General features: G+C 56.8%; 54 protein-coding genes. 26 read left to right on the top strand and 28 right to left on the bottom strand.

All coding sequences use genetic code 11. From position 1 onward, the window contains the following. Window positions 1-33 precede the first annotated feature (33 nt). The 5 genes from ACCD05_RS09395 to ACCD05_RS09375 all read right to left on the bottom strand — a co-directional run bounded on the left by ACCD05_RS09395 (window position 34) and on the right by ACCD05_RS09375 (window position 5,934). Window positions 34-1,641: an ABC transporter substrate-binding protein gene (locus tag ACCD05_RS09395; protein WP_413392173.1), complete on the bottom strand. Its 1,608-nt coding sequence runs from the start codon at window positions 1,639-1,641 to the stop codon at window positions 34-36. A gap of 13 nt (window positions 1,642-1,654) precedes the next feature. Then, on the bottom strand, window positions 1,655-2,821 hold the full coding sequence (locus ACCD05_RS09390) for an acyl-CoA dehydrogenase family protein (protein ID WP_413392171.1): 1,167 nt from the start codon (window positions 2,819-2,821) through the stop codon (window positions 1,655-1,657). Then, window positions 2,818-4,002: an alkene reductase gene (locus ACCD05_RS09385; protein ID WP_112943945.1), complete on the bottom strand. Its 1,185-nt coding sequence runs from the start codon at window positions 4,000-4,002 to the stop codon at window positions 2,818-2,820. Before ACCD05_RS09385 ends, ACCD05_RS09390 begins: the two co-directional genes overlap by 4 nt. 212 nt (window positions 4,003-4,214) lie before the next feature. Then, window positions 4,215-5,186: an alpha/beta fold hydrolase gene (locus ACCD05_RS09380; protein WP_112436155.1), complete on the bottom strand. Its 972-nt coding sequence runs from the start codon at window positions 5,184-5,186 to the stop codon at window positions 4,215-4,217. A gap of 61 nt (window positions 5,187-5,247) precedes the next feature. After that, a complete protein-coding gene (locus ACCD05_RS09375; RefSeq protein ID WP_112436154.1) occupies window positions 5,248-5,934 on the bottom strand; it encodes a glutathione S-transferase in 687 nt (228 codons plus the stop codon). A gap of 156 nt (window positions 5,935-6,090) precedes the next feature. Between ACCD05_RS09375 and ACCD05_RS09370 the strand changes: the two genes are divergently transcribed. Continuing rightward, window positions 6,091-6,669, top strand: coding sequence for a TetR/AcrR family transcriptional regulator (locus ACCD05_RS09370; RefSeq protein WP_112943999.1), 579 nt, complete (start codon window positions 6,091-6,093; stop codon window positions 6,667-6,669). A gap of 483 nt (window positions 6,670-7,152) precedes the next feature. Here the strand turns inward: ACCD05_RS09370 and ACCD05_RS09365 are convergent, their stop codons facing one another. Further along, window positions 7,153-7,644, bottom strand: coding sequence for a MarR family winged helix-turn-helix transcriptional regulator (locus ACCD05_RS09365; RefSeq protein ID WP_112943943.1), 492 nt, complete (start codon window positions 7,642-7,644; stop codon window positions 7,153-7,155). A gap of 62 nt (window positions 7,645-7,706) precedes the next feature. Further along, window positions 7,707-8,735 (bottom strand): ferrochelatase, encoded by a 1,029-nt coding sequence (hemH, locus tag ACCD05_RS09360; RefSeq protein WP_413392167.1) that lies wholly within the window; start codon window positions 8,733-8,735, stop codon window positions 7,707-7,709. Window positions 8,736-8,853: 118 nt separating this feature from the next. Here hemH and ACCD05_RS09355 point away from each other — a divergent pair, with 118 nt between their 5' ends. Continuing rightward, complete coding sequence (locus tag ACCD05_RS09355) at window positions 8,854-9,483, top strand: TetR/AcrR family transcriptional regulator (RefSeq protein WP_162725243.1); 630 nt, start codon at window positions 8,854-8,856, stop codon at window positions 9,481-9,483. A gap of 37 nt (window positions 9,484-9,520) precedes the next feature. Here ACCD05_RS09355 and ACCD05_RS09350 read toward each other — a convergent pair whose 3' ends face one another. The 5 genes from ACCD05_RS09350 to ACCD05_RS09330 all read right to left on the bottom strand — a co-directional run bounded on the left by ACCD05_RS09350 (window position 9,521) and on the right by ACCD05_RS09330 (window position 15,320). After that, window positions 9,521-10,270 carry an SDR family oxidoreductase gene (locus ACCD05_RS09350; protein ID WP_413392377.1) on the bottom strand — a complete coding sequence of 250 codons (750 nt, stop codon included), beginning with the start codon at window positions 10,268-10,270 and terminating at the stop codon, window positions 9,521-9,523. A gap of 48 nt (window positions 10,271-10,318) precedes the next feature. Beyond that, entirely contained in the window at window positions 10,319-11,206 is an 888-nt protein-coding gene (locus tag ACCD05_RS09345) for an NmrA family NAD(P)-binding protein (RefSeq protein ID WP_148197983.1), read from the bottom strand. A gap of 178 nt (window positions 11,207-11,384) precedes the next feature. Then, a complete protein-coding gene (locus ACCD05_RS09340; protein ID WP_413392165.1) occupies window positions 11,385-13,652 on the bottom strand; it encodes a P-loop NTPase fold protein in 2,268 nt (755 codons plus the stop codon). A gap of 190 nt (window positions 13,653-13,842) precedes the next feature. Beyond that, window positions 13,843-14,244 carry a nuclear transport factor 2 family protein gene (locus tag ACCD05_RS09335; RefSeq protein WP_413392163.1) on the bottom strand — a complete coding sequence of 134 codons (402 nt, stop codon included), beginning with the start codon at window positions 14,242-14,244 and terminating at the stop codon, window positions 13,843-13,845. Window positions 14,245-14,306: 62 nt separating this feature from the next. Then, window positions 14,307-15,320, bottom strand: coding sequence for an aldo/keto reductase (locus ACCD05_RS09330; protein WP_413392161.1), 1,014 nt, complete (start codon window positions 15,318-15,320; stop codon window positions 14,307-14,309). 180 nt (window positions 15,321-15,500) lie between these two features. On the opposite strand from ACCD05_RS09330, the gene ACCD05_RS09325 reads away from it, so the two are divergent. Beyond that, window positions 15,501-16,418 carry a LysR family transcriptional regulator gene (locus ACCD05_RS09325; RefSeq protein WP_413392159.1) on the top strand — a complete coding sequence of 306 codons (918 nt, stop codon included), beginning with the start codon at window positions 15,501-15,503 and terminating at the stop codon, window positions 16,416-16,418. A gap of 91 nt (window positions 16,419-16,509) precedes the next feature. Next, window positions 16,510-17,454 (top strand): alpha/beta fold hydrolase, encoded by a 945-nt coding sequence (locus tag ACCD05_RS09320; protein ID WP_413392157.1) that lies wholly within the window; start codon window positions 16,510-16,512, stop codon window positions 17,452-17,454. A 71-nt stretch (window positions 17,455-17,525) separates the two neighbouring features. Here the strand turns inward: ACCD05_RS09320 and ACCD05_RS09315 are convergent, their stop codons facing one another. After that, on the bottom strand, window positions 17,526-18,110 hold the full coding sequence (locus tag ACCD05_RS09315; RefSeq protein ID WP_413392155.1) for a TetR/AcrR family transcriptional regulator: 585 nt from the start codon (window positions 18,108-18,110) through the stop codon (window positions 17,526-17,528). A 79-nt stretch (window positions 18,111-18,189) separates the two neighbouring features. Between ACCD05_RS09315 and ACCD05_RS09310 the strand changes: the two genes are divergently transcribed. The 3 genes from ACCD05_RS09310 to ACCD05_RS09300 all read left to right on the top strand — a co-directional run bounded on the left by ACCD05_RS09310 (window position 18,190) and on the right by ACCD05_RS09300 (window position 21,756). Next, entirely contained in the window at window positions 18,190-19,017 is an 828-nt protein-coding gene (locus tag ACCD05_RS09310) for an oxidoreductase (RefSeq protein ID WP_413392153.1), read from the top strand. A 516-nt stretch (window positions 19,018-19,533) separates the two neighbouring features. After that, complete coding sequence (locus ACCD05_RS09305; RefSeq protein ID WP_413392151.1) at window positions 19,534-19,971, top strand: hypothetical protein; 438 nt, start codon at window positions 19,534-19,536, stop codon at window positions 19,969-19,971. After that, window positions 19,972-21,756, top strand: coding sequence for a hypothetical protein (locus ACCD05_RS09300; protein ID WP_413392149.1), 1,785 nt, complete (start codon window positions 19,972-19,974; stop codon window positions 21,754-21,756). Between the two features lie 20 nt (window positions 21,757-21,776). Here ACCD05_RS09300 and ACCD05_RS09295 read toward each other — a convergent pair whose 3' ends face one another. The 4 genes from ACCD05_RS09295 to fabF form a co-directional block, all read right to left on the bottom strand. Continuing rightward, window positions 21,777-22,289, bottom strand: coding sequence for a DUF1638 domain-containing protein (locus ACCD05_RS09295; RefSeq protein WP_413392375.1), 513 nt, complete (start codon window positions 22,287-22,289; stop codon window positions 21,777-21,779). Window positions 22,290-22,707: 418 nt separating this feature from the next. Next, the gene (locus tag ACCD05_RS09290) at window positions 22,708-23,121 is read right to left on the bottom strand and encodes a MarR family transcriptional regulator (protein WP_413392147.1); all 414 of its coding nucleotides are present in this window, start codon (window positions 23,119-23,121) and stop codon (window positions 22,708-22,710) included. Between the two features lie 110 nt (window positions 23,122-23,231). Beyond that, window positions 23,232-24,467 carry an adenylate/guanylate cyclase domain-containing protein gene (locus tag ACCD05_RS09285; RefSeq protein WP_413392145.1) on the bottom strand — a complete coding sequence of 412 codons (1,236 nt, stop codon included), beginning with the start codon at window positions 24,465-24,467 and terminating at the stop codon, window positions 23,232-23,234. Between the two features lie 78 nt (window positions 24,468-24,545). After that, window positions 24,546-25,811: a beta-ketoacyl-ACP synthase II gene (gene fabF / locus ACCD05_RS09280; protein WP_112945902.1), complete on the bottom strand. Its 1,266-nt coding sequence runs from the start codon at window positions 25,809-25,811 to the stop codon at window positions 24,546-24,548. 421 nt (window positions 25,812-26,232) lie between these two features. Between fabF and ACCD05_RS09275 the strand changes: the two genes are divergently transcribed. The 13 genes from ACCD05_RS09275 to ACCD05_RS09215 all read left to right on the top strand — a co-directional run bounded on the left by ACCD05_RS09275 (window position 26,233) and on the right by ACCD05_RS09215 (window position 37,398). After that, complete coding sequence (locus ACCD05_RS09275; RefSeq protein ID WP_413392142.1) at window positions 26,233-26,820, top strand: thioredoxin family protein; 588 nt, start codon at window positions 26,233-26,235, stop codon at window positions 26,818-26,820. Window positions 26,821-26,874: 54 nt separating this feature from the next. Further along, window positions 26,875-28,506 carry an FAD-dependent oxidoreductase gene (locus tag ACCD05_RS09270; protein WP_413392140.1) on the top strand — a complete coding sequence of 544 codons (1,632 nt, stop codon included), beginning with the start codon at window positions 26,875-26,877 and terminating at the stop codon, window positions 28,504-28,506. After that, window positions 28,503-28,829 (top strand): 4Fe-4S binding protein, encoded by a 327-nt coding sequence (locus ACCD05_RS09265; protein ID WP_112945905.1) that lies wholly within the window; start codon window positions 28,503-28,505, stop codon window positions 28,827-28,829. Before ACCD05_RS09270 ends, ACCD05_RS09265 begins: the two co-directional genes overlap by 4 nt. Window positions 28,830-28,843: 14 nt before the next feature. Next, window positions 28,844-29,680 (top strand): ABC transporter ATP-binding protein, encoded by an 837-nt coding sequence (locus ACCD05_RS09260; RefSeq protein ID WP_413392138.1) that lies wholly within the window; start codon window positions 28,844-28,846, stop codon window positions 29,678-29,680. 14 nt (window positions 29,681-29,694) lie between these two features. Then, on the top strand, window positions 29,695-30,552 hold the full coding sequence (locus tag ACCD05_RS09255) for an ABC transporter permease (RefSeq protein WP_413392136.1): 858 nt from the start codon (window positions 29,695-29,697) through the stop codon (window positions 30,550-30,552). Between the two features lie 41 nt (window positions 30,553-30,593). Beyond that, window positions 30,594-31,628, top strand: a complete 1,035-nt coding sequence (locus ACCD05_RS09250) for an aliphatic sulfonate ABC transporter substrate-binding protein (RefSeq protein ID WP_413392134.1) — start codon at window positions 30,594-30,596, stop codon at window positions 31,626-31,628. Window positions 31,629-31,683: 55 nt separating this feature from the next. Next, the gene (locus ACCD05_RS09245) at window positions 31,684-31,887 is read left to right on the top strand and encodes a hypothetical protein (RefSeq protein WP_413392132.1); all 204 of its coding nucleotides are present in this window, start codon (window positions 31,684-31,686) and stop codon (window positions 31,885-31,887) included. Between the two features lie 197 nt (window positions 31,888-32,084). Further along, window positions 32,085-33,647 (top strand): FAD-dependent oxidoreductase, encoded by a 1,563-nt coding sequence (locus ACCD05_RS09240; protein WP_413392130.1) that lies wholly within the window; start codon window positions 32,085-32,087, stop codon window positions 33,645-33,647. Next, complete coding sequence (locus ACCD05_RS09235) at window positions 33,644-33,982, top strand: ferredoxin family protein (protein WP_112945911.1); 339 nt, start codon at window positions 33,644-33,646, stop codon at window positions 33,980-33,982. Before ACCD05_RS09240 ends, ACCD05_RS09235 begins: the two co-directional genes overlap by 4 nt. A 12-nt stretch (window positions 33,983-33,994) precedes the next feature. Beyond that, window positions 33,995-35,050 carry an ABC transporter substrate-binding protein gene (locus ACCD05_RS09230; RefSeq protein WP_413392128.1) on the top strand — a complete coding sequence of 352 codons (1,056 nt, stop codon included), beginning with the start codon at window positions 33,995-33,997 and terminating at the stop codon, window positions 35,048-35,050. An 11-nt stretch (window positions 35,051-35,061) separates the two neighbouring features. Next, a complete protein-coding gene (locus tag ACCD05_RS09225; RefSeq protein WP_112945913.1) occupies window positions 35,062-35,895 on the top strand; it encodes an ABC transporter permease in 834 nt (277 codons plus the stop codon). Beyond that, window positions 35,888-36,661: an ABC transporter permease gene (locus ACCD05_RS09220; RefSeq protein WP_413392125.1), complete on the top strand. Its 774-nt coding sequence runs from the start codon at window positions 35,888-35,890 to the stop codon at window positions 36,659-36,661. Before ACCD05_RS09225 ends, ACCD05_RS09220 begins: the two co-directional genes overlap by 8 nt. After that, complete coding sequence (locus ACCD05_RS09215) at window positions 36,661-37,398, top strand: ABC transporter ATP-binding protein (RefSeq protein WP_413392123.1); 738 nt, start codon at window positions 36,661-36,663, stop codon at window positions 37,396-37,398. The genes ACCD05_RS09220 and ACCD05_RS09215 overlap by 1 nt, the downstream gene beginning before the upstream one ends. Before the next feature lie 781 nt (window positions 37,399-38,179). On the opposite strand, the gene ACCD05_RS09210 is transcribed toward ACCD05_RS09215, so the two are convergent. The 3 genes from ACCD05_RS09210 to ACCD05_RS09200 all read right to left on the bottom strand — a co-directional run bounded on the left by ACCD05_RS09210 (window position 38,180) and on the right by ACCD05_RS09200 (window position 40,712). Further along, a complete protein-coding gene (locus ACCD05_RS09210) occupies window positions 38,180-38,374 on the bottom strand; it encodes a hypothetical protein (RefSeq protein WP_148197961.1) in 195 nt (64 codons plus the stop codon). 194 nt (window positions 38,375-38,568) lie between these two features. Beyond that, window positions 38,569-40,158, bottom strand: a complete 1,590-nt coding sequence (locus tag ACCD05_RS09205) for an ABC transporter substrate-binding protein (protein WP_413392121.1) — start codon at window positions 40,156-40,158, stop codon at window positions 38,569-38,571. Continuing rightward, window positions 40,155-40,712: a MarR family transcriptional regulator gene (locus ACCD05_RS09200; protein WP_112945918.1), complete on the bottom strand. Its 558-nt coding sequence runs from the start codon at window positions 40,710-40,712 to the stop codon at window positions 40,155-40,157. Before ACCD05_RS09200 ends, ACCD05_RS09205 begins: the two co-directional genes overlap by 4 nt. A gap of 217 nt (window positions 40,713-40,929) precedes the next feature. Here ACCD05_RS09200 and ACCD05_RS09195 point away from each other — a divergent pair, with 217 nt between their 5' ends. From ACCD05_RS09195 to ACCD05_RS09170, 6 genes are all read left to right on the top strand, one after another. After that, window positions 40,930-41,631, top strand: a complete 702-nt coding sequence (locus ACCD05_RS09195; RefSeq protein ID WP_112945919.1) for a creatininase family protein — start codon at window positions 40,930-40,932, stop codon at window positions 41,629-41,631. 26 nt (window positions 41,632-41,657) lie between these two features. Beyond that, window positions 41,658-42,632 (top strand): ABC transporter permease, encoded by a 975-nt coding sequence (locus ACCD05_RS09190; RefSeq protein ID WP_413392118.1) that lies wholly within the window; start codon window positions 41,658-41,660, stop codon window positions 42,630-42,632. After that, entirely contained in the window at window positions 42,632-43,510 is an 879-nt protein-coding gene (locus ACCD05_RS09185; protein WP_112945921.1) for an ABC transporter permease, read from the top strand. Before ACCD05_RS09190 ends, ACCD05_RS09185 begins: the two co-directional genes overlap by 1 nt. Continuing rightward, complete coding sequence (locus ACCD05_RS09180) at window positions 43,507-45,210, top strand: ABC transporter ATP-binding protein (RefSeq protein ID WP_112945922.1); 1,704 nt, start codon at window positions 43,507-43,509, stop codon at window positions 45,208-45,210. Before ACCD05_RS09185 ends, ACCD05_RS09180 begins: the two co-directional genes overlap by 4 nt. Before the next feature lie 95 nt (window positions 45,211-45,305). Further along, complete coding sequence (locus ACCD05_RS09175) at window positions 45,306-45,944, top strand: sce7726 family protein (protein WP_413392116.1); 639 nt, start codon at window positions 45,306-45,308, stop codon at window positions 45,942-45,944. Between the two features lie 354 nt (window positions 45,945-46,298). Then, window positions 46,299-48,110, top strand: coding sequence for a hypothetical protein (locus ACCD05_RS09170; protein ID WP_413392114.1), 1,812 nt, complete (start codon window positions 46,299-46,301; stop codon window positions 48,108-48,110). A gap of 846 nt (window positions 48,111-48,956) precedes the next feature. Here the strand turns inward: ACCD05_RS09170 and ACCD05_RS09165 are convergent. The 8 genes from ACCD05_RS09165 to ACCD05_RS09130 form a co-directional block, all read right to left on the bottom strand. Further along, complete coding sequence (locus ACCD05_RS09165) at window positions 48,957-49,430, bottom strand: winged helix-turn-helix transcriptional regulator (RefSeq protein WP_112945926.1); 474 nt, start codon at window positions 49,428-49,430, stop codon at window positions 48,957-48,959. 58 nt (window positions 49,431-49,488) lie between these two features. Further along, the gene (locus ACCD05_RS09160) at window positions 49,489-50,748 is read right to left on the bottom strand and encodes a glycerate kinase (protein WP_112945927.1); all 1,260 of its coding nucleotides are present in this window, start codon (window positions 50,746-50,748) and stop codon (window positions 49,489-49,491) included. Window positions 50,749-50,850: 102 nt separating this feature from the next. Next, window positions 50,851-51,696 (bottom strand): alpha/beta fold hydrolase, encoded by an 846-nt coding sequence (locus ACCD05_RS09155; protein WP_162725235.1) that lies wholly within the window; start codon window positions 51,694-51,696, stop codon window positions 50,851-50,853. A 51-nt stretch (window positions 51,697-51,747) separates the two neighbouring features. Beyond that, complete coding sequence (locus ACCD05_RS09150) at window positions 51,748-52,644, bottom strand: alpha/beta fold hydrolase (RefSeq protein WP_413392111.1); 897 nt, start codon at window positions 52,642-52,644, stop codon at window positions 51,748-51,750. A 33-nt stretch (window positions 52,645-52,677) separates the two neighbouring features. Continuing rightward, on the bottom strand, window positions 52,678-53,430 hold the full coding sequence (locus ACCD05_RS09145) for an SDR family oxidoreductase (RefSeq protein ID WP_112436218.1): 753 nt from the start codon (window positions 53,428-53,430) through the stop codon (window positions 52,678-52,680). Window positions 53,431-53,953: 523 nt separating this feature from the next. Beyond that, the gene (gene tnpC, locus ACCD05_RS09140) at window positions 53,954-55,573 is read right to left on the bottom strand and encodes an IS66 family transposase (RefSeq protein WP_413392110.1); all 1,620 of its coding nucleotides are present in this window, start codon (window positions 55,571-55,573) and stop codon (window positions 53,954-53,956) included. 75 nt (window positions 55,574-55,648) lie between these two features. Then, the gene (gene tnpB / locus ACCD05_RS09135; protein ID WP_112945931.1) at window positions 55,649-55,993 is read right to left on the bottom strand and encodes an IS66 family insertion sequence element accessory protein TnpB; all 345 of its coding nucleotides are present in this window, start codon (window positions 55,991-55,993) and stop codon (window positions 55,649-55,651) included. Beyond that, complete coding sequence (locus ACCD05_RS09130) at window positions 55,990-56,373, bottom strand: transposase (protein WP_413392109.1); 384 nt, start codon at window positions 56,371-56,373, stop codon at window positions 55,990-55,992. Before ACCD05_RS09130 ends, tnpB begins: the two co-directional genes overlap by 4 nt. Window positions 56,374-56,750 lie beyond the last annotated feature (377 nt).

Below are 56,750 nucleotides of genomic sequence, written 5' to 3'. Positions count from 1 at the left end.
GCGCAGAAACGCTCGGTTCGTGAGCCCCGTCTGTCACGATGACAACCACGCGTTCTTGAGGGAGTCATATGCACTGTTCGAGCCCCTCGACACTCCCCGTAGACGCGCTGAAGCGACTGTGTATTGTTTGTTTTCCAGGAGCGTGAAATGTGGCAGATCGGTCTGTGCTTGGATCTGCACTCTCTTGTAGATCGCCACTCGCTCGCTTTCCGTTGGGGCAGCATGAGCCGCCTCGATTAGCCCATCCATCTTAGTGTTGCTGTAGCCGGAGGCGTTTGACCAAGGCACGTCCTTGAGGATCGCCTTTGACCAGAATACGCGGTCAATGCCGATCTGCGGATCGCCGAATCCGGCGCGGTGAGACACAAGGAAATCGAAATCGTTCAAAGAATAGACCCGCCGAAAGAACTGTGCGAGGTCCTGATTTCGTAGGGTCACATCGATCCCCACCCGCTTCAACGACTGGCGGATGAACTCCCCATACCGAAGGAAATTTTCGCCGAAAGGGAGCCAGTCGAGAGTTATGGAGAAACGTACGCCGTCGCTACCCGCTGGTAATCCGGCCTCGTCAAGCAACTGCTCCGCTTTGGCCCGATCGAACGGGTAGCTAGGTAGCCCGTGATCTTCGTAGAAGTTGGTTTGTGTCGAAAGTACGGGAGATGTACCCGGTCTACCGGTGCCCCGGGTCGTAACCTTGGACATTGCGTTTAAATCGACGGCGTGGGCGACTGCCCTTCTGACCCTGACGTCGTTAAACGGCGGCCGCCGGACATTGAATTCTGCGACGACCGCGGATGCGAGCCACTCGTAGCCACCAAACTCCACGTGGAGTTTGCTGTTGTCCGTGGCAGCCGCTAAGTCGTTGATTGAGATTGGAGAGAGAGTGCCGAATTCTACATCACCGGCTTGGAACGCCGCAAACCGCGAAGTGGCATCAGGAATCACGCGATAGACGATACGGTCGAGATGCGGTTTTCCGGTGTCCCAGTAATCAGGGTTGCGCTCCAGGACAATCTTGTCTCCTCTGGCCCACTCTTTAAAGCGGAATGGGCCGGTTCCTACTGGCGCACTGTTGTAGGGATTTTTCAGTACGTCAGTGCCCTCGTAAAGATGTTTTGGCAGCACCGTCAGCTCAACCGAATTGAGCGCGCCAAGGATAACGCCGGATGGGTTCCGAAGTCTAAAAACCACGGTAAGCGGATCGGGAACCTCCACCGTTTCGACCGAGGCAAACGTAGCACGAGCGCGTGGATGGATTTTCATCCAGACCTCGTCAAACGTGTACTTGACGTCAGCGGAGGTGAAGGTTTCACCGTCGTGCCAACGTACTCCTGGTCGAAGATGCAAGGTCAGTGCCTTACCGTCTTCGCTAGTTTCCCAGCTCTGCGCCAACTCGGGTTCTATCGCGAAATTCTCACCGTATCGGATCAATCCGTCAAAAATTTTGGAGGAAACGCTCTGGACCTGGCCAGTTTGCACAATCGCTGCTGTCAAGACGTTCGGCTCGCCAGGGTGTGAAACCGCAACTAGCGTCCCACCTTTGACTGGGCTTTCATCAGCTCTGGTGTAACCCGGCACAAGTGTCACCGCAGCCACGCCAGCCAAGAAAGTCCTTCGGTTGATGTTCAGTATCGTGCTCACAGAACTTCTCCAATCATACGGCTGCGGAAAGAGACACACGACCGGCATTCACAAGAATGGTGTCAGATTGAGGTGCATGGACACGTCCGCAGAGTGCGTCTCGATAGTGCCGTTCAAGCGGGTTGTCTTTGTCGAGCCCGTGATTTCCTGAGATACTGAGCGCCAGTTCCAATGCCTTCACGGCATTGGTGGTGACGACATGCTTGACCATTTGTGCACTGATAGCGTCAGGCGTAGGAGCAACCTCCGCAGCTGCTGCACAGCCGTCGATAAGCGACCGATTTATCATCAGAAGCGTTTCGATCTCGCCGAGAACTCCCTGCAGTCGCGGTACTGTTGCCAGTGCTGCGCCAAGATTCGATGGCGTTCTTTCCAAGAGAAATCGGCGCACCCAATCCCGGCCGGCAGACGCGATTCCGTCGTAAAGCGCAGCGGTCAACAAACACGACCAAAGATCGATTGTCGCACGACGTGCAATTGCCTCAGGCGAGCCAGGTGTAAAGAATCCGGTAGCCGCGTTTTCGGCAAGCCAGACATCGTCGAACCTGATTTCGTGGCTGGCGGTTGCGCGCAAACCAGCGTGGTTCCATGTCGGTACCACAGTAAGTCCCTCAGCCCGCGCTGGTACGACAACCGTGCCGACCTTGGGCTGCTCTTCGTCGGTTCTGGCGAGCGTGAGCCACCACTTAACTATCGGACTACCAGTCGCATATGCTTTTCTACCGTTCAGCTTCCACCCGCCGGAATTCTGTCGCGTGACATACGTCCCCGGAAGACCACCTCGGACAGTGGAACCGAGATCGGGTTCAGCCTGCAAGGCGTTCAAAATCCCGTCCCCTTCGACGGCCGAAGCGGCTATTTCGTCGTAAACTGGCGGTCGCGTTTTGCCCATCACGTGGTGCATTAGGCAATTCATCGCGACGAGCAATCCCGTCGATGCCTCACCGGCACCGACGGCCGAAACAAGCTTCACCGCATCTCGAATTCCGCCACCTAGTCCGCCCAGCTCTCGCGGGACTGTGAGAGCAATCAACTTGTGCTCAGCCAGTAAGCGGAAGTTATCGTAAGGAAAAGAAGCGTCGCGATCGTGGAGCGCTGCGGTTTGGGAAAAATTCGATCGCAGCTTGGCGAGAAGATCGTCATCCAATATCGATCGAACGGATTTGTCGTGACTTGTCATAGCTGCCCTCCTGACTGCAGTACGTTCGGCAGTGCTTCCGGAGTGGCATCTTGATCAAGAAAAGGGTAGTCGATGTAGCCTTCAGGACCATTCGTGTAATACGTCGATGTGTCAGCCTCGTTAAGGGGCGCACCGAGTTGAAAACGACGCGGTAAGTCGGGGTTGGCGATAAATAACTTGCCGAAGGACACTGCATCTGCGAGTCCGCTGGCAACCACCTCTTCCGCACTTTCCCGGTCATAGCCGCTGTTCAATATCAGGACACCGTGGAATAGGCTTCGGATCACAGGAGCGAGAAAGTCTTCACCTGGGCGCGGGCCGGATCCGTTGGACGCCTTGGACACCAGGCGCTTGTAGAGCGGCACATCACCGCTCTCGTCATAAGATGTGCCTTCCAAGAGATGGATATATGCGACTTCGCGCTTGTTCAGTTCAGAAGCTACGTAGCTGAACGTCGCGCGGGGATTGGAATCGCTGATCCGGTCAGCTCTGAAATGTGGGGACAGGCGTACGCCAATTCGATGAGCACCGAGCTCGGCGATCGCGGCATCAACGATCTCAAGAAGCAAGCGAGCGCGATTTTCGATAGGACCGCCATACAGGTCAGTTCTCTGATTGGCAGAGTCCCTTAGGAACTGGTCGATGAGAAACCCGTTCCCCGCGAGAATCTCAACGCCATCGAAGCCCGCTTCCCTCGCAAGGATCACCGATCGCCGATAATCCTCTACGATGCCAGGTATTTCTTCAAACTCCAGCGGCCGCGGCACCGGAAATTCCTCGAGGCCGTTCTCCGTCATTATGCCGCCATACGCGGCTAGCGCAGACGGTGCGACCGGAGCTTGCCTACCTGGCGTATTAGACAGAAGGGACTTTCGTCCGACATGATAGATTTGCTGGAAGATCAAACCGCCCGCGCTGTGAACCTCTTCGACTACATTTCGCCATGCACTACTCTGGCGTTCGTTGTGATGCGCGGTTGCTGTCGCGCGGGTTGCACTTTGCGTGGAGACGTGGTTTGCCTCCGTAATGATGAGGCCTGCGGATGCTCGTTGCGCGTAGTGCGTCGCAACGATTTGTTTTGGCGCTCTAGCCTCATCCCCTCGGGCACGCGCCAGCGGGGCCATCACAATCCGGTTCTTTAGCCTGAACGACGCCAGGCTTAGCGGCTCTAACAGCTTCATGATTTTCCCCTTCTAAAGCCAGAACAGTCTGTCTTTACGGACGGGTTTTCTGAAGTGCCAGCCTTTTTAATCTCCATCTATTATCTAGATTATATTTAGTCTTATATGCCCCTAAATGAGATTCAAATTCTCGTCGTCTGTGCCGATACTGCAAACAGTAAAAGGGCCCACCGACATTGGTGGACCCTTCCTTGGGTGACGTTTCTGAGGATTTACGCCTTGGCAAACTCGAGCAGATCGGCGTTAAGTTTTTCCTTGTCAGTCACGATCAAACCGTGAGAGCCGCCTTCGTAGATTTTCAGCTTGCCGTTCTTGAGGTAAGTGACGGCGAGCTTGCCGGACAGTTCGATCGGAACGATCTGGTCGTCGCTTCCGTGGATCACAAGTGCCGGCACCGTGATCTTCTTGAGATCGTCTCTGAAGTCGGTTTCCGAGAATGCTCCGAGGGCATGATACGCCGCCATGAAACCAGTCGCCTGGCCCTGACGCCAATATTCCTCGCGAACACCCTCGGATACCTTCGCGCCCGTTCTGTTATAGTTATAGTAGGGCATCGAAACGTCTTTGTTCCACTGCGAACGGTCTGTTGTGACCGCAGCGCGGAACGTGTCGAAGAACTCTTTGGGAACGCCGCCCGGATTCGAGTCCGTCTTCAGAAGGAATGGAGTAACCGCTGCTACGAAGGCGACCTTGCGGACGCGCTTCTCGCCGTGGCGTGCGATATACCGTGCTACCTCACCGCCGCCCATCGAGTGTCCGACGAAGACGGCGTCCTTGACATCAAGCGCTTCGACAACTGTCGCGAGATCGTCGGCGAAAGTGTCGTAGTCGTAGCCATTGCTCGGCTGGCTCGAACGACCGAAACCGCGGCGATCGTGCGCGATAACGCGAAAGCCGTTCTGCGCGAGAAAGAACATCTGATTTTCCCACGCGTCGGAAGACAGCGGGTATCCGTGGGTGAACACGACCGTCGGCCCCTTGCCCCAATCCTTATAATAGATCTGGGTTCCGTCCTTCGTGGTGATGGTGTTTGCTGTTTTGCTAACGACCTTGATATCGGCCGTACCCTTGGCCGCCGCGCTCGCGGTGCCGGTCGCGGCCACCAGACCGACGCCAGCAACAGCCGACGCAGCGCCAATCAGGAGGTTGCGACGCGATGCCGCCAGATTGTTTTCGTTTGTCATATCGCTAATCTCGATTGAGGGTTGGTGCGTCGGTTGGCGCGCGGAGCGCCAACCTCGCGTTTTAGAAACCAAGGCGCTTTGCATCTTCAGGAAGGAAGGCCTGACCGGATCTGTTCTGGACGCTCGGCAGTGAGTTGACGCGACCGCGCCAGGCGATCAGGTTGCCAAGCTCTTCCGGAACATGGACGCCAGCGGCATCACCGAAAGCTAGCCCGGCGAAGAGCGTGATGTCTGCCATGGAGAAAAACTCACCGGCGACGTAGTCCGAAGAACCCAGGATTTTGTTGAAGTAGCGGAAGCCTTCTTCGACTGTGGCACGGTTGCGATCCGCCCATTCCTTACGACCGGCCCATTCCGGGCTCTTGAAAGCCTGCAACGACGGGCCGAGGCCTGGGGTTCCGAAGTGGAAATAGATGCCGATAGGATCAAGTACGTAGGCTTCCGCGCGGCGCTGCATCATGTGAACCAGTGCCTTCTCCTTGGGAGAATTTCCTGTCAGCGTTGGATTGCCATCGAGATTGTCGAGGTACTCGGTGATCGCCGTTGCCTCGGAGATCAGCGTGCCGTCGTCCAGCTCGAGCAGCGGAATAACGCCCGAGGGATTGAGCGACAGAAACGCTTCTTGCTTATGTTCTGCCCCGATCAGATCGACGGGAACAAATTCCACTGCGTTATCGAGGCCTTTCTCGGCCAGGACGATACGGATGCGTGCCGGGTTCGGGAAACCTGAGCGGTCATAGATTTTCATGTTTGTGCTCCTTAGACGCGGGTCTTACTGACCTAGCGCTAGGTAATTCGATAAACGTTGATATGCCCCTATGTCAACACCTACCTAGCGCTAGGTTGAAATTTTCTTGACTGTTATGGCTGTGGAATATATCTAGTTGAGGCAGAGGTGATCGAGATGACGACTGATACGCGTCAAAGCATTATGGACGAAGCAAAGCTCGTGGTTCAGGCCCACGGCTACAGCGCGCTGAGCTTCCGTGAACTTGCGAAAACCGTGGGCATCAAAAACGCGAGTGTTCACTACCATTTCCCGACAAAAGGCGACCTTGGAGCGGCACTTGCGCGACAGTATTCCGACGAGGCACAAGCGTTTCTCGATAGCTTGCCACTTGACGCGGATGCCGCCGCTCAAACGATGAAAACCTATACGGATGCCTTCAGAGCAGCTCTCGAACGGGACAACCGCATGTGCCTTTGCGGCATCATGATCGCCGAGAGGGATGAGTTGCCCGAAATGGTTCGAGGCGAAGTCGATCGCTTCACTGAGATAAATGTTCAATGGCTCAAGTCATTTTTGGAAGCGTTGACACCCCAAGCGGGGGCCTCGGAGATTACGGATCGCGCTGTAGCTATTTTTTCGGCCGTTGAGGGTGCTCAGCTGATCGCTAGAGGTTGTGCCGATGTCAAGGTCTTTGATCGCTGCATGAATGCCTACGGAGCTACCGCGCTGTTCCCCGTGTGGCCATCCAAGTAAGTCCTCCGGCAATCATAGGAAAAAGTCGCGGGGCAAATCTGGAGCCAAGAGCGGGGCAAGGCGGGCCGCGAGCGACAGAACCGCGTCTAGCGGTTCACTCCGAATGCTTATCTGGACAATCAGACCGTCATCATCACGTTCAAGCACGACGATGTCTCTCATCGGGGTACCTGTGTCGAGGACCGCTTCCGTTTCCGAGAATATCCGCCGGCCGGCCTCCTCGACGTAAATCGTTGTCCTGTATCGGTGAAAAGAATGAACGGCATTGATCAATCGAATTATCGTGTGGCTGCCTACAACACTACCACGTAGGACCGAGCCAGAAAGGCGCGCGCTAGGGGCGAGCTGATCGAGAAATAGCGTTTCGCCGTCTTGCGGAGTCATTGATGGACCGTTGGGTGAAATTGGCAGGAGGGGCCACCGCTGCCGGGAGGATAGGGGGAGAGGACCTCCAGCAGCGGTGGCTGTCGCAAGGTGTTGGGGTCACCTCGGCGAAACGGTTGCATTCGTGACATTGACGCTAAGCAGCGGATTTTCGGCGATCGCCAGCATGCGGTCTCGAATGCTCGAACCTTCTTCTTGACCAATCACAGCAAGGAAGTTTCCTTGAGCTTCACGCCAGTGGACCTCGGCGACCGCATGCTTTTCTAAGCCAGCAGCCGTCAGAGCAACGAAACGCTTTCTTCCATCGGCCTCGCCCGCGACAATGGCAATCAACCCCTCTCTCTCGAGAGGCCGTAAGTTATGTCCCAGGGCCGACCTTTCGACTACGAGCGCAGCGGCAAGATCCGATTGAGAACACGGCACCCCTCTCCTCTTCAATTCCGCGAGGATGCTAAACTGTGTTGATCGCAATCCAGCCCGCGACAGCGCAACGTCATAGAACTGCGTTGATCTTCGCGCGGCTTTGCGGATAGCCGTAGAGACACACTGGCTACCGCTTGAAAGCAGTTCGGAATCTAGGCTCGAACTCATCGCAAAACACTCACATCAGCTATTGAGCAATATACGGGCATATGCCCTTATATGCAAGTCGTTTAGCGCGTCCACCCCAACAATTCCCGCCGCACCACCTTCTCCAGCACCGCCATCCCATCGTCGCTGTCGTTCAGACACGGAATATGCGCGAACTTCTCGCCGCCATTCTCGTGGAACGAATGCGCTGCCTGCTCGGCGATCTCTTCCAGCGTCTCCAGACAGTCGGAGACGAAGCCGGGGTTCAGCACGGCGATCTTTTTCACTCCGTCCTTGGCGAGCTGCTCCACCGTCTTGTCGGTATAGGGCTGCAGCCATTCTTCCGGGCCGAAGCGGGACTGGAAGGTGACCATGAACTGGTCCTTGGACAAACCGAGCTTTTCGCGCAGCAGGCGGCCGGTCTTCTGGCACTGGCAGTAATAGGGGTCGCCCTTCTTGAAGTAGGACATGGGGATGCCGTGGAAGGAGGCGATGATCTTTTCCGGTTGCCAGTCGAGCGTCGACAGATGCTTCGTGATCGAATTGGCGAGCGCCTCGATATAGGTGTCGTCGTCGTGATAATCGGGCACGGTGCGCAGCGCCGGCTGCCAGCGCATCTTCAACAGGTGCTGGAAGGCCTTGTCGTTGACGGTCGCGGTGGTGGCGGCGGCATATTGCGGATAGAGCGGGAAGAGCACGATCCTGTCGCAGCCGTCGTCCTTCAGCGCCTGGATGCGCGAGGCGATCGAGGGGGGGCCGTAGCGCATGGCCCAGTCGACCTTGACGTTCTCCAAATCCTTCAACCGCTCGGCCATCAACTCGGACTGGCTGCGGGTGTAGGTACGCAGATAGCTCTCGTCCTTTTCCTTGTTCCAGATCAGCTCGTAAGCCTTGCCGACCTTGCCCGGGCGGGTGTTGAGGACGATGCCGAAGAGGATCGGATACCACTTCCAGGGCGACCATTCGATGACGCGCTTGTCGGTGAGGAATTCCTTGAGATAGCGGCGCATCGAGGTGTAGTCGGTGCCATCAGGCGTGCCGAGATTGACGAGCAGGACGCCCACCTTGCCATAGTTCACCTTCGGGTGGTCGGCGGGACTGGCTCTACCCATGTGTTCTGTCCCTGTTGCAGCGTTTGGTTGACGGGCACGCGTTAACCGGTGATAAGACATGTGTGCAATACCACATATCTGGTGCTTGTGTTTTTTGCTAGCGCTTAGGAGAAGTAATTTGTCCATTGAACAGAACTCAATTGGTCGCCGCACACGCAAAAGCGAGATGCAGAAAACTACGCGAACCGTCGTGGACGCGGCGTCGCGTTGTTTTCGAGAGAAAGGACTGTCAGGGGCCACTCTTGCAGACATTATGACCTCAGTGGGACTAACTACCGGTGGCTTCTATCGTCACTTTTCGTCGAAGGACGAACTGACTGAGATAGCGCTGGAAGACAACTTGTTGGATGTTATCGCAGATTGCCAACGACGAGCCTTTGCTCCCGAGCAGACCATTGACGCCATCTGTGATTGGGCGCTCGCCCCAGTCGATGACATAACAAGAAGCGCAGCTGCTGCGTTCGCTCCCGAAATCTCGCGTCAATCCGTGTCCATTCAGGAGGCTTTCACAAAGCACACAGCTGACAGGATCGCCGCGATCGCTTCCTGCTTGCCGCGAGGCGACGAAGGCTCGGCTTTGAATCACGCAAGTGCAATCTATTCGATGTTGGTCGGCGCGGCGCAGCTTTCAAGATTTCATCCCGAGACCGGGCCTGCCGTAAGAGACATGGTTCTGAACATGTCGGGATGTAAGGGTTCATTGGAACTTGACGCGCTACGGCAGACCGACGGAAAGCTCGCATCTTGATCGCGCCGGCACGACGATCGTGCCGGCGGCGCGCCGTTTATACTTGAGTCCACCCGCCATCGACGGTCAACTCTATACCGGTTATGTAGGACGCCTCATCGGAAGCGAGAAACGCGACGGCGTTGGCGACTTCCTCTGCGGACCCCATTCTGCCGAGCGGAATCTGCTTCGTGACTTCGTTATTGATACCAGCGACTTGGTCTGCCGGAATGCCGTTTCGGACCATTATGTCTGTGTCGATATGACCGGGGGCGATCGCATTCACGCGTATACCCCTTCCCTTCAGATCGGTTGTCCAAGTACGGGCCAGAGACCGGATAGCAGCTTTGGTCGCAGAGTAGACGCTGAAGTTCGGCAGACCTTTCGAACCGGCGACTGATGTGTTGATCACCACCGAAGTACCGACCCCCATCAGCGGGAGTAGCGCCTGAACCGTAAAGTACGTGCCTTTAAAGTTAGTTGCGACGGTTTTGTCAAAATCGGCTTCGGTGACAGCGTCCATCGGGCCAAGCACTCCGCCGCCCGCATTCGCAAATAGGACGTCGATCCGTCCATACTTGCGCTTTAGGTATGCTGCTAGCGCCTCGAGATCTCGGAGCTTCGAGATGTCGCCTGAAACGGCTTCCACATCGCCATCGATGCTCTCGCGGGCAGACCGCATAGCTGCTTCGTTTCTGGCCATGATCAGGACTTTGGCACCTTCCCGAGCGAACAACCTTGCGGTGGCTAAGCCGATGCCAGTGCTACCGCCTGTGATCACGACAACCTTGTTTTCGAATCTCTTCACCACTGGTCTACGCTCCTGCACTTTGCTGCCTGTTAAGCGAAGATGCCGTCATCTTGCGGCCACCTTGAACTCGGCGCGGTGAAGATCGACGAAAGCTTTGACGCTCAGAGGCGCTCTTCCGGTTTCCGATGCGATGATTTTGTCGGCTCCCGCGAAAATCCCGTTCTGGTAGTCGATCGCAATTGCACAGAAGTGCTGGATGAGGAACGGCGGCAGGCCCTGACTCTCCAGTCTGGATTTGTATTCGGCGATAGTCGTCGGGCGGTAGTTCACTGTGATCCCGATCGCGTCTCCGATTTCCTTGGCGATCTCGGCTTGCGAAAGCTCTGTCGGTCCGTAGAGTGAATAGATCTGGCCGGCATGTCTGGCTGGCTCTTCTAAAACGTGAGCGATAAAGCGAGCTTGGTCTTCGGCGGCGATGGGTGCGTGCCGGCCCTCTCCGTATGGCAAATCAATCACGCCTTCATTGATGATCGACGCCTGCGCATGGGGATAGAGGAACCACTGCGAAAAGAATGTTGGCCTGAGGTGTGTCGAAGGAACGCCCGACCAGTCAAGAATTCGTTCCGAGATCCAATGATCCCGGGCCGCGTGACTGTCTGAATCTTCGCGCGCAGAGATCTGCGACATGTTAACCACCAGTTCCAGCTTGGCGCGGCGGGCGGCGTCAGCCAAGTACGCTGTAGCCTGGATCAAGCCAGGCCGGACTGGATAGCAGAAATACGCTGCATCCATCCCTTCGGTTGCTCGGATCAAGTCGTCATGCTCAAGCATGTCACCAACGACGATCTCCGCACCAGCGCGCTTCAACTTATCTGACCGGTCGTCGATTTTATGAACCAGGGCGCGTACCGCTTTCCCTCGTTTTAACAACTCAGCGACCGTGTACTTGCCCGTCTCGCCTGTCGCCCCGGTTACCAGAATTTTGTCTGCCATTGCCAACTCCAAGATTCGAAAATGGCGCGCTTCAACGCGCGCTAAGTAACCATATATGTGTAATTACACATTATCAACGGCGTATGTCGACGAGGATGTCGCGACGCGCTCGGGACCTGTGCGGCAAGCCGCAGAAAGCACTGCACGCGGATGGCTCTTGTGCCGAGATGTTGCAGCCTCAGAAATCTCGTTTGCGATCTCGCGCGACCGCGTCCTGGAACCGAGCAGCCCATAATCGTTCAGCCGGGTTAGCACTAGCGCCCGCATCGAGCGCCCATTTCTCGAGCGCCCTGATGTCGACGAATTCGTCAGCCTCTTTAATGAGCTGGTAGAAAATTCCCTCTGCGCTCGAGCGCACGACCGTTAGGATCATCCGGACGATTCCAACGAAGTTGGCTCGTGACGACGTCATCTCATCCAATTTCGACCGCACAATCGACCGGCTGTCCAGCTCCGACCACAGCCGGAGTATCGGTGGCAGGTGCGCAGCAATCCGAAACTTGTCGGCAAGAGCGTCCTCCCTGATTCTCGTGAGTACGCGGTTCTTGAAATGGTCGCTAAGGCCAGACTTGTCCGGTTTCTCGCTCGGTCGGTGTTCCAGGGCGCGCCGGACGGCGTCTGCGACAAGCGAGATGTCCTCAGAAACGTCGAGGGCCACAGCGAGCATGTCTTCTCGTCCCTCAGGACTCAAATCTTGCAAGCCACTGTCAATAGCACCGGAGAGCCGTCGCCAGTTATCTGGCGAGAAGTCGTCGGATCCCAATCGGTCTTCAGAGCGAATCAAGTCCGGTGCCGACTCGATCAATGCGGTGAGGATACCTCGTGTGATGTCTTGCAGCTGCATCCTCTCCCTTACGGAATCGAGGAGGTCGATCCGCAAAGCCGAGGCATAGGGCGACGTCTCCGCGACATCCAGAAGCTCTTTGAATTGCGCTACGAAATCGTCCGAATCGAACAGCCGCGCGATCACATCTTTGCCGAAGCTTGTGAGTGGTTCAGACAGCTCGAAATATGCTGGACTGAAGTCGCGTATATGCAGCCGCTTCGCCGATCGCGGCGCAGACGACCTGCCGTGTGGAGAGGCGAATTCGGTGGCCACGTCCGGAAAAAGAAGAGATAGTGCCAGAACTCGGCGCTCATTCATGATCACCAGATCGCGTTCAAGCAGGACTTTGAACGTTTCCTGAGTTTCTTTGTTACATAGGATATCGATGTTACGTCGGATCCAGCTGTGGAGTTCCGGATCCTTCGCATTGAGTATCTCAAGGATCAGAAGGTCGACAGGGTCAGTTTGGCCCCTAAGCCTCGCATGAGCTTGAGCGACCCAGCTCGAGGCTCGAACCGCGTCTCGTGGGGTTAATATGTACCGCTTCGCTACCAGTAGGACGGCAACGTCGTAGCGATCAATTACCTCTTGGATGACCTCCGTGAACAATACCTCGATCGCCGGCCGGAGAAGCTCCACCAGAGCATTCGCCGCGAGCAATGGAAGCGAGCGACGATATTGGACAATCTTCTCGAGATAGCCGTACCCGTCGACGTCGAGGACTTTTCGGATATGCGACGCCATCACGGCGGAGTCGTAGCTCAGCAGATAGACGACATTGGGCAAGTTACCCAAGCTCTTCACAAGGGCGATCATCTCGGCGGCTTCTTTTGGACTCAGCCGATCCAGATCATCGACTACGATGACGACCTTCTTGTCTCCCAAGCTCTTCAGAGAACGCTCCAGCGCCGACTTCCGCTCATCCAATGTCGGATCTTTCCGTTGCCCGACAGCAACAAGAAAGTCTTTGATGAGGGATCCGACGCCGGGGACTGCTGCTTGCGCCGCCACTCCCGCGAGTGGTGCCAGCCTGCTTATTATCTCAGTATAGGCACGGAGTGCTCTCTGGACATCGTCCCCGAGGAGGCCACCAACGGATTTGGTGAGTTCCGCGAGGAACACCGTCGATAGCGCCGCTGTGTCGGGAATAAGCCACGGTCTAAAGTGGATGATGAGATTTTTCGGCGCGGCCTTCACCCGCATTCTCAAGCGGAAGTAGCGATAGAGCTTTTTGATGTCCGACTCATTGTTCCCGCATCGCTCTGCAATGGCGCGATTGTAATGATCCGGGTGAACATAGTTCAGATCGAAACCTGGCTGTCCAAAGCCGACAATTGCATTGTAACCCTCGGTCAGACGCTCCATCTCATCGATCTCGATAGGAACAGCATCTTCGCCATGGAACCATTGTCGGTCGGTTTTCTCGACGAGTTCGAGGAGGAGTAACTGGTGCAATGCCATGTTGATGACACTACTCTTGCCCGCGCCCCATTCAGCTTCCAAGCCGACCACGTAGCCTTCGGGTGAAGGCGGCAAGTCCCAAATTTGGGTTGCCAGCGACCTCGCGAACTCCCACCGTCCAAGCTTGTCGTCCGAAGGACTACGTACAGCGATATCCATTTGCACCCCAGAATATTCAACCGGGGGATCTATGCACGCGCGCTGCTCGTCCCGATAGACGCCCGCCTTTCACCTCACAGGTTTACTTTCGTCCAAATAGATGCGCTCGCTCCGACAGTTCTTCGTCGAAGCGAGCGCAGGCCGTAGAGTTGGGCAATTCGATCCCTACCCCTCTTGACCCGAATGCTAATTACACTTGGTCAGGGAAAAGCTTACCAAACATCGGCAAGCCACTCTTTGACTCAGTCGATGTCGCCTCGTCCTGAAGCATATCCCAGTGCTCTGCAAGCACACCGCCAGCTATGCGAACAACGTCTGCGGCGATCCAAGCAGCAGGACGTCCGGTATTTGAAAAGCGACCATGCACGATTACGAAGTCACCCTCGGCTAAGATCAGCTGGTATTCCCATTTGAGGTTTTCGGGAGCGCTTCGAACGAGATCGAATAGGCCTTCGCGACCAGGGGCGATATGCGCGCTGTGCTGAAGGTAGTTTGGCGACCAGAAGCCAAGTGCGGCCTCGTAATCACGTTTATTGAAAAGAGTGTCGAAGGCTTTGATGACCAGCGCTTTATTCTGCTGCTCCATTGACATGTATTCTCTCCGAATTGAACGCTTGGGAAACCGCCCGAAAGGGGTTCGCAGGGCAGCGCTGTCTAAGCAACAACCTGTGAAATCGGCTGAATACGTCCTTTGAGCCCCTCAAGCGTGTCATGATCATTGTTCAGCATTGGGTGTGCGACCTCGTCGAGGCGACGGATCTGTTCGTCACTAAGGACCAAATCGAGGCTTCCAAGGTTACTCTTGAGCTGCTCGACAGTTCGCGGCCCGACCATGGGAATGACGCCCTTGCTCGCGACCCAAGCGATTGCGACTTTGTCTGGGCTCGTCGCATGTTCGACAGCGACGTTCAGAAGCACGTCGACAACGGCAGCCTTTTCAGCCGTGTTCTCCGGGCGAAAAGCTCTACCGCCAAGTCCGGTCTCGCGACCTCCCTCCCCCCTACGATACTTTCCGGTGAGCATTCCTCCCGCCAAGGGCGAATAAGAAACGATGCCGATACCCAAAGCGTTCGCCGCCTGGAACACGTCCGTCTCCGGCGAGCGATGTACAAGGTTATATTCAACCTGGACAGCTGCGACCGGGACGGATCTTGTCAGTTCCGCAAGGGTGGCCGCGCGGGTGATGCGCCACGCCGGGAAATTCGACAAACCCGCGTAAAGTATCTTGCCGCTGCGGGCGAGATCATCGAAACCCCGCACTAACTCTTCGCTTGGAGTGACGCCATCTGCGTAGTGCGCCCAATAGATATCAATCCTGTCCGTCTTCAATCGACGAAGGCTCGCCTCCACGGAAGCAATCATTGCTTTCCGGCTATTTCCGGTGACAAGCGGCCCGCCCTTCGGGGCGCTTCCGATAGTGAATTTCGAGGTTAGAAGGAAGTCCTCGCGCCGTCCCACAAGCAAGTCGCCAAGAATTTGCTCTGACTCCCCGAACTGATAGACGTCTGCGGTGTCGATGAAGTTGCCACCCGCGTCAGCATACGCCTCGAATATCCGAGCCGCCTCCGCGCGGTCACTGCCGTAGCCCCAACCGGTTCCGAAGTTCCCCGTGCCGAGTACCAGTTCCGATACACGCAGGCCAGTAGTCCCAAATACTCTCGTTTGCATCGAACATATCCAAGTTGCCAAATCGGGCTTCGCCAGCGACCGATGGTTCAATTAGCCCATGAGTGCATGAGAATGGTCTCACGCAGCAGAAGCATCGCAGCGGAGCCCCAGGCACCGTTTACCGCAATGACGGATTATGCTACAAATCGATAACTCCAATAATCTTTATAGACAAAGCTGATGAACTTACGTGATTTGGAAGCTCTGGTCGCTGTGGTAGAGACCGGGTCGATCGTATCGGCTTCGCGACGATTGAACCTCACCCAGCCGGCTCTGACCCGCCGTATTCAACTCCTCGAAGAAGCGGTTGGCGCTCGCTTATTGGATCGCGCAACCAAACCTCACAAAGCAACAGAGCAAGGCATAAAGGCCTATGAACACGCGAAAGGCATATTGGCGAGCGTTCGTAGGCTCCGGAGCGAACTGGCATCGCCGGCAGGGGAAATACGGGGTGAGTTCAACCTGGGGATCATGCCCCATCTCTCCGATGCGTTCATTGAGCGGCCTATATCTCACCTCAAAGAGACCTTCCCACACCTGAAGATCAGGCTGACATCGGACTGGTCTCCGGCTTTGCAGGATAAAGTGGCGGCAAGACAGCTTGATCTCGCAATCTACTGCCTAGCGGATGGCGACACGCCCCCCAAAGGAATTTCGGCGGTAGAGATTTGCCGTACCGAGGTCGTCCTCGTCGCGTCGCCGGGTCTCGGCGTTCCGAAGAATGCTACCATCGCTGACTTGTCACGCTTTCCCTGGGTGCTCAACGGCGACGGCTGCGGATTTCGCAACTATATCGCCCATACTTTACAGAACGCTCGGTTGCCCTTCGATGTCGCAATCGAAATATCAAGTTCCGAGACGAAAATGTCCCTCGTGGCAGCCGGCCATGGAATTGGCATGATCGCACCTGACGCCCTGGCGGAGTGCAGATGGAAGGATCAGCTGACGATCCTAGACACGCCGAACTTCCGACCTGCGGTGAGGATTTGGGCATCGAGCAATCCTGATACATTAAAGCTCATCAGTCCGATCGACGCGTTCTTGACTTGTATTCGGTCGCTGGCCGGCGAGGACGCGACAAACATTCTAGCCGCGTGATGTCCCTAGCATAAAATACTAGAAGGTGATTGCAATATGGGCATATGCCCGTATCTTGCCTTTGTGGATTCAATTGCCCCCAGGAACAATCATGACCATTCAGAAATATAACTCCCTGAAATCGCTTGCGCTGGTCGCATCTCTGGCCGCCGCTTACGCTGGGACTTCGCATGCAGCGGCTACCTCATACCAAACCGTCGACGTAGATGGATTGAAGATATTCTACCGCGAAGCGGGTCAATCCGCGAAACCCACCATCGTGCTACTCCATGGCTTCCCGTCCTCGTCGCATATGTTCCGTGACCTCATCCCGCTTCTATCTAGGGACTTCCATGTTATCGCGCCGGATTATCCTGGGATGGGACAGAGCGAGGCACCGGCCAGCGGCGCGGCGGTGACGTTTGATTATGAAGCCGCCTCCGTTGAGCATTTGCTCAAGAAATTAGGCACCACGAAAGCAATCCTATACATGCAGGACTTTGGTGGACCGATTGGCATGCGCATAGCAACTCAACACCCAGAATGGGTTGCAGGCTTGATCTTTCAGAATATAGCGATCACGGAAGATGGCTGGGAGCCAGCTCGACTAAAGGCGGTGAAGGCGAATAAAGGGCCTGCCACGCCGGAGAAACGTGCCGCTGCCGAGGGACGAGTTTCCATTGCCACCGACCTGAACCTCTATAGGCACGGAGCGGCAGATGCGGCCAAATTAAATCCTGATGCCTGGGTAAGCGATGCGTTCGCGATCGCCGATGCAGATTCCCATCGCGTAATGAGTGATCTCCAACTGGACATCCCATCGAACTTGGATCTTTACGGTACGTGGGCCCAGTACTTGTCGACGAAGAAACCTAAGACACTCGTGGTGTGGGGCGATAACGATCCAATCTTCACCAGTCATGGGGCTGATGCCATCGGAGCGCTCGTGCCCGGTTCATCCGTGAAGCATTACAACGCCGGACATTTTGCGCTCGAAGAACAATCTGACGATATCGCGGCGCAGATCATCAAGGCATATTCCTCAACAGGAGAATAGAAGCCGATACGGGCACGCGGACTGTCCAAAGCCTACTCCAGTTTCGCGCAGGCCCTTCGTCAGGCTGCACCTCAACCAGCCTGCTTGTCGGTTTCCGATATAATCAGCTGTTCAGCAGCTTGAACAGCTGATTTCAAAATCATAGTGGACAATTCATCTGAGGGCACTGCCCTTGCCAGCTGCAGCGCACCGACAGCCATACTGAAGACAGCCGCTGCGGTTGCCATGCCACTCGAGCCCCCTCCCATTCTTTTGCCTAAACTCTCTAGAATTTGCTCTAGATGGACCTCATAAAGCTTCCTTGTGTTTTGTGGCTGGCGAGAAATTTCGGGGAGGAGCGCGGCCGAGGGACATCCATCGCCAGCGTGATCGCGGTGAGCGGGCGACAGGTAATTGTTTAGCGCCCTCATCAATTCGGCGTGACCATTGGCGTGCGCCAAGTCTTCCTTCTGCTTTTCGAGAGCGTCGTCAAGGACCGCCGATACCAAATCTTCTTTCGACGCGAAATGAGCGTAAAAGGCACCGTTCGTCTTTGCGGCGTCTTCCATAATCCCGGCGATCCCGGATGCGGCAATTCCGTCGGAGCGGAATCGGCGGCTCGCAGCCGAGAGGATTTCAGTGCGGGATTTGGCTTTCTGATCTTTGTTATATCGCATGAACAAAGAGATAGCATATTTTTATTGCATTACGATCATAATATGTAATTATGGTCGTAATTCTATGAGGAGTGGTGTGATGAATAGCAGGCAACCGGTCGCCATCGTAACAGGCGCATCAGGTGGAATTGGAAGAGCTACAGCGCTAGCGCTAGCCTCAAAGGGCTACCGCGTCTTTGGAACCACACGTGGAAAGGAGCTAAAAAACCTTGGGGACGTAAGTTCGGTAACCTGCGATGTGACATCTGACGAATCTGTCGCCGATGCTGTCAGTTTCGTCACAAAGGTAGCCGGCAGGATTGATCTGTTGGTCAATAATGCTGGTATTGGAATGCTTGGCGCGCTCGAAGATTCCTCAATACACCAGCATCAGGACCTTTTCGAGGTGAACGTGTTTGGGGCTCTGAGGATGATGAAAGCCGTACTTCCAGGCATGAGAGACCGCAAAGAAGGGCGTATCATCAACATTAGTTCGGTCCTCGGTTTTATTCCTGCGCCGTTCTCTGCATCGTATGCAGCCTCCAAGCACGCGCTTGAAGCGTATAGCGCTTCGTTGGATCACGAGGTTAGGGGAACAGGAGTGCGTGTTATTCTGATCGAGCCAGCGTATACGCAAACCTCCTTTGATACGAACATGCTTCGGCCAGACGAGCCCAAGGAGCAGTTCGCGAACGCACGAGCCAACGCCGACAAGCTTATCGGTGACGCACTCGAAAAAGCGGATAGCCCCGAGACCGTCGCTCGCGTGGTGGTCAAGGCCGCGATGGCACCATATCCCCGTCTCAGGTACCCGGCAGGCGGCGTAGCCCGCCAGCTCAACGTAGCACGGAAACTGCTCCCGGAATCCGTGTTGGATCGCATCCTTCGAAAGCAGATGCGGCTGGACGTGGAAGCTGTCCGCTCCTAGCCTGCGTTTAGAAGACCCGACGATTGTCCATCCGTCTTCGCACAGTCGGCCATATCCGCAAGGTCATGGCTGACTGTCGACTGATAAGCGGTTGTAGAATCGCTACAGCAGTGGTTGTAGTGAACCTGGATTCAGTTGGGACGGTTTGGTCACTCGGAGCGACAATGCACAAGTTGGACATAGGCAAAGGACGGCTAAGGAAGCTCGTCTCCAAAGCTGTTCCCGCAACACCGAAACTGCCGCTGGTCCATAGTACCGACGCCTACTCTCTACGCGAGGCCCTTGCTGACGACAATTTGGAGCCGGTCGACTGCAACGTTTTTCTGGGCGAAGCCTTGATCTACACTTTCTACGGTAGGCCGGCATTTCGTCAGCGAGCAACCGACCAGCCTTGGCCACTACCTACCAGTTTGCCTGATCTTCAAGCTCGACTTCACCCAAGAAATCAAGCGTATTTTCCCCTTCGATAGCGGTGGGTTTCATAACGATTTCTATCGACAGTACATGCACAAACGAATGACCCTTGGCGATTTTGCCCTCGAGACCGCTGCAGAGACACCAGGGAAGGTCATCTCGACGTTCTTTGGGTCAGCGAGCGATTACATGCGGGGTTCGCCAAACCAAAGTGTTCAAATCGACGAGACTGAGTTCGAGGCGCAGAGCTACGCGGCACTCGTTGGCAGCAAGGGAGCCAATACGGTCGATAGTCGGGGCTCGGGCATCGAAGTGCAGTTCTCGGATCCGATTTCAATAAGCACTTGGGTTCAGGCTGTAATTGTGCCTTCAACTTTCATGGAATCCGAGGTGGGGAGCACGCTAGAAAATCTCGGCATTGAGGTGGTGCCGTACAGCGTCTTCAATAGGTTGAGCCCAAACGAGTATACTTCATCGATATCTGATGTGTGCCTACGGTACTATATTGGCAAAGGTATTGTTCCGGAGCCCGGTCGATAAATGCCTGTCTTAGATCGCACACTGCCTTCCGCCGAGGACGTCGTAGGCTTCGAACTGCCGGTCTTCAGGAACCAGAGGGGCGCGAACTCGGATCTGGTTCAGAAAATTGCCGCCGACGGCACCATCGATCAGTTCGTTCCTTGTTGGCTACCTAACGGAAAGACGCGGCAACAGATCCCGGGAGGCAATCTGGTCGAAGAAGGGGAGCAAGCTCTGTGGGCATTTCGCGGCCCAGATGACAAGCTTATCATCGGCACCCGGAAAGAATTAGAGAACTACGGCATTCATGCGCTCGAACATAGCTTGTTGGACGGCTTTCCCCTAGCCGCAGCGGAGATGGTTTCGTTCACGAGGACAGAAGCGCGCTTCGCTGAAAAGCTTAGTGAAGCATATAGCTTTCTCAAGGCGCAGTCTGAGGAAACGGCGTCAAATTGGCTAGACACGACACTCTTTCTCCCAGCAATCCGCCAAGATCTTGCAGGTGCGTCAAATGCAAAAAACGCTCTGATTGATCTTTCCCAAATATGCGTCGTAACGAATGGAACGCTCAGCACCGTCTACGGGCCTGAATCCATCAATTTTGCCCAAGACGATCTTCCTTCGTTTTGGAGCGTCGCAAAAATATTCGGTGTTTACGAGGTCCGTTACATCCCCTTGAAAGCCAATCCACCGGCGCAGCGTGATCTGGAATGGCAGCTCCTTGGCATTGGGGGAATCGCCTCTTTTGCACTGACAAAGTTGCCGTTTCGAGGGCGCCGCCGCACCGATAACAAGCTTCCTACGGCAATTGTTGCAACAGGGTTAGACGTATCTCGCAAAACTCGTCGGCGTCAGTTACTCGTGGGAGTATGTGGGAGCGATCTGATAGATTTGCGACATATAGAAAGCAGCCTACAACGCGAGCCTGAATTCCGTTACCGACATGCGATAAACGTGAGACCTATGGGGTACGGAACGCCAAGCCCGCGGAAATCGCCGGTTTCGGAAGCGTTGAAAACCCTGCCTAACGCGGACGTCGTTTGGGTCCATGCGACACATCGACTGAGGCAAACCGGATCAAGCGGAATGTCCGGCATGCATATCGCCTCTGGCACTCTATCAAAGGCACTTGTTGGATTGGTAGCATGCGTCGGAAATGAACGAGGTGGAATGCAACTACTGGAGAACGTCCGGGGCCATCACACACTCGGTTCAATCGGGACATGGCGGCTAAACCCTCGAGCGGAAGATGAGGACAATGTCACACGACTAGTTTATAACATGATGGCCGAGGATGTGCTCCTCGATGCTGCCGAGATCATACACGTCATTTGGCCTTCACGTGCTGGTTCTGCACCCATGTTCTCTCGCGTGGCGATTGGTGAAGCAATTCACGAGGTTTCGTATATCATGTCCTCTGATCCCCGCTTAGCGTCAACTTTGGTCGGATTAGCGCCCGGCGTGCAGCCTGCTCGCAGATCACTCGAACAGTTTAAAAGATTTTGCATCGCGCTGATGGACGGGTACAACTGGCACCCCTACCAAGGTGACGGCCAGCTTCTGACATTCCGTAAGGGCGCTGATGCCTTCCAGACGATTCTAGCCGTTGATGAGGGCAAGATCTGGCAGGCGCTTGAAGATGAGTACCTGCTTAGTCAGGCCCGCCTATTGATCACAAACAGAACTGTCTCTCTGCGAATGCGAAGCGAGTTTAAGAGGTATGGTGTCGAAGTTTCGCACTACTCGGAAATCGGCCATTGGCTGATGAAGGTCTTTGGAAGTCGGCTGGTTGGGGACCGGTTTTAGTTCCAAGGTCCATTCGTCCATCACCGACTAATGCGCCAGGAGGCCAGTGCATCGGAGATGTTTTCCAGTCCCGTGAATACTACTTCCAGCGGCAGCCCCAAGCGGGCCGCCGCCAACTCTGCTCGCTCTTCCAGCTCCCGATCGCGAGATTGGGCTAGGTAAACAACACGTCGGAAGTTGCCGAAATAGTCTGAGAGCAGTTCGGGGCTTGTATCCAAACCCAGGTGACGTAGCGTGAAACGCTCGAAATGCCTTACAAAGAAGTCGGTCAGGTAGAACGTGGCCGGCTCCTTCTCCTGCAAGGTGTCGAAGTCGATAGCTCCCGCGTAGAAAGCAAAACAGTGATGTCCGCTAATGCGCTCGACACCCTCTTCCAGCAGGACGGCATCGAGCTCACCCCCGGTGCCGCAGTCCCCAAACAAGCAATAGATATCGTCAAAGAACGGACGGCGTTCTCGAATCTTTCGACGCACGCCATCCGGGATGCGGTGCGGCGTCATATGCCATTCCGCCGGCAAGCATGTGACCTCCATATTGGCCCATGCGTTAAGACGAACTACTTCCAAGACCTCACTAGCTAGCGCGCCACAAGTGATCACAAGTGTTCGTCTTCGATCGGCCCTCACCGTCCAACGGAGCTCCACGCCGATCGAGCGGGGAACCCTGCGAGAAGAGCAGTGTGTGACAATTCTACAGACGGGATTGCCAACCCACATAGTGCCACCGTCTCGGCCGCTATCACCAGGAGCAAGATCAAAACGTAGACTGCTTTGCGAAGATCGCCCCGATGATCGACCGTTTGCATCTGATAATGTTCGAGGCCTAGCTCGCTCCAAATGTCGGCGCATTCGGCTACCCTCGTAACTCGAAATGTGGTGTGCCGAATAGGCAAATCGGAAAGGCGACAGGACATGGATGATCGGGAGCGATCGATTTCACAAGCAGCTCTCGTCATTTTGCCGCACTCGCCACGGCTGACGCCGCAGCGCCCTCCGTCGCGGCCCTCAAAGCCCGCGCCCCGGACTTCCAAATCTTCAGGCCGGTTTGCAAACGCCGAGAGCCCATCTGAGTTAGAGTGAAGGCGGTGTCCCTTCCTCTCGAGGCGGGTGCAGCCTCAACGACGAGTGTGCTTATCATCGGCGTCAGGTGGCGTTTTACAGTTGCCCGGTCCAACGCAAGCTCGCGAGCTATCTCCGCAATGGTGGCATCTTTATTTCGCTCCAAGGCGAATAACAGTGCCAACTGGCGATTGGTTATGCCGATCGCTCTCAAATTCGTATCGAAGCCATTCGCTTCTCTCGTGCCGAGAGATGTCCAGCCAATTTCACCATTCAAGCTGAAAGTGTACACGCGCTTATGAGTCATTATCAGGTACTTCTAAGTTGACGGAAGAGTTGAGATTAACAACAGACGGGAAGATCGTTCATTAGATTGAGGCCTGGCCACGTTGCGCGCACGTCGCCCATTGCCACTCGCTAAGAACCCTTCAAGGCGTAGACATCAATCGTATCTTTCAGCCCGCGCAAACCAAAAGTTCCCAATGGCTCGAGCAGCTCTGTCTCACCGGCGAACTTTGCAAACGCACTGGAAAGTAGAACCGAACGCCCGAGCTCTTTTGTAAGAGTTTCAAGACGTGATGCGACGTTGACAGCGGGGCCGATCGCAGTGAAGTCAAGCCGTCCTTTCGCGCCAATGTTCCCGTACATGACATCACCCAGGTGTACTCCGATGCCGTGTCGAAGCAGGGGCATCTGAGCCTTCTCGTTATGCGAGTTGAGCGCTTCCAGCGCCAAGTGTACCTGTTTGATAGTCGAGAAAAGGTTTGCCGCGGCATTGGGGTCGCTTAGCTTGAAGATGGCGAGCAATCCGTCGCCCATGAACTTGAGTATCTCGCCACCATTTGAGGTGATGGGCTCCGCCAGCACATCAAAGTAGCTGTTGAGGAGATTGATAACATCGTCACGCGGTAAGGTGTCCGAGATGGCCGTGAAGTCTCGCAGGTCGAATATCATAACGGCGGCAGTAACGGTGAAGCCGCTTCCGCGTGTCGTCGCTCCGGCGAGTATGGGTTCGCTAGCGTGCGGACCAACGTATGTTTCCAACAGTGTCCGCGCCAACCGGTTTTTCAATCGGATTTCGCTCACAAGAGCCAACACGGGCAAAAGGTCCCGGAGGTACTCAAGATCCTCGGGCTTGAAGCCGCCTGTCGCCTTTGTAGCGAAGGTGACAGCGTGTCGTTTCCCTCGCGTGTGATTTAGCGGCCAAGCAACGTAGTCGGTGTAGAGGCCTTCAGCCAGCTCATCATAGATCGGATAACGCTTTGCAGTGGCGACGCCTTCATGGAGCCGCTGCCGGACTTCTCCAACACCATTGCCCACCTCAAACATCGGACTATTTTGATAATCAGGGCGATCCTCCACGCCGTAGTCGAATGTCCTAAAATCGGCGCCGGTACGGCCTTTTTGCCAGAGGATCCGTGCGCCAAGCCATTGTGGATTGTGGGCATCGAAGAACAGCGCCCCGCGGGCCACGGGCACTCCGGCTCTCACTAACCGTTCGCACATTTCCGCAAAGACGACGTCGATGAACTGGTCGTCGCTTTTTCGGGAGACCAGCCAGGCCAGGACGTCTCTATGCTCCAACGGCCAATTCGTTTCGTTTCCCGATAGATCCCCTAGATCATCGGGCCCTGTATTTGCTTTGACTGACACCGGCGGCTCATTTCAGTTCGTATTGCCTCCGGCTCGCATTGAATCCAGAGGCTGGTAGTTACGTAAGAAACTTCACTTTCAAGCCACCCGCTTGAAGATCGCGCTTGCGTTTACTCCACCAAACCCGAAGCCGTTGGTGATCGCATATTGGAACGACATGGAACGGGGAGCCGGCCCAACGATGTCGATCCCTTCGGCTGCCTGATCTGGTTCGCTGAAATTTCTAGTTGGCGGCGCTATCTGGTCGCGCAGCGCCAGAATGGCAAAGATAGCCTCCATGCCTCCAGCAGCTCCGAGAAGATGGCCTGTGGCTGATTTGGTAGCACTGACAGTGATACTTCGGTTCCCGCCGAAGACAGCTCGAATAGCAGCGAGCTCACCACGATCACCGACGGGGGTCGATGTGGCGTGCGCATTTAGATGCGCTATATCGGATGGACTGATACCAGCCTGACGGATTGCGATCTCCATTGCCCGGCGAGCGCCATCACCGTCTTCGGGCCCTGATGTCATATGGTAGGCGTCGCCGGTCGTTCCATAGCCAACCAACTCGGCCAGGGGCGTTGCACCCCGCCTCACGGCGTGGTCAAAGCTCTCAAGAACAAGAATGCCCGCCCCCTCACCCATGACAAATCCATCACGCCGTGCATCAAAAGGACGCGAAGCAAGCTCGGGATTGTCGTTAAAGCCGGTAGAGAGAGCGCGCGCCGCCGCAAAACCTCCCAAGCTCACTTTATCGATACACGCCTCCGCACCACCGCAAACCACCACATCGGCTTCTCCCGAGCGGATGAGGCGCGCGGCATCGCCTATTGCTTGGACGCTAGCGGCGCATGCCGTAACAGGGGCACCGAGCGGCCCCCTGTAACCGTACTTGATGCTTATTTGACCAGCCGCCAGATTCACCAGGAACGAGGGAACTGTGAAAGGCGAGAGCCGACGCGCGCCTCGCGTTTCGGTTATTCTGACCGCCTCTGCGATCGCCGGAAAGCCGCCCACGCCAGACGCGATCACCGTGGCGGTACGCTCCAGCTCCTCAGCTGTAGTCGGCTGCCATCCTGATTGCGTGATAGCTTCTTGCGCGGCAGCCATCGCGAACTGAATGAAGCGATCCATTTTTTTCTGATCTTTTTGTGCGACGTACAGATCAGGGTCAAAGCCGCCTTCGGGGTCCTGGGCAATGTCCGGTACGATCCCGGCAATCTTACACCCGATTTCGGCCACCATGGCTTCGTCGAGCGTTCGTACGCCTGATCGACCTTCTAGTAAGCGGGTCCACGACGTCTCCAGGCCTACTCCTAGCGGTGATACCAGCCCCATGCCGGTGACGACGATCCTATCCATCTTCTTCCTCGAATTCTGTGGCCCCCCTAGCCGGGGGGTCGCCTACACAATGCGGAACATGAGCCGCCGATCACTCTGTGGAGACGTACAGTGGTAATCGGCAACGGCACGATGCGTGCCCGACATATGTGGTATGTTACTATCATTATGCAAGTCACTTTATTGATGCCGGCTCCCTGGGGTGTTTGGCGGCTCAGCGCCGTGGCTTCGAACTGAGCGGGTTCGCGCGTGTCGCTTGCTAGCCAATCCGAACACCGGGTCTTTGCAGCAAGCAGCCAAAAGCAAGTCAGGGACTGACGATTTTGCTGCCGTGCCCCACCCGACAGGACGTTATTTTCAATCGACCGACCAGGAAGCAATTTTATTTTCTTTAATATCTATGTTTTTGATCGATTATTAAGCCTCAACTAGAGGAGGCTTCATGCCAAAGACGACTTCCAACACGATCGCGATCGGCACCAAGGCGACGGATTTTTCCCTGAGCGATGCAAGCGGTGCTTTGCATAGGCTTTCGGATTTTGATGCCGCCCCAGCGCTACTCGTCGCGTTTATCTCGAACCGCTGTCCTTTCGTGCAGCTCATCCGCGACGAATTCGCATCCTTTGCACGCCAGTATGGCGCTAGAGGCCTTCAGGTCATTGCCATCAACAGCAACGACTCCGAAGCCCACCCCGAGGAGAGCATCGAAGCAATCGGCCGCGAGATCGAAGCCATCGGGTATTCCTTCCCTTACCTGAAGGACGAAAAACAGGCAGTGGCAAAAGCCTACGGAGCCGCTTGCACGCCCGACCTTTTTCTTTTCGACGGCGCGCGCAAGCTCGTCTACCACGGACAATTCGATGACGCGCGTCCGGGCAATGGTAAGATACCCACCGGCAGGGACCTGCGCGCTGCTGCAGATGCCGTTCTTACCGGTCTCGAGCCCGCAGCCGAACAAACACCGTCGATCGGGTGCAACATCAAATGGACTCCAGGAAACGAACCATCCTGGTTTTCCAGCGCCGCGTAACTGGGTTTCAGCGGTCTCGGACGCCCAATCGAACTGAGTTTTTCTGGAAATCCCATGTCACTTCAACGAAAAGTCCTTGCAGGCGGAGAGCCTCTGCATTTGCAAGCCGATGTGCTTGTGCTGGGAGGGGGCCCCGCCGGCGCGTGGGCCGCGTTGTCTGCAGCGCAGAGTGGCGCGCAGGTGGTGCTTGCCGACAAGGGTTATCTCGGCACCAGTGGCGCGACCGCACCGTCCAATACTGGTACCTGGTTGGTCCCTCCGGGTGAAAACCGCGCCCAGATCGTAGAGCGCCGCTGGCAGCGCACCGGAAATCTTGCCGATCAGCGCTGGATGCTGCGCACTGTCGATCAGGCCTATGAAAACCTACTGAAACTGGCCGAATGGGGCTATCCCTTTCCCGACGACGAAGATGGCAAGCTCTACATCGCCAATCTGCGCGGGCCTGATTACATGGCCTTCATGCGCCGCCGCGTCCTCAAAGCCGGCATAACCGTTCTCGATCACCACCCCGCCCTCGAACTCTATTTCGACGGCGAAGCGGTTACGGGTGCTGCGGGCATAGATCGTCAGCGCAACCGTGACTGGCGCGTCTATGCCGGCGCTGTCGTGCTGGCAACGGGCGGCTGCGCCTTTCATGAGCGCATCATGGGGGCTGCGGCTCTAACAGGCGACGGTCTTCTGATGGCGGCTGAGGCCGGCGCAAGCCTCTCCGGAATGGAGTTCACCGGCAAATATACGCTGGCCCCCTTTGGCTCTTCCCTCAACAAGGGACTGCCGTTCCGCTGGGCCTCGTTCTTCCGCGAGGATGGCACGCCCATTCTCGATAGCGATGGCAACCATCTGCGGAACGGTATCGGCGAGCGCGAGAAGGAAATCGCCAAGGCGATGATCGAAGCCCCCGTTTACGCGGCACTCGATCAGGCGGAGCCGGCGCTGCAGGATTGGCTGCGCCGCGGCCAGCCGAACTGTTTTCTGCCCTATGACAGGACACCCGTCGATCCCTTCCGCGACATGTTCCGAGTAGCCTTCCGCGCCGAGGGCACCGTTCGGGGCACTGGCGGCATCCGCATCGCCGCATCGGATTGCGCTACCGATGTCGCCGGTCTCTATGTCGCCGGGGATGCAGCAAGCCGCGAGCAGGTCGCCGGCGCGACGTCGGGCGGTGGTGGGCCGAACTCCTCATGGGCAATCGCCAGCGGCTGGTGGTCCGGTCAGGGGGCCGCTTCGCATGCCAAGCGCCGTGGCGACAAGGCCTTCAGAACCAATTCCACCCCGCTCGGCCAGGCCGGCCTGCGCCCGGGATCGACATCGAAGGCGTCGCTTACGCCCAAGGACGTCATCGACAGCGTGCGTGCAGAAGTGACGCCGCTGGAGAAGAACTATTTCCGCGAGGGCGGCCGGCTGCAGGAGAGCAGCGAGAGGCTCGATGCTATCTGGAGCGACGTCAGGAACCACCTTTCGGCCTCCGGCCTCGATCGCCTGAAGGCGCGCGAGGCGGCCGCAATAGCTGCTTCCGGCCGCTGGTCGGTGACGGCGGCACTTGCTCGCAAGGAGAGCCGCGGCATGCATCGCCGCAGCGATTGCAAAGGAAGCGTTGCGGCCTTCGCACATTCCATCACGTTGCGCGGCGTCGACGAGATCAATGTGTCCGCCGCGGCGGACAGCCGCCAGGAGATCGCGTCATGATCGAGATCGTTTCGGAAAGCCGGTGCGTGGAGTGCGATATCTGCGTGAAAGTCTGCCCGGCCAATGTCTTCGATGTGACCGACGGCGTTCCGGTCATCGCCCGGCAAGACGACTGCCAGACCTGTTTCCTTTGTGAAATCTATTGCCCGACCGACGCTCTCTATGTCGCCGAGCGCGCCGACGGCCCGCTTGCGATAAGCGAGGCTGAAGCCGAAGAGCGAAATCTCTTCGGAAGCTATTCCCGCGCGCTCGGATGGAAGCGCGGCAAGCCGGGCGGATCGGAACTCGATCCGACCCACCGCATCCGCGTCGCGCAAGTCTGAAATTGGAGAACCGCATGGACCGCATCACCGTTACCGACGTCCATAAGACCTTTCAGCTCAAGCCCGGCCAGTCGGTGCTGATCGACGGCCGTCCTTCCGACCACGTCACCGTCCTTAACGGCGTCGATCTCGCTATCCGCAAGGGCGAGTTCATTACACTGGTCGGCCCGAGCGGCAGCGGCAAATCGGTGCTGCTCGACATTATCGGCGGATTGACGGACGCCTCCGACGGCATCGTCAGCATCGACGGCAAGCGGATCGTCAAGCCGGATCCGAAGACTGGCTACGTCTTCCAGCAATATGCGCTGTTTCCATGGCGTACCGCGCTCTCCAACATCGAATATGCGCTGGAAGTGCACGGCGTTGCGAAGAGAGAGCGGACCGAGAAGGCGCGCTATTTCTTATCGCTGTTCGGGCTTTCAGGTTTCGAGGATCGCTACCCAAACCAGCTCTCGGGCGGCATGCAGCAGCGCGTCGCAATCGCCAGGGCGCTCGCGACCGACCCCGAGGTGCTCTTGATGGACGAACCATTCGCCGCACTCGACGCGCAAACCCGCGAGATCCTGCAGACAGAGCTTCTGCGCATCTGGGAGAAGATCAACACAACGGTCGTCTTCGTCACCCATTCCATCGATGAGGCCATTTACCTCGCCGACCGGATCGTCGTCATGACCGCTCGTCCCGGGACGGTCAAGGAGATCATCGACATCGACCTGCCCCGCCCGCGCGACGGCGATATCCGCGCGAGTTCGGAGTTCAATGCGCATCGCGGCCGCGTCTGGGAGGCGCTGCGCGATGAAGTCAACAAGGCACAAAAAGACTGGGCGCTTTCACCCGCCTATGCTCACTGAAGGGACGAACGCTTATGGCCTATGTAACAGAAAAGACCACGTTCGGTGCGCGCCTCACATCCGGCAGCAACACGAAGCGAGCGCCGAAAGTCCGGCGCCGCCTGGAATTTGGCACGTTCATCTATGGCTTGCCGCTGATGGTGGCCTTCCTTGCCCTGTGGGAGATCGCGCCGCGCCTCGGCTGGCTGAATCGGATCTTCTTTCCGCCGCTGAGCGAGGTCTGCGAGGCTTGGTATGCGATGCTGCTCGACGGAACGCTGACGGCCAACATCGGCATCAGTCTCCAGCGTGCAGCCATCGGTTTCGTTCTCGCAGTTATTGTCGCGGTGCCGCTCGGTTTCCTGATGGGCCGCTATACACTGTTCGAAAAGGTCTCAGACCTGCTGGTGCAGACGTTGCGCAACACCTCGCAGTTCGCTCTGCTGCCCGTCTTCATTCTGCTGCTCGGTATAGGCGAGGCATCGAAGATCGCGATCACCTTCTACTCGTCGATCTTTTTTCTGCTGATCAACACGATCTCTGGCGTCAAATCTGTCGATCCCCTGTTTCTGAAAGCGGCACGCTCCATGGGCACGTCGGATATCGACATGTTCCGCAAGGTCATTTTGCCGGCGAGCATCCCGTCGATTGTCTCCGGAATGCGGCTTGCCGTGAAATCCTCGATCTTTGCTGTGATCGGCGCTGAGATGCTGGCGGCGAAATCCGGCCTTGGGTTCCTGATCCAACAGTCGCAGCTGATGATGGAGACCGCCGACATGTATGCCGGGATTATCACGATGACCGCGATCGGCCTCTTGGTGAACTACCTGCTCGTTTGGTTCGAGCGCTGGGCCACCGGCTGGAAGGGCAACTCCGAAATCTCGCACGCCTGAATTCGCATCCGCTTTCAACCTGGTTTCTATGGGGACACCAAATGACCGCTCTCAACTCATCCATCTTACGCCGTGCCGTGCTCGGCGGCCTTGCGGCACTCGCCCTCGTCAGCGTCACGCTGTCATCGCCGGCCTTTGCCGAAGACAAGCCGAGCGTCATCCGTATCGGCAGCACAGCGCCCGGCCACCTGAAATTCATCCTTGAGCGGCACAACGGAACGCTCGCCAAGGAATTCGAAAAGGACGGCATCAAGGTCGAATTCATCGCGTTTACCAATGGCGGCTCTGAGGCCACAACGGCGCTCGCCACAGGCGCAGTCGAATTCATCTACACCGGCAACAACCCGGCATTGCGTGTCGCGGCAGCCGGTGCCGACGTCAAGGCGATCGGCCTTTCTAGCTTTGTCAAGGAGAACGGCTCTGCAATCATCGTCAAGTCGGATTCGCCGATCAAGACGCTGCAGGACCTGAAAGGCAAGAAGGTGGCCTACTTAACCGGGACAGTGCGTCACTCGACTTTCGCCAAGGCCCTGAAGTCTGCTGGTCTCTCGCTCAACGATGTGGAATCGCTCAACCTTGCCTTTGACGCTTCGGGTCCGGCACTGGTCCGCGGCGATGTCGATGCGGTCGTGGAAAGCGGTGATGTCGCCGCCAAGCTCGTCGAAACGGGCCAGGCCCGCGTTATCCTTGATGCCTCTTCGCATCCGGAATGGTCGGCCCCCTTCCTGATCTCGGCAAATGGCGAATTCGTTCGCAAGTATCCTGGCCTCGTCAAGCGCCTGCTGAAGGTCGATATCGAAACCGCGCGCTGGGCCGATGCTCATCCCGACGAAACGATCAAGATTTTTGTCGATGAGACCAAGTCGTCGGAGAAATCTGTCCGGAAAACCTACAAAGAAAATGTCTTCTATCAGGATCCCAAGATCACTCCGGAGGCACTCGCATCCTTGAAGAGCGAGGAGCAGTTCATGGCTGACGCCAAGCTTCTCAAAGGGTCGGTCGATTACGACAAGTGGATCGACACCAGCTTCCTGGATGCCGCCTACAAGGACCTAGATCAGAAACAGTCCAACTAGGCGCAGGAGTGCGGGGCGTACCCTACCGCTCGGGGTGCGCCTAGAGGATGTCGCTATGCTCACAATCAAGCGCTGCCAAAAGATTATAGACAGCCTGCGTGCCGTCGAGCGCTTGCGTGGGGAGCGTGCGGTGTGGGAACGCCGGGAAGCTGAACGCTACGAGAAGCTGGTCAACGTCTGTCTGCTGCTTGGGATGAGCGATACGGATGAGATCGACGAAGAGGCCATAGAGGCGCTCGCTTCTGGCTTAAATCCTTAGCTGTCTGGTACCTCCTCACAACTTGTCCGCAATTCGACCTTGCTCCCTTGCCTGATCCGCGGCCGAATTTGCTGATGTCCCGCCTTCGCCAGACAAGCCGAGCTGGAATTGTTTTCCCTGAATTGCGGCCCTGCTGGCAACCACTACCTCGATTAAGTCTACTACTTTTATAGTCTATTATTGAAGGCGAGGGATAAATGAGAGAGATAGCGAGCCGGATTGATACAGACGTCTTGGTCGTTGGCGGAGGACCCGCGGGATGCTGGGCGGCGTGGAATGCGGCAGCGAGTGGTGCCAGCGTCCTCCTAATCGACAAGGGCTACGTCGGCACAAGTGGCGCGACGGCAGCGGGTAATACCACTACCATCTACACGCGGCGCGGCACGGCCGAACGCGCGGCGACAGTGGGCCAACGGGTGCGCCTGGGACAGGGCTTCACCGAGGCCGAACGTGTGGAGCGTGTACTCGATCGGACGCTTGAGAACCTCGACCTCCTTGCAGAATGGGGTTACGACTTCCCAACGTACGAGGATGGACGACCCTATCGTGGCATGCTCCGCGGCCCCGATTACCTCCGTTTCATGCGCCAGAAGCTGATCAAGGCGCGGGTGAAGGTCATTGATCACTGTCCTGTGGAAGAGCTCCTTGTCTCGGATGGGGCCGTCGCCGGAGCAATCGCGCGCTTCCGTCGGAGTGGCGAGATTGTCGAGATTAGATCGGGTGCGGTTGTTATCGCCACGGGTGGCTGCGCATTCCTAAGCGGAGCGCTCGGCACCAACAACCTGACTGGCGACGGATATTTGGTCGCGGCCGAGGCCGGAGCAGTTCTCTCCGGAATGGAATTTTCTGCGCAGTACGGCATTTCACCAGCGTATTCGAGCGTGACAAAAGGCGTAGTGTATTTCTGGGGCACGTTCAGCGACGAGCAGGGTAAGGTTCTGACCTCGCCGGGTGATCGGCAAAGCGTAGTGGCGCGCGAACTCATTCGCGGCCCGGTCTATGCCATCCTCGACAAGGCATCGCCACGCCTCCAAGAAGGCTTTCGTCGAGGTCAGCCGAACATCTTCGTTCCCTTCGACCGTATGGGCATCGATCCGTTCAAGGAGCGCTTCCCCATCACCCTGAGACATGAGGGCACTGTCCGTGGCACGGGTGGTCTCAAGATCGACGAACGGTCCACGACCACGGTGCCGGGACTGTTCGCGGCCGGAGACGCCGCTACCCGACAGGGTATGTCGGGAGCGTCGACGGGGGGCGGTGGACCGAATTCGAGCTGGGCGATGGCGACAGGCTCATGGGCTGGTGAGGACGCTGCGAGCTACGTTCGCTCGCTGGGTGCAAACTGGACAACGCGAGAGGTTCGCTCGGCCAGCCAGCGTGAAGCCCGCCCATCGTCGCACAATGCGGTCGATCTGGATGCCGTGGTTACCCTGACCAAGCAGCAAGTTTTGCCGCTGGACGGCGGCTACTTCAGGAGCCAGGAGACTTTGTCCAAGGCATCGGGCATCCTGTCGGCTCTTTGGAACGACGAAGCGTGGCGGTCAGGAGACCGCGCGAAGGTCCGTCAGGCAGAGGCGCTGATCGCTACCTCGCGGTGGGCCACAGAGAGCGCCCTCCTCCGGAAGGAAAGCAGAGGCCTTCAACGTCGGACGGACTTTCCGGATCTCAACCCGCATCTCGCACGCTCGATTGATTCCGGCGGGACCAACGACATCTGGGCGTCCTTCCAATCTCAGCAGCAAATGAGTGAAGTATCATGATCGAGATCGTCAGCGAGGATCGCTGCATAAAGTGCGACCTGTGTGTGGACGCATGTCCTGACAACGTATTCGATGCCGTTGCGGATAGCGCTCCAGTCATTGCCCGACAATCAGACTGTCAGACGTGCTTCCTATGTGAACTCTTCTGCCCGACCGACGCTCTGTACGTGTCACCCCTCTCCGAAGCGATCGAGGGTTCGACCGAAGCCGATCTGGTCGCGCGAGGCGTCATGGGAAGCTTCCGCCGCGAGATGGGCTGGAAGAACGCAAAGCCACGGGGGACCGCAGGCGACATGAGTTACCGGATCTTTGAGACCGGAATCATCACACCTTAACTGGAGAGACCAATGAGACGACTTCTATCGACACTACTACTGGCGGCAACCGTCGCTTTTGGCGCAGCGGCGGCTAACGCTGAAGACGCACCCGCAACCATTCGGTTCGGCGACGTCGGCTTCGGATTTGGCACGCCTTTCGGTGTCGGACTTCAAGCCATCGCAGATGCCAAAGGGTTCATCGCGGACGAGTTCAAGGGCACCCCGACCAAGGTTGAATTCACGTACTTTACCGGGACCGGTCCCGCGATCAACGAGGCTCTCTCGAATGGTCAGCTCGACTTCACCTCATATGGTGCCGTACCGAACATCATCGGCAAGGCTAATGGGCTGGATACAGTGATCCTGGCCTCTTATGGTGGCACAACGATCTTTGGGGCAGCGCGTCCGAATCTCGACATCAAGTCGATCGCCGATCTCAAGGGCAAGAAAGTTGCTATTCAGAAGGCGACGATCATACATTGGGGTCTGATCACAGCGCTGAAGAACGCCGGGCTGTCCGAGAAGGACATTACCATCGTCGATCTCAAAAATGCCGATCAGCTTGCTGCGATCGCAGCCAAGAGCGTCGATGCAGTCTTTGGCGCAGACTTCCTGCTGCCGCTTGAGGATAAGGGACTCGCCAAGATATTCTATAAGTCGTCAGACGCCGGAGCTTCGGGCGATGGTTTCGGCGCGTTCCTCGTGACCGACAAGTTCCGAAAGGCATATCCAGAAGCCACGCAGAAGGTCGTGACGGGCTTCGTCAAGGCGGCTCAATGGCTCTCCGACGACAAGAACAGGGATGAGGCATTCAAAATCTGGTCGCGTGCCGGATCACCGATCGAGGTGATAGCCAAGTCGAATGCCGGAAGTTCACTGGGCCAGAAATACAATCCGCGTCTCGACGACTTCTTTACGTCCCGGTACCAGAGCGGAATCGCCTTCGACCGGGAGCAAAAATTGATCCGTCGCGATATCGATCTCGATACATGGGTTGACCGTACCTATGTCGACAATGCCGTGAAGGCGCTCAAGCTTGAAACGCTCTGGCCGGATCGCTCCGCCACAGGCGCGGTTCAGAACTGATTGGAACGTCGATGGCAACGTTTGGTGCTGAGGAAGAAATTCTCGTCGCTCGCAGCGCACCGGAATTGCGCCTCGCAAGGCTCAAGTCGTTCTTCGTCAGCGCCGTTCTCGTCGTCATACTGCCCGCAGGGCTGCTCACACTCTGGTGGGCAGCCTCGACACAGGGCTGGGTGTCAGCCCAAGTCCTGCCGCAGCCGGACTGGGTCCTTCAGACGTTCCTCGATCTGATTGCTAGCGGCGACATCCTCGCAGCGGCTGCGGTCAGCTTCCGCCGCATCGCCGAGGGCTTCTTGATTGGGGCATCCCTCGGCTTCCTGTTCGGTCTGCTCATCGGAAAATCAAGCACCGCGGACGCTTACCTCGGACCGACCTTCAGGGCATTGGCCGCGGTTCCCTCGCTGGGTTGGCTGCCAATATTGATCCTCCTTCTCGGGATCGAGGAGAGCCTGAAAATCGTCATTCTTGCAAAGGCCTGTTTCGTTCCGATGGCAATCAGTACAGCTGAGGGAGCCAGAAACGTGCCCAAGGGCCTGACCGAAGTCGCACATGTTCTGCGTCTGCGGCCGAGCACAAGGTTCTTCAAGCTGACCATCCCGGCGATGGCCCCGTTCATTGCCAGCGGTGTCCGGCTTTCTCTCAGCCAGGCTTTTGTCTCGTTGATCGTCGTGGAGATGCTCGCTGGCACTGACGGGCTCGGCTACATGATGGTCTGGGGAAGAACTCTGTTTCAGCTCGATATCGTCATTGTCGGTATGATCGTCGTCGGGGTGGTCGGCTTCGCGTTGGATTTCCTTCTGAAGCGCGCCGAAGTCCTCGTTCGTCGCGGGAGTGGCGCTCATGGCTGACCGTTCGTCACGGATAAACGGATTTCCTCGAGGCGCAGTGCTGCCACTGGCGGCGGCGCTCGTCTGGTCCGCTGCTTCAGCGGCCGGTATTCTGTCCGGCCCCATGGCGGTCAGCCCCCTCAAAGTGGTCGTTACCCCATTCGTCGATCCCTCCGGTCGAGAACTTTGGATGGCCATGCTCGCAAGCATCATCCGTGTACTCGCGGGAGGAATCCTTGGCGGCCTCTTAGGCTTGGCTTTGGGTTATCTGGCCGGAATGTACAGGGTCGCGGCTCTAGGGCTCGCGCCGACCGTTCATACAGTCAGACAGGTCGCCCTGTTCGCTTGGATACCGCTGCTCACGGCATGGTTCGGCAATGGCGAGAGCACAAAGTTGGTTTTCACCGCTTTGTCGACGTTCTTTCCATTGTTTCTGGCCACTGAGCAAGGCGTCAGGCAGGCCCCTTTGCCTCTCATCGAAGCAGCAGAATCACTAGGCCTGCGACCGTGGACCCGCGTTCGCAAGCTTTATCTTCCTGCTGCGTTGCCCAGCATTTACGTCGGGCTGCAGATTGCAGTCCTTTCTGCATGGATCGGGACCATCGGTGCTGAGTATGCCATCGGGAATGGCCGCGGTCTCGGAAGCTACATCGCAAGCGCTCGCGATCAGTTCAGGATGGACATCGTCATCGTTGGTGCCTTTGCGCTCGCGGGAGGCGGCGTCGCGCTTTCAGCGGCAGTCCGGTTCGTCACCGCCAGAATCTCACCGTGGAGCCATGAAGCCTGATGAACGCCCTCGCACTTGAACACGTAAGCAAAAGCTACATCCTGGAGGGCGCTGAACGACCAGTTCTCAAGGACATCAACCTACAGGTCGAACACAACGAAATCGTCGCGATCGTTGGCGCATCCGGGTGTGGGAAATCCACTCTTCTGCGCCTGGTGGTTGGTCTCGACGCGGACTACCGGGGCACCATCTCATGGGGCGGTCAGAACACGCCTGCCTTGACCAAGGTTGGCATGGTGTTTCAAGATCATCGTCTCTACCCATGGCTGACTGTTGAAGGAAATGTGGCTTTGGCTTTCGACAACACCAGCCTTTCCACTGCGGACCGACTGGATAGGACGAGGCACTATCTTCGGCTCGTTGGTTTGGCCGACTACGCTAAAGCCTATCCGCGCCAATTATCTGGTGGCATGGCGCAGCGTGCGGCGATTGCCCGTGCATTGGCGCAGGAACCCGAAATCCTTCTTATGGACGAACCATTTGGAGCGCTTGATTCGATCCTCAGGATGCGGCTTCAGGACGAACTCCTGTCAATCTGGGAGAAGAACAAGGTGTCCATCGTCATCGTAACGCACGACGTCGAAGAGGCTCTGTATCTAGCAGATCGCGTTCTTGTCATGGAGCCAAACCCGGGCCGCATCCGGGACGTTGTGGAGGTCGGGCTGCCTCGCCCCAGGGACCGCGGCGATCCTGCTCTCGCTGCGCTAAAGCGGAGGTGTTTGGCGACCCTCATCTAAGGCAATGCCGGATGGTGAGCGTTATCTCTCCGAGACATTGTGCTCACTCACCTCGTCATAATAGGGCCGCTTAACCCCGGCTGGCGGGAGTGAATCCATAGGATGCTGATCCAGGGCAGCGAATGTTAACCTCGGTCGCATAACACCGGAACGCGTCGATTCTCGTCGCAAGCGATTCAATGATGTAAGAAAATGCGTCGCATTTTCTACGGCGGAGGCGAAGTTATCATCGTCAGCAGCCGCAAAGGTCGAAGCGAGGCTCTCGATCTCGCTAACAAGTTCAGCAAGGGGCAGTGAGCTTCCGGCGGCGTGTTGCGAAACGGCTATCTCGAGAACGCTCGTGAGTTCGCATACCAGTTTGTCGATGATTGCCCGCCGGGAGACTCTTTTAGGCGATATACGGTTGCTGTGGGCAGCGAGTGGGTCGAAGCTGTTTGAGTTTGTCATTTCTGAAGTAGCTTCCCGGGGCTGAAATGGCTAGCGCGCTGAGCATCAAGAGAACGCCCACATGCCCGAAACTATGACGCCCAAAAACATTATGAGGACGATGATCCTTTCGGCTCGGGCACTCATCATTGGTTCCTCGCAGTTCCGGTCATCTCGATCGACCAAGATAGAGAACGAGCATGTCTCGCCCCTCTTCCGATACCAATGAGCGACAGGAGTTGAAGGCTGGAATTCTTAAAGTCGTCGATCAGCATGTTTCGATACTCGTGGGCCGGTTCTCTGTCTCGGCTCCCGCCGAGGTAAAATAGCGTTGGCAGTTTTCCATTCTTCCCCCTCAAGCGGCTCTCGAGCCGTCGCCGGCACGGCTCAAAAGCGTGTGGATTGCCGTGAGGACCTCTGCTTGTGACCCGAAACAGTGTCCGTCCAGATCGTGCACATGGAACTTCACGGCAATGAAGCGCAGGCGCCCCTCGTCTGGCACGACTATGCCGACCGGCAATCCCCGGTATTCGATAACTTGTTTGGACATGTCGCTCTCTCGTCGCTACTCGGTCGCAATATTCTACTGTTTTTATGGAGTATGTCCGCGTGGACTAGGCTTGGCACGGGCCGCATTGCTGAATATCGAGTGCTACGAGGAAAAATGTTTTCTTTAAATGGCGGCGGCGAGAAGTCGTGAGGTATGCGTGGGGCGATCGTGGCACGACCGCCCCACTGATGATCTTATTTTACAGGGCGGATGTTCATTGCCAACGTATCCTCGTCAGACCGGGGAACGATAGTGAGTTTCTTGTTGAGGCCCCACGCGGTGATAACCGAAGTGACGCCCAAGTTCGGCCGATCCGAAGCTACCAGTGCGTTTGCGTCCTTGAGCTGTTGCTCCCGCTTCTTAGGGTCCATCTCGACGCCTGCCGCCTCGATCAGTTCGTCCAGAGCCGGATTTGAATAACCGCGATTGTTGTAAGCGCCGAGCTTTGTCTTGGGATCAAAGGTGTGGACCAGCGACGAAAGCGTGTAGTTCGATTCACCGGTCAACGTGCCCCAGCCGGACATCGTAAAGGAGTAATCACCCCGGGTGTTCGCGGGGAAGAACACGGCACCGGGCACCGCGTTGGCGACCGCGTTGATGTTGATGGCAGACAACATCTGGACGATCGTTGTTCCGACATCCTTATCGCCAGGAAGACGATCGTTGGTGAAGCTGAAGGTTACCTTGAAGCCGTCGGGGTAACCAGCCTCCTTCAGGAGCGTCTTTGCTTTCTCGACATCGGGCTCGGGAACCTTGATATCCGGATTGTATCCAAAGATGTTCGGCGTCACCAGTTGCGACTGAGGCGTACCCAGACCTTCCATTGCTACCTCAGCAAGGGCGACGCGATCAATCGCTAGATCGATGGCCTCGCGGACCTTCGGATCCTGGAAGGGGTTTTTGGGAAGTGGCTTACCGTCGTTTGCGGTAATCTGTGCTGGCTTATCCCTGAAATCGAACGAGAGGTTGAACAGATACACACTGTTCTGCTTGACGATCGAGACATTGGGATCCGTTTCCAGCGTCGGAACGTCAGACGATGGAACACGCGAGATCAAGTCGACTTGGCCGGCTTTGAGCTGGGCTACACGGGCAGCATCGTTCGGCAGTTCCTTGCGGACAACCTTTTCCCAAGGCTCCTTTCCACCCCAATAGCCGTCAAAGCGCTGCAGGACGAGTTCCTCCTTGGGGGTCCAGGACACGAACTTGTAAGGGCCAGTGCCGATCGCTGCTTTGCCCGTATTGAAAGCAGCGGAAGATTCCTCCGGCGTGTTGAGCCTATTGGCCGCATTGTGCGAGACGATGAACAGGCGGATGAAATCGTTCGGCAGTGTGGGAGCTGGTCCGGTCGTCTTCACGCGAATGGTGTGATCATCGATGATTTCGGTGCTCGCCACGCGGCGCACGTAGATCGTGGGCGGATTGGGGCCAGCAACGTGAGGAATACGCTCAATGGAAAACTTGACATCCTCTGCCGTGAAATCCGATCCGTCATGAAACTTCACACCCTTACGAAGCTTGAATTCCCACGTTGTATCGTCAATCGCCGTCCAGCTTTCCGCAAGGCCAGGTTCAAGCTCCAAGTTGTTGCCCGACTTGATGAGCGTATCGAAAATGTGCTTCATCGCCTCAGCATGAGTACCGGCGGACGTAAAGTCCGGATCGATTGAGAGCGGGCCCGCGCGGACGCCGATCGTCAGATCGTCCGCAAACGCAGGGAGAGATACCCCACCCATCAGGATCGCCGCTAATGCCATCGACCTAGTGTTGTTTTGAAAAATCATTCTTCGTTTTCCTCTACCGAAATACCTGATGACCAGTTTGGTGAATCGACGACAACCTTGCAGAGCAATTCGGAGAGCATCAGCTTTTCAGCGGCCGTGAGGCCGGCAAGCATCTCCTGCTCTCTCTCGATTTGCGGCTGCATGCATTCGTCGACAATGCGTTTCCCTTCGTCCGTCAGGTAGAGGACGAAGCTTCTGAGGTCGGCGGGATCGATCTCCCGCCGAACGATGTCTTTATCGAGCAGCTTTTGAATCGCGCGGCTGATCGTGTTTTTGGGAAAGCCCGAAGACGAGCACACCGCGCTAGCGGTGAGCCCGTCCTTGAGTCCGAGCGCGTAAATGACAACGAATTCTGCTCGTTGCATCCCGAACTTCTTTTCGATCCAGCGATAGATCGGGACGTTGAAATTCAGCGCCAGGAAATTGATGCGGAAGGAGAACCAGCAAGGGTTTTGCCAAAGCTTTGCAGCCACGAGCTCATCGACATTCGCCTCGTTGAAGCGCTGTCTTCCACCTTCCCTCAGCAACACTGAGAAAGCCTCCGTTTCAGCCATTGACGATCCCCATTCTCTACTTGCCCCAACACCATTCGTCCCGTATGGAACTTGACGTTGGAGTTTTTGACTGTCAATCTCTTTTTTTAGTTCCGTACGGGACTTTATTTAGACTTTGGCGACCACGAAACATCGAAACTAACATCTGGCCGATTGGTAGGTATTCATTGCTGATGGAGCGGGTGCGCCGCACAATAATGCTACGCAGGAGACGGTATTGAGAATTGCTGAAATGAACTGGATGCAGGTCGAGGCGCGTGCCGCGACCGACGACCGCTGTATTCTTCCGATCGGAAGCGTCGAGCAGCATGCCTATTTGAGCCTTTGCGTTGACATGATCCTCGCGGAAAAAGTCGCGGTTGACGCGGCTGCTCCGCTCGGCGTTCCGGTCTTCCCGGTGCTTCCCTATGGACTGGCGTCATCGTTCGCAGCATTTCCCGGGACACTGTCTCTAAGTCTTTCAACCTACATTGGCGTCATCCGCGATCTGCTCGATAGCATCCGCCGCTCGGGCTTTCGAAGAGTTCTTGTGGTCAACGGGCACGGGGGCAATTCGCCGGCCGCAACGATTATCTCGGAGTGGCTGAATGACCACCCAGAGACCTCAGTGAAATTTCACGACTGGTGGCGGGCCCCGCGGACTTGGGCAAAGGTCATGGCCACAGACCCTGACGCGTCGCACGCATCCTGGATGGAGAACTTTCCTTGGACACGACTGGCTGGAGTGGAACAACCATCGCACGCCAAGCCCCTCGTCGACTTCGCGCGATTTGCACGGGTCGATGCTCTTCGCAAGCGAGAGATGATCGCCGACGGAAACTATCACGGGCGCTTCCAGCGCCCGGATGACGAAATGCTAGCTATATGGGATGTCGCAGTCGCCGAGACGCGTGAAATGATTGAGCAAGACTGGGACTGACGCCCTCACTAAGCGTGGAAATATCTATGACTGGTTTCATACTTCAACGTCTGGTTCAGGCTGCAATCGTGATTGTCGCAATGTCTATGCTTGTGTTCGCCGGCATATATGCGATTGGCAACCCCATCGACGTACTAATCTCGCCTGATGTCACACAGGACATCCGCGCCACGATTATCGCCCAGTATGGCTTCGACCAACCGCTCTGGCGGCAATACCTAAGCTTCGCCTTGAGGCTTCTTCACGGCGATTTTGGCAATTCCTTCGTCTACAACATGCCCGTTTCGCAACTGATTATCTCTCGCGTCCCAGCCACTCTCGAGCTCACTCTATCTGCCGTGCTTTTTGCCAGCCTCATCGGCATTCCGCTTGGGATGTACGCGGGATATCGCCCACAGAGCAGCATCGCGAAAACGATCATGGGGCTTTCAATCCTTGGCTTTTCCGTACCGACTTTCTGGTTCGGATTGATGCTGATCATGACATTCGCGGTTCAGTGCGGATGCATGCCAGCTGGTGGACGGGGTGCAACCGCGACCCTTCTCGGTACCCAATGGAGCTTCTTGACCCTTGACGGCCTGTCGCATCTGGCACTGCCGGCGCTGAACCTGGCATTGTTCAAATTTTCCCTGATGATCCGCCTCGCGCGTGCGGGAACACGCGAAGTCATGGTCAGCGACACCGTCAAATTCGCTCGCGCCGCGGGACTTGCAGAGTTCACCATCCTGCGCCATCACGTCTTGCGCCTCATAGCAATTCCGCTGGTTACGGTCTTCGGGCTCGAGCTTGCCTCGACGCTAGCCTTTGCCGTTGTGACCGAAACTATCTTTTCCTGGCCAGGCCTGGGCAAACTTATAATCGACAGCATCACGTCGCTCGACCGCCCCGTCATGGTTGCTTACCTGATGTTCGTCGCCCTCCTTTTCATTTTGATCAACCTCGCGGTGGATTTCGCATATCTCGCGTTGGATCCGAGACTGCGGAGAGGACGCTCTTCCTAATGTCAAACGATACCTTTCTTCGACAGTTCTGGCGCGACTTCTCGAGAACTCGCATCCCGGTCATAGCTGCTCTCATTGTCCTTCTCATTGTCGTGCTGGCGGTCTTTGCTCCTTTGTTGACGCCGCAGAATCCATATGATCTATCCCACCTTGTGCTACGCGATGCTCGCAGGCCACCGGGCTACATCGGGACGGGGGGGTATGTTCACTGGCTTGGCACTGACGCGCAGGGCCGCGACCTCTTTTCGGCGATTGCCTATGGATTGCGAATCTCATTGTTGATGGGCGTTGTTGCGACCGGGACAGCATTGGTCATCGGCGCGATCGCAGGCTGCGGCGCAGCTTATATGGGAGGGCGGTTGGAAGCCGTCGTCATGCGGTTTGTCGACTTGCAGCTCTCCTTTCCCGCGATGCTGCTTGCCTTCGTCATCGCCGCGGTACTCGGCCAGGGGCAATACCAGCTGATCCTAGCCCTGATCTTTGCCCAGTACGCTTATTTCGCCCGAACGGCACACGGGGCTGCGGCTGCTGAGCGCCAAAAAGACTACGTCGAAGCCGCGCTCTCGATCCCTTTGAGTTCCTGGCGCGTGCTTAGTCGGCATATTCTGCCAAATGCCGTACCACCGCTGATCGTCGTTGCAACGGTACAGGTCGCAAGCGCTATCTCGCTCGAGGCGACCCTCTCATTCCTCGGCGTTGGCTTGCCACCCACGGAGCCATCTCTCGGTATGCTAATCGCAAACGGCTTCCAGTATCTGCTATCCGGCCGATACTGGATTTCAATCTATCCAGGCATCGCGTTAATTGCTTTCATCGTCTCTCTTAATCTGGTGGGAGATCAAATCCGTGATCAACTCAATCCAAGGCTTCAGCGATGAACGCACCTATCCTCGAAGTCCGCAATCTCAAAACAATCTTTGATACTTCTCGCCGCCTCGTGAAGGCCGTCGATGGGGTGTCCTTCGATGTCCATGCAGGCGAAATCGTCGGCCTCGTCGGGGAATCCGGGTCGGGAAAGAGCATAACGGGGTTTTCGATCATAGGGCTTCTCGACGAACCCGGCCGGATTGTCGAGGGCTCGGTCAAGTTCGATGGCCGTGAACTGGTTGGCCTTCCTGCACATGAGCTTCGGGCAATCCGTGGAAAAGCTATCTCCATGGTGTTCCAGGACCCGCTGATGACACTCAATCCGGTCCTGACGATCGGAGCACAGATGGGATTGGCTTTGGCTGCCCATGAGCGGCTCTCGTCATCCGATGCTCGTCGGCGCGCGGTCGAAGCGCTTGCACTGGTCAAAATTCCGGACCCGGAGCAGAAGGTCGATTTCTATCCCCACCAGTTGTCGGGCGGCATGCGCCAGCGCGTCGCCATAGCGATCGCGGTTCTGCACAAGCCGCGACTGATAATCGCAGACGAGCCGACAACTGCTTTGGACGTCTCGATCCAAGCCGAGATTTTGACTGAAGTGAAAGAACTGGTCGCCAAGCTCGGCACTGCATTGATCTGGATCAGCCACGACTTGGCAACAGTGGCTGCGATATCCCAACGCATCATAGTCATGCAGACCGGCAAGATCGTCGAAACCGGAAGTGCAACCGACGTCTTGACGGCTCCAACCCATCCTTACACCAAGCGACTTCTGAGCTCTCTGCCGTCTCGTGCTTTACCCGGCCAATATCTGGGCCGTGCGATCGGTGTCGACGACGCCGCTCCACGCGAAAGTGGCAGAACGCGACACGCGTCAGTTCCACTCGGTGTGCCCTTCCTGGTGATCGACAGCGTCAGTAAACGTTTTAAGAGCCGGGTCGGATTAATCCGGTCGTTGGGTATCAAAGCGGGTCTGGCCACTTCCCCAAGTGATGTCCAGGCTGTCGATGAAGTCAGCATTGTGCTCAATCGTGGAGAGGTTCTTGGGCTTGTTGGGGAGTCAGGCAGCGGGAAGTCTACCCTTGGGAGGATGGCAGCTGGCATTCACGTTCCGACCTCCGGAACCGTGAGGCTTGCCGGAAAGCAGCTGATGAGCGACGGCAAGAACCCGCGCAAGATCACGACGTCCGTTCAGACGATCTTTCAGGATCCGTTTTCGTCCTTGAACGGCCGGATGAAGGTCGGCGACGCTATCGCGGAAGGGCCGCTAGCCCATCGATTGATCAGCTCCGCAGATGCCGGCAGCTACGTTGCGAAATGGCTGTCAGCGGTGGGTCTCGATCCAACATTCGCAGACCGCTACCCCCATCAATTTTCAGGGGGACAACGGCAGCGGGTCGCCATAGCCCGCGCACTGGCAATGCAGCCTGATGTGGTGATCTGCGACGAGCCCGTCGCGTCCCTGGATGTTTCTATTCAAGCTCAGATCATCAACCTGCTCTTACGCCTGCGCAGGGAGCTGGACCTCTCAATCATCTTTATTTCCCACGATCTCGCTGTTGTGCGACACCTGTGCGACCGAGTTGCGGTTATGTTCAAGGGTAAAATCGTCGAGGAGGGTCTCACCAGCGATATCTATGGGCAACCCCGTCATGAATATACGCGGCGATTGCTGGCCGCGGTACCAGAGCTGCCCGCGGCCGCTGTATGAGATCGCATTCAATACGGCGGGCACGGTCGGGCCAGTTTAATGTTGCGGTAAGCCAAGAACAGTAGAACAATGACGCATAAACCAAATTGGCCGCCATGAAAGATCGTATCCAAACCACTGACGCCACGATTAGACAGGCAATTCGATCGAGACTTGCCGCGTCCCATGCAGGCGAGGACGCGGTCATCGTTGACGAGCTTAAAGTGTCACTCGGAAGCGGCCGCCTCGATGTCGCGGTCATTAACGGCCGTATCGACGGGTACGAGATAAAGAGCGACCGCGACACGCTCGATCGCCTGACGAGGCAATCAGTAATGTTTGGCGCGGTAGCTGACCGAATGACCCTCGTTGTTGGTCAGCGCCACCTGCAGAGATCACTTGGTATGGTACCTGATTGGTGGTCTGTCCTGCTTTCAACGACAGCGCGCGACGGTAGCATCCGATTCAAGACGATAAAGCGCGGCCGGCTGAACAGATCACAAGACAAGATCGCTTTGATTGAAACGCTCGAGCGTGACGAGATTGTTGCGATACTCGCATGGGCTAATCTCGATCGCGGATTTCAATCCGCGAACTATAAAGTTTTAGCGGATCGCGCCGCAGCATCTATGTCCCGCGATCAGATTGCATTATCTGTCAAAAAGATGCTCAAGATACGGTCCCGTCTGGCGTTCGATTTTGGCGACCTTGCGTTTGGCCGGTCGGTTATTGACTGCGCTGTGCCATCTTCTTGAGATGTTCGGCGTTCTACTCGAAAATCCGATGATCAAGGCAACATAGGCCTACGGTTTTTTGATGCACCTTCAGGTGGATGGTGCGAGCAACAATACGTTCATCTGTCGCCGCGGGGACACCCGGTCCTTCAGGGCCGGGAGGTCGCCCAATGGCGAAGCCAACCTGGATTGCTTGCACAGAGGCAGGAAGTTTTCTACCGGCTATTGCCGGGTCGACCGATCCGGGTTCCCATTGAGGTATTCCTACGTGATACCTCGCTTTGTCCGTTCAGCACAAACATCAATACTTGCTCGCGCGCTTGCGATCGCTGTCTCCTGCCGGCGACCTGCCGCTTCCGCCGGTGGGCTAGCGGCATGGCTTATGGAAAAGGGAAAAGCAAAGACCTCATCAAGAGGGCTGTTGAACTCGGCACGCTGCCGACGTCACCCCAACTGTCATCGCTAAGGTCCGGAATTCTGAGAGCTGTCGCGACGATGGCTGCCTCTATCTGGCCGAGCGACATTCTCCAACCGATCCCGCACGGCAAGGAGATCGACGCCGTCATGTTGAAGGTCCAGTCGGGGCTGTCGAGAGGCGGCCTGAACAGCGTCTGGGGTGAGAAGGCCAGGCTTCTCGCGAAGTCTGCTGTTCTAGAACAATGGAAGCGTGCCCAGCGAAATCTCTTCGGCAGGTTCAAGAATGTCGGAAAAGTGGGCGACGAGCCGATGGCGGACGGTGTTAAACGTCTGATCAATTTGCCGGAAGCATTCTCTAGGAGGCTGGCGGCGGAAGACCTAGAACAGTTGCAAGACCTTGCTGCAAAGACCGATTTTGCTTCCACGCTTAATCTGTTCCGCACACTTGGGTCCGGCGACTGTGGCTTGACCTCGACCCAGGCCGAGGCGCTAAGAGCAATCCTTGGCATAGCGCGCGAGCGGTTCGCGTGCCCTGTCTGGAAGGCAGACGCCGTCATTCAGCTGCACCTCGATTATCGCTGCCTTCGCGGCGGTAAAATTGCACTATCCGCATCGCTTGAGGCGCTCGGAAACGGCGCTCGGACGAACACCGCGGTAGTGGACGATCTGCCACTGGCTTCGACGTCGCCACGGGGCGACAGCATTGTCCTCCCTATGCGGCTTTGTCGCGAGGTGGCCGAACACACGAGCCGGCATGGAAGCGGCCAGATACGGCCGACGTCGCTGCTGGTGGAGCTTGGTCCGGTTCAGGTTCGGCCGAAAATGGTCGTGGTGCGGCCGCCGGACACAGCGCCAATAGTTGGATGTCGCACCGTCGTCGCCGAGGACTTCGGGTTCACCAACACCTCCAGCATCGTCGTACTGCGTAGCAGAACGCCTATCGGCGAGGAGGAACTTGCACGGATCGGTGGTCACAACGGCGGCGACGAGAAGAAGCTGACCAAGACGCAAGCGAAGGCGCATCTGGAAAACCACGTGTCCGCAGATGACGTCGAGGTCTTGGAATGTGTTCAGTTCGGCGGACGCGACTTCCTTGCGCGCGTCAAGACGCACGCCACCAAAGTCGATAGACTGCGATCCGAAATAGACCGCCTGTATAATCGCCTCGACCGCATCAGGGCGGAAATCAATGTGGTCGCGCGCACCGAACCAGATGCGCTGGTACCAGAGATCGCTGCGATGCCGGACCATTCCCGATACCTGGCGATGCACGCTCGCTTCTTTCGCCTGCTCAAGGCGATCGACGGCCTCAAGGAGGCGCGGTGCGCTGTTTACCGGGCGGTAGCAGGGCTGAAGAAGTCCTGGTTCGGCTATGTCGCGCAGAGGAAGGCAGACCTTGCCGCGAAGCACGACGCGGTGGTCGTAACAGAAGACCTCGACATCCTCGGGGTTCCGACCGACGATCCGGCCTACAAAGGTCGGACCTTCAACAAGATGATCAACAACGGATCGAAGGGGCAGTACATCCTGCGGTCCAAAAACACCCTGACATGGAGAGGCATCCGCTCGGTGAAGATACCGAGCTTCTACACAAGCACTACCGACTGGAGAAACGGAAAGGTCGACAGGGATCAAAGACGCGGAGCGATCTTCAGGGCTTCCTTCGATGAGCGCGTCTGGGATGCCGACCTGCACGCCGCCGAGATGATCGGCCGCTATCTGTTCCTGAAGCCCAAAACGGAAAGCATCGTCGCGGCATTGGCCGTTTAGTGACAAACGTTTCCCCCTGCCAGAGGCCGTGGCCTCCGGTGGACGGGAAGCCCGGTCCTCTAGGGCCGGGAGTGTTCACATTGCGGCGTCACGTATGCCGCGAGAGATCAAACGACAGAGAGAGGCTTTTCGCCAAACTCTGTGAGCTAGATGTGAACGATCCGATTCTGGACGAGCTCGCCGCATACCGCTAAGAATACCCATCTGACGAGAAGTTCCTGCATGAGTTTGCAAACGCCGAGTTCACGTCAAATATCATGGAGCGAGCACGATATTGCCTTGAGCAGCTCGAACTCGCGAAGCACGGCAACCACGCGGAGTTGGACATTCTCGGGGCCGATAGCGTGCATGTTGAACATATCATTCCGAAAAAATCAATTCGAAGAGAAGCAAGGACGAGTATGGCAACTGGCCGGAGTATCTTGGCGAACGCGCGGCGCGGCTCCATCCAACACCCGTCCACCGTATCGGAAGCCTCACTCTGTTTTCACGCACACTCAACATCATAGCTTCGAACAATCCGTTCTCTGCCAGAAAGGACGGTTAAAAGTCGTCGTCGATTTTGATGACAAAGGACTTGGGCCAGATGGCGTATTTCAAATTCGCGCAGCTGGAAACGCGATCGAAGTCATTGGCGGACGCGGCTGTCAAGCGGTGACCTGCTCCGTAATTTGTAACAAAACGGTCGGCGCGCCCATGTGTTACCGCAGACATGACGCGCGCTGTCAACATACACAGTCAATAGGCGCGGGATTAAGTCCTACAGGCGTTGGGAAGACAAGGCCGTGACACTCCGCGGATGCATGAAGCTTCATCTGGAGGCGTACGAAAAACGGCGATGCCAACTCATTCAGCCAATTCAGCCAAGTCGGATCGGTGCAAGTCACGCTCCGAGGATACGCTGCCAATTTTAAGCTCCTCACCACAATCAGAGCAGACAAATTTCGGATGGAGCACGGCACCGCATGAGTGCTTGAACACGACAACGTTCTCGGGATCGTCGCGGACAAACTTGTCGCCCCAGTCCCTGATGGCGTGCAGGATAGCGAAGAGTTGGTTGCCGGACTCGGACAGTCGATACTGATATCGAACCGGCCTGTCTTCGTACTTCTCCTTCACGACAATGCCAAAGGCTTCCAGCGACTTGAGCTTGGCTGCGAGAACATCTCTGGGCGCGCCGGTGTTCTTCACGATCTCATCGAACTTTCCGGAGCCGAATGTAAGCTCTCGGATCGCCAACAGCGCCCATTTCTCTCCGATTACCTTCAGAGCGGCATCGATGGAACATATACGAGGGTCAACAGGTCTTGGCTTGCGCATAGCTGTTGCATACACCACCAGGAGTGGATTTGCAATCAAGACCCACGTCGATCAGCTGCTATCTGATGAGTAGCGCCCTGAAGTCATTCACGTTCGTCCCGGTCGGTCCCGGCTTGAACAGATCACCGATCGCTTCAAACGCTTTATAGCTGTCGTTTGTGCCAAGGTGCCTCACCGGATCCAAGCTCGCCTGCGTCATACGAGCAAAGGTCCTTCCGTCGGCGAAGGCCCCTGCGTTATCACCGATGCCGTCGACGCCGTCGGTATCTGCGGCAAGAAGTTGGACGTCAAATCCGTGGAGTGCGATTGCGGCAGCCAGCGCAAATTCGGTGTTTCGGCCGCCTCTGCCCGACTCGGGCTTCAAGGTCACCGTGGTCTCCCCTCCAGACAGCAGTAGCACAGGTCTCTCAAAGGGCTCGCCGTGAGTGGCAATGCTCCTTGCGATCGCTGCGTGCATTGACGCGATGTCGCGTGATTCACCCTCGATCGCGTCTGAGAGGATTACAGCACGGATACCGGATTTCTCGGCCAGCTTTGACGCTGCCTTCAGCGAAAGCTGCGCGGAAGCCACGATGTGATGTCTATTTCGTGCGAATACCTCGTCAGAAGGTCTTGGAGCCGCGGCCTCTGGGGACATGAGGTGGTCGATAACGCCGGTGGGCAGAAGCAATCCATATTGAGCGACGATGTCCAACGCATCCTGTGCGGTGCTTTCGTCTGGAATAGTCGGACCGGTTGCTACGAGACTTGGAATGTCACCTGGTATGTCCGATACAACGAAGGTCACAACTCGCGCTTTTGTGCTTGCTGCCAGACGACCTCCCTTGATCGACGAAACGTGTTTTCGGATGATGTTCATTGCCGCGATCGGCGCACCGGACGCCAGAAGAACGCGGCTCACCTCGATCTCGTCGCTCAAATGCAATGAAGAAGGCGGTGCTGGCAGCAGAGCCGATCCCCCGCCGGAGATCAGCGCTATCACAAGATCGTCGGCGGTGAGGTTGCTGACGGCTTCCAGCAGTACTCGGCTTGCGTTCAACCCGGCTTGGTCGGGCACTGGATGGGCGGCCTCCAGCACCTGGATGTTCTTCGTCTCGCAGCCGAACCCGTATCGCGTCACTACGACGCCAGTCAGCGGTCCGTCCCAAAGTTGCTCCAGCGCCCTTGCCATCTGCGCCGATGCCTTGCCGACACCGATCACAACTGTACGACCTTTGGGCTTAGCGGGCAGATTGTCCCGCATCGCGAGCGATGGATCAGCAGCCGCGACAGCCGCATCAAAGAGCGATCTTAGGAAGACCTTGCTATCTTCGTGCATGTAAGAATCCACTGCTAGGTAACGCGATAGAGCGTGGCGCATACATTCCACGACGAAGAGCGCGGAGGGTGCCCGCTCGATGCGGACACCCTCCTTAGGGCATTAGGATGCGTAGAAGTCTACAACCTGCTTTGCGAACTTTTCAGGATACTGGAACAGGAAGGCATGGCCACTGTCACTGTAGAAAGTTGTGACAGCGCTTTTTAGCTTCCGAGCCATTTCGAACGATTGAATCGAGGGCTCCATAACGTCATGCGATCCGTTTGCGACCAAGATCGGGACCTCAATCTCACCGAGCCGGGCCCAAGCTGATTTCTGACCGCTGTTCCAGCTCTGGATCGCTTTTGCCTGCTGCTCCCAAGACTCTTGTTTCACCGTCAGCACCTGACCGGATTCATGATGGAAGAAGCGGGAAAGAACTTCTCCTGCGGCAGCCTTCCCGGTCTCGGTGTGAGCAAAGAAAATGTAAATGATGTCGTCCACAGTGAGATCTACTTTCTGACGGATCTCGACTGATTTGGGATCTTCGGTCGGGCGAACGCTGGGCTCGCCCGGGCCCGAGCCTGCAACCACGACCTTATTCACAATGTCCGCATGGTCCAGAGCCAGCACCTGAGCGACGAAGCCGCCCATTGACCATCCGAGGATATCTACCTTTCCGTACTTTTGTGCTTTCACGAAATCAGCAACGCCTTCAGCCATAGCTGCAACGCTATCTGGAGCGACACCATCGCTCGAGCCGATTCCAACGTTGTCGAGAACAACCACCCGCCTGGTCTTCGAGAGTTCTTCGAGAAGCGCTGGATCCCAGTCGTCGATCGTGCCGCGATAGCGTTGAAGCAGAATGATCGGCGTTCCGGTGCTTGCTCCAACTTCACGATAGCCGTAGTTGGCAAGGGCGCCTTGGACGTACTGCGTCTGAGCTGAGTCAGCTTTGTATTTCGTCACGATGTTTTCCTTTCAATATGTTGAAACGTTCGGCGAAGAGTGGCGAGATGCTCATGCGGCATTGGGCGCGTTGAAGCCCGCAAGCCATGATCGGATCTCGTAGTTCACTTTCTGCGGAGCATCCTGATGCACCCAGTGACCGGCGTCGGGAATGGAAACAAAACGGTACGAATGCTCGAACCATTCCCAAAGATCGCTCAAGTGCTTGAGTGAGAAGTAGGGATCGTCCAGCCCCCATAGGATCAGCGTAGGGACCTTGTAGATGAATGGAGAGACGTCATCCGGTGGCGGATTTCCGTACGGTGGACCCGGGTATATCTTCTTGTAGTAGTTGAGCATCCCCTCGATTGGAGAAGCCTCGAGGTACTTCGCGACGTACCGTCTCCACTCCGGGTCGCGGATATTTCTGACGATGTATTCTTCGTTCTTGGAGTCACCCGGTTGATATCGGTGATATGGGAGCGTGTACCTTGCGAGCTTTTGCTGCTCGCTGTCGGCTTGCAGCAGATTGAGAAACGGCTGCAGAACCGGAGAATTCAACAGAACCAAGCTTTTGACTCTCTTTGGATGATAGAGAGCAAAAGCTTGTAGCACCACGCCACCCCAGTCATGTCCGATGACATGCGCACTTTCCAGCTGGAGGTTATCCAGCAACGCGACCATATCGCCAACGAGCTCCCCCACCGAATAGCGATCAACATCGGTTGGCACTGAGCTGGGCGGATAGCCGCGCATAGTCGGCACGTAAACCGTATGGTCTTTGGCGAAGTCTGCGATCTGCTTGTGAAAAGTGAGATCGTTGTCAGGGAAGCCATGCACGAATACCAGCGGCTCCCCCTCACCGTAAGACAGGCAATGTATCATGACGTCGCCATTGATGAATGACGAGTCGATACAGACGAATTCTTCCAACGCGGCGAGCGCGAAAGGCTCTTGGATGCTTGGCATGCTTTGATCCTCCACCAAATAGCCAGAGCTTGATCAGGCGAAAACCATGCCACCGTCTGAAATGATCGTCTGTCCAGTCATGTAGTCAGACTTCGAAGACGCCAGAAACGATACGGTATTGCCCACATCCTGCGGCGTCTGGAGGCGACCTACCGGGATGCTCGCGACCAGGGCCTTCTGAATTTCTTTTGCGGTGTCCCAAAGAGCGGTGTCCACGACGCCGGGCGCGTATGCGTTGACAGTTATTCCGTGCGCTGCCCACTCTTGCGCGGCGGCCTGCGTCAGTCCGCGGACAGCGAACTTGCTGGAAGAGTAGGCAGCGAACCCACCAGCGGCTCTATGAGCCACTTGTGAGGCAGCACCGATTATCTTCCCACCGGTTCCTTGCTTGATGAACTGGCGTGCCGCAGCTTGATAGGTGAGAAATACGCCGCGAACGTTGATTTCGAACATTCGATCCCAGGCGTCCGACGAGAGATCAATCAGCGAGTCCACACGGGCGATACCCGCGTTCGCAACGACGACGCTCAGATTGCCAAGCTGGTCATACGCATTCTGAAACGCCTCGGCGACCTGCTCGGCAGCGGTCACATCGGCCAAAACAACCACGGCCTTTCTGCCCAGAGCTCGGACCTCGCTTGCAACCGCTTCGGCTTTCTCGGACGAGTTTGCAATATCATTGATGGCGACATCAAAGCCGTCCGATGCAAGCTGGAGGGCAATGGCCCTGCCGATGCCCTGCCCGGCTCCAGTGACCAACGCTGCGCCCTTTTGAGATTCCGACATGTGTTCCTCCATAGCTGTATCTTGTCGTGATTTTCGTAGCCACGATTTAGATAGCGCAGTGGATTTGTTTTGCCAACCCACTATTTTCCGTTTCACATGCCGCCAATAAACCCACGTTCGCACCAGCCGCGAGGTGATATGTGGACGTGTCGGAACAGGGCGCGACCGCCCGAGGTTGGTGCGCGCGAAGGCTTTGAGCCGTGGGAAGGTGATGGAGTAAGTGAACGCGGAGGCGGGCTGAAGAGTACCACATGCAAAAATTGCTTCCTGACCGTCAACTAACAACGCAGCAAGCTTGCACTGAGGCCGACGTTTCGCCTGCGAGGTTGGAAGGCACGCTCGGCAGTCGCGGGACTGAAGAAGTCGTGGTTCGGCTACGTCGCGCAGAGGAAGGCAGACCTTGCCGCGAAGCACGACGCGGTAGTCGTAACCGAAGACCTCGATATCCTCGCGGTTCCTACCGACGATCCGGCCTACAAGGGTCGGACCTTCAACAGGCATCCGCTCGGTGAAGAGTAAGCGGTTAGCCGAGGGCGTGGGGCTTGAAGTTCCAGGGCATAAGCGCCTCGATTTCAGAGACAGGCCAGCCTTGAGCAATGCGGGTCAATGTCTGTGAGAGCCAGTCGAGCGGATCGACGTTGTTCATCTTGGCTGTCTGCAAGAGGGTGGCCAGAGTCGCCCAAGTCCGTCCACCGCCTTCGCTGCCGGCGAATAGACTGCTCTTTCTCGTAATTGTTTGGGGCCTGATCGCGCGCTCGACGATATTGGAGTCAATTTCGATCCGGCCGTCCGTCAAGAAGCGCTCCAGTGCTTCGCGCCGGGTGAGCGCGTAGCGGATCGCTTCGGCGGTCTTGGACTTGCCAGAGACCTTGCCCAATTCCTTCTCCCAAAGATCAAAGAGGCCGGAGACGATGGTTGCGGATTTCTCCTGGCGCAGCATGGAGCGGCTGTCGGGATCCCGACCGCGGACCTCATCCTCGATGCGCCACAGCTCGGTCATCGCGATGATTGTGTCCGTTGCAGCCTTTGAGACACCACTGATGTGGAGGTCGTAAAACTTGCGGCGGAGATGCGCCCAGCACCCTGCGAGCCGGATCGTTTCATTGCTGCCGGCCTTGGCACGCGTCTTAGCGAGATTAGTGTAGGCCGAGTAGCCGTCTACCTGCAGGATGCCGCCAAATCCGAAGAGATGACGCGCCACGCATTCAGCGCCCCTACTGTCCTCAAACCGATAGGCCACCATCGGCGGACTGGTTCCGCCATAGGGCCTATCATCGCGAGCATAGGCCCATAGCCAGGCCTTCGTCGTTTTCCCCGAACCGGGCGCAAGTGTGGGCAAGGTCGTTTCGTCGGCGAAGACCCTTTCGCCCTCCTTGACGCGCTCAAGGATGTAATCGGCGCATATCTGCAGTTCAAAGCCCAGATGCCCCATCCACTGGGCCATCAACGATCGGCTGATCTCGACACCGTCGCGTAGATAGATTGCCTCCTGCCGGTAGAGCGGAAGGCCGTCGGCGTATTTGGAGACGGCGATATAGGCGAGCAGCCGCTCCGTCGGCAGGCCGCTTTCGATGATGTGTGCCGGTGCCAAAGCCTGGAGCACGCCATCGTTGCCCCGGAAGGCATATTTGGGGCGACGCGTCACGATGACCCGGAACTTCGGCGGCACGACATCCAGTCGTTCCGAGCGATCCTCACCAATCAGGACCTTTTCCAACCCCTCGCAGCCGGCCGGGATCTCTGGCTCGATCACTTCCTCGATGCGTTCGAGATGAGCGGCAAAACCCTTGCGCGGACGTGGCGCTCGTTTCGGCTTGTCTTTGGCCGCATGATCAAGCTCGCTCTGGATTGCCGAAAGGCCGGTCTCGACTTCTTCGAAGGCAAAGGACACCTGTTCGTCGTTGACGCCAAGGCGCAATCGCTCGGAACGGGTGCCATGTTGGGTGCGCTGGAGAACCTTCAGGATCGATGTGAGGTTGGCAATCCGCTCGTTGGCGCTCTTCTCCGCCGCCTCCAGCCGGGCGATCTCAGCTTCAGCGGCTTTCAGCCGAACTTCTTTCGCAGCCTGCTCGCGCGCCAGCGCGAGAACCATCGCTTTCAGCGCGTCAACGTCGTCCGGCAGGTCGTGAGGGGGCAAATCCATGGCAATGAATAGAGCACAAAAACAGCCGTTTTCCCAACCATTACAGCGGCATGATTCATCTTGTCGCAGGCGCTGTCAGCCCGTCAACAAGGGCCGCCTGACCTTCATCGGGCGGATCTTTTTCCAATCCATCCCGGCCAGCAACGCCATCAGCTGAGAATGGTCCAGACGTATCCGCGCCGCAGATATACCCGGCCAGCAGAAGCCTTGATCTTCCAAGGTTTTCGAATAGAGGCAGACACCGCTGCCATCCCACCAGACAATACGAATACGATCGGCCCGTTTCGATCGGAAGACGTAAAGCGCGCCATTGAAGGGATCGAGACCGCCATCCCGCACCAGCACCATCAACGACGCGGCTCCTTTGCGGAAGTCGACCGGCTGGCACGACACATAAACCACCACACCAGACGCGATCATGCCTTGCGAACCGCCCGCAGAACCTTCACCAGGTGATCAGGATCGAATGCGCCGCAGACGCGCACCACCATATCGGCAATGGCAATATCGACCGAGCCGCTGCTTACCGTTTCAACGCGCGCGAACTTCTGCTTTCCCGTTCCCTCTGTCAGGGGTGCAACAACGCCCGATGCCAGTGCCGTGCGTCGCCATCCATAAAGCTGTGAAGGATCTAAGCCTTCCGACCGGGCGACCGCCGAGACGTTCGCCCCAGGCTGCAGCGCCATGGCGAGGATTCGCCCCTTTTCGTCGTCCGACCACTCACGCGGCTTGCGTCTTCTTCGCACCGGCTCCGCTGTCAAAACCTCAAAGGTCCGAGGGTGATTCACACTGTCGTTCATAGGATTCTCCGCATGACTCATGCAGAAAATCGCCGATCAGCAGTCTGAAAGATACGTGGGGTGGCCTACACGCTTACCCTCGATGCGGTCAAGCGGGAAGAGAAGAAGCACCGCTACGGACGACGGAAGCCATGCCGTTCCGCGCTCCCACCCCGCCGCAAAGGCGAGGAGCGGAACACCAGGCGGTATGTCCACCCACCAAGTCTCTCTCTGGAAGAGATCGAAACAGGATTCCTCCGCCACATTCCAATCGGCTCAAAGTTGACCGGAAGTCGACGTAAGCTATCTGTTGGAAACATCGTAAGCGGTGCATTGACCCCGTCTGGCGATAGCGGGTTATCAGGCTTATTCGTGTGAGCTCAGGAAATGAGCTTGGT

Source organism: Rhizobium sp. Rhizsp42, assembly GCF_047304155.1.
In the GTDB taxonomy this organism is placed as follows: domain Bacteria; phylum Pseudomonadota; class Alphaproteobacteria; order Rhizobiales; family Rhizobiaceae; genus Rhizobium.
This window is presented reverse-complemented; position numbering and strand designations above follow the sequence as displayed.

What these genes read in the sequence shown, in the direction of transcription:
- ACCD05_RS09390 (WP_413392171.1), bottom strand. Translation starts at nt 2,821, where the DNA reads ATGACAAGTCACGACAAATCCGTTCGATCGATATTGGATGACGATCTT.
- ACCD05_RS09385 (WP_112943945.1), bottom strand. Translation starts at nt 4,002, where the DNA reads ATGAAGCTGTTAGAGCCGCTAAGCCTGGCGTCGTTCAGGCTAAAGAAC.
- ACCD05_RS09380 (WP_112436155.1), bottom strand. Translation starts at nt 5,186, where the DNA reads ATGACAAACGAAAACAATCTGGCGGCATCGCGTCGCAACCTCCTGATT.
- ACCD05_RS09375 (WP_112436154.1), bottom strand. Translation starts at nt 5,934, where the DNA reads ATGAAAATCTATGACCGCTCAGGTTTCCCGAACCCGGCACGCATCCGT.
- ACCD05_RS09370 (WP_112943999.1), top strand. Translation starts at nt 6,091, where the DNA reads ATGACGACTGATACGCGTCAAAGCATTATGGACGAAGCAAAGCTCGTG.
- ACCD05_RS09365 (WP_112943943.1), bottom strand. Translation starts at nt 7,644, where the DNA reads ATGAGTTCGAGCCTAGATTCCGAACTGCTTTCAAGCGGTAGCCAGTGT.
- hemH (WP_413392167.1), bottom strand. Translation starts at nt 8,735, where the DNA reads ATGGGTAGAGCCAGTCCCGCCGACCACCCGAAGGTGAACTATGGCAAG.
- ACCD05_RS09345 (WP_148197983.1), bottom strand. Translation starts at nt 11,206, where the DNA reads ATGGCAGACAAAATTCTGGTAACCGGGGCGACAGGCGAGACGGGCAAG.
- ACCD05_RS09340 (WP_413392165.1), bottom strand. Translation starts at nt 13,652, where the DNA reads ATGGATATCGCTGTACGTAGTCCTTCGGACGACAAGCTTGGACGGTGG.
- ACCD05_RS09335 (WP_413392163.1), bottom strand. Translation starts at nt 14,244, where the DNA reads ATGTCAATGGAGCAGCAGAATAAAGCGCTGGTCATCAAAGCCTTCGAC.
- ACCD05_RS09330 (WP_413392161.1), bottom strand. Translation starts at nt 15,320, where the DNA reads ATGCAAACGAGAGTATTTGGGACTACTGGCCTGCGTGTATCGGAACTG.
- ACCD05_RS09325 (WP_413392159.1), top strand. Translation starts at nt 15,501, where the DNA reads ATGAACTTACGTGATTTGGAAGCTCTGGTCGCTGTGGTAGAGACCGGG.
- ACCD05_RS09320 (WP_413392157.1), top strand. Translation starts at nt 16,510, where the DNA reads ATGACCATTCAGAAATATAACTCCCTGAAATCGCTTGCGCTGGTCGCA.
- ACCD05_RS09315 (WP_413392155.1), bottom strand. Translation starts at nt 18,110, where the DNA reads ATGCGATATAACAAAGATCAGAAAGCCAAATCCCGCACTGAAATCCTC.
- ACCD05_RS09310 (WP_413392153.1), top strand. Translation starts at nt 18,190, where the DNA reads ATGAATAGCAGGCAACCGGTCGCCATCGTAACAGGCGCATCAGGTGGA.
- ACCD05_RS09305 (WP_413392151.1), top strand. Translation starts at nt 19,534, where the DNA reads ATGACCCTTGGCGATTTTGCCCTCGAGACCGCTGCAGAGACACCAGGG.
- ACCD05_RS09300 (WP_413392149.1), top strand. Translation starts at nt 19,972, where the DNA reads ATGCCTGTCTTAGATCGCACACTGCCTTCCGCCGAGGACGTCGTAGGC.
- ACCD05_RS09295 (WP_413392375.1), bottom strand. Translation starts at nt 22,289, where the DNA reads ATGGAGGTCACATGCTTGCCGGCGGAATGGCATATGACGCCGCACCGC.
- ACCD05_RS09290 (WP_413392147.1), bottom strand. Translation starts at nt 23,121, where the DNA reads ATGACTCATAAGCGCGTGTACACTTTCAGCTTGAATGGTGAAATTGGC.
- fabF (WP_112945902.1), bottom strand. Translation starts at nt 25,811, where the DNA reads ATGGATAGGATCGTCGTCACCGGCATGGGGCTGGTATCACCGCTAGGA.
- ACCD05_RS09275 (WP_413392142.1), top strand. Translation starts at nt 26,233, where the DNA reads ATGCCAAAGACGACTTCCAACACGATCGCGATCGGCACCAAGGCGACG.
- ACCD05_RS09270 (WP_413392140.1), top strand. Translation starts at nt 26,875, where the DNA reads ATGTCACTTCAACGAAAAGTCCTTGCAGGCGGAGAGCCTCTGCATTTG.
- ACCD05_RS09265 (WP_112945905.1), top strand. Translation starts at nt 28,503, where the DNA reads ATGATCGAGATCGTTTCGGAAAGCCGGTGCGTGGAGTGCGATATCTGC.
- ACCD05_RS09260 (WP_413392138.1), top strand. Translation starts at nt 28,844, where the DNA reads ATGGACCGCATCACCGTTACCGACGTCCATAAGACCTTTCAGCTCAAG.
- ACCD05_RS09255 (WP_413392136.1), top strand. Translation starts at nt 29,695, where the DNA reads ATGGCCTATGTAACAGAAAAGACCACGTTCGGTGCGCGCCTCACATCC.
- ACCD05_RS09250 (WP_413392134.1), top strand. Translation starts at nt 30,594, where the DNA reads ATGACCGCTCTCAACTCATCCATCTTACGCCGTGCCGTGCTCGGCGGC.
- ACCD05_RS09245 (WP_413392132.1), top strand. Translation starts at nt 31,684, where the DNA reads ATGCTCACAATCAAGCGCTGCCAAAAGATTATAGACAGCCTGCGTGCC.
- ACCD05_RS09240 (WP_413392130.1), top strand. Translation starts at nt 32,085, where the DNA reads ATGAGAGAGATAGCGAGCCGGATTGATACAGACGTCTTGGTCGTTGGC.
- ACCD05_RS09235 (WP_112945911.1), top strand. Translation starts at nt 33,644, where the DNA reads ATGATCGAGATCGTCAGCGAGGATCGCTGCATAAAGTGCGACCTGTGT.
- ACCD05_RS09230 (WP_413392128.1), top strand. Translation starts at nt 33,995, where the DNA reads ATGAGACGACTTCTATCGACACTACTACTGGCGGCAACCGTCGCTTTT.
- ACCD05_RS09225 (WP_112945913.1), top strand. Translation starts at nt 35,062, where the DNA reads ATGGCAACGTTTGGTGCTGAGGAAGAAATTCTCGTCGCTCGCAGCGCA.
- ACCD05_RS09220 (WP_413392125.1), top strand. Translation starts at nt 35,888, where the DNA reads ATGGCTGACCGTTCGTCACGGATAAACGGATTTCCTCGAGGCGCAGTG.
- ACCD05_RS09215 (WP_413392123.1), top strand. Translation starts at nt 36,661, where the DNA reads ATGAACGCCCTCGCACTTGAACACGTAAGCAAAAGCTACATCCTGGAG.
- ACCD05_RS09210 (WP_148197961.1), bottom strand. Translation starts at nt 38,374, where the DNA reads ATGTCCAAACAAGTTATCGAATACCGGGGATTGCCGGTCGGCATAGTC.
- ACCD05_RS09205 (WP_413392121.1), bottom strand. Translation starts at nt 40,158, where the DNA reads ATGATTTTTCAAAACAACACTAGGTCGATGGCATTAGCGGCGATCCTG.
- ACCD05_RS09200 (WP_112945918.1), bottom strand. Translation starts at nt 40,712, where the DNA reads ATGGCTGAAACGGAGGCTTTCTCAGTGTTGCTGAGGGAAGGTGGAAGA.
- ACCD05_RS09190 (WP_413392118.1), top strand. Translation starts at nt 41,658, where the DNA reads ATGACTGGTTTCATACTTCAACGTCTGGTTCAGGCTGCAATCGTGATT.
- ACCD05_RS09185 (WP_112945921.1), top strand. Translation starts at nt 42,632, where the DNA reads ATGTCAAACGATACCTTTCTTCGACAGTTCTGGCGCGACTTCTCGAGA.
- ACCD05_RS09180 (WP_112945922.1), top strand. Translation starts at nt 43,507, where the DNA reads ATGAACGCACCTATCCTCGAAGTCCGCAATCTCAAAACAATCTTTGAT.
- ACCD05_RS09175 (WP_413392116.1), top strand. Translation starts at nt 45,306, where the DNA reads ATGAAAGATCGTATCCAAACCACTGACGCCACGATTAGACAGGCAATT.
- ACCD05_RS09170 (WP_413392114.1), top strand. Translation starts at nt 46,299, where the DNA reads ATGGCTTATGGAAAAGGGAAAAGCAAAGACCTCATCAAGAGGGCTGTT.
- ACCD05_RS09165 (WP_112945926.1), bottom strand. Translation starts at nt 49,430, where the DNA reads ATGCGCAAGCCAAGACCTGTTGACCCTCGTATATGTTCCATCGATGCC.
- ACCD05_RS09160 (WP_112945927.1), bottom strand. Translation starts at nt 50,748, where the DNA reads ATGCACGAAGATAGCAAGGTCTTCCTAAGATCGCTCTTTGATGCGGCT.
- ACCD05_RS09150 (WP_413392111.1), bottom strand. Translation starts at nt 52,644, where the DNA reads ATGCCAAGCATCCAAGAGCCTTTCGCGCTCGCCGCGTTGGAAGAATTC.
- ACCD05_RS09145 (WP_112436218.1), bottom strand. Translation starts at nt 53,430, where the DNA reads ATGTCGGAATCTCAAAAGGGCGCAGCGTTGGTCACTGGAGCCGGGCAG.
- tnpC (WP_413392110.1), bottom strand. Translation starts at nt 55,573, where the DNA reads ATGGATTTGCCCCCTCACGACCTGCCGGACGACGTTGACGCGCTGAAA.
- tnpB (WP_112945931.1), bottom strand. Translation starts at nt 55,993, where the DNA reads ATGATCGCGTCTGGTGTGGTGGTTTATGTGTCGTGCCAGCCGGTCGAC.
- ACCD05_RS09130 (WP_413392109.1), bottom strand. Translation starts at nt 56,373, where the DNA reads ATGAACGACAGTGTGAATCACCCTCGGACCTTTGAGGTTTTGACAGCG.